Genomic DNA, 57,671 nt, shown 5'->3' on the forward strand with positions numbered 1-57,671 from the left:
GCCTTGACGAGTATCGAAATCACCAGTATTGCGATAGTTTGGTGGTGCTGCACATTAAGTGCAGCCCTCCTGATTATTGCCGTGTACTTCAGTTCTTTACTTGATACTTAGATGAGCTTCTGACATAAACGATGGCGTCAGCATCACTCGCGTTACGGACTTCGTGTGTTGCTGGCGTAGATGATTCAATATAGCTTCCCGCATCAAGGGCAAGTGCTTTAGCCTTACTATCTTGCTTATAGTTTAGGCTGCCCTTTATTACTACGGCCTTAAATTCATCACCGTTAGATGTTATTGAGCCTTCAAAGCCGCTTGGCAGTTTAACTAAAGTACCGTAAACACTATTGGTATCGCCCCATAGATAGGTGGCGGATACGCCTTCAGCCGCAATGTTGACCAGTTCACTCTCTTGCAGCCATACCATATTATCTGCATGAATATTGATTGGTCGTTCACCATTGTCGAAATGTTCTTTTGAGGGTTTAACTAAATACGGACCTTCATCAATTTCCAAGTAAATGAGGTTAGTCTTGTGATTTGCTGCGGTAGTGTGATCTTCGCCTGCAGGTTGTGTCCAAAACGAACCTGTTGGCATCCACATTTTAGCGGCATTTGGGTCGTCATTATGCATTTCACCTTCAATAACAATACCGCGATAGGTGATATTGTGAATGTGTGGCGGCGATTCAAAGCCTTTGTTAAATCGCACTAGCATACCGGTAGCTGTGTCTTTGGTTCTATCTCCCCATAGGTCGGCCGCCCCCGGGCTTTTGTCACCCCGTGCCGGATTCAAATAGCCCCACTCAACATTTTCTGCAGTTATCACCTTGGTTTCAGCATAGGCGCTGGGTATAAAAGCAGCACAAGCGCCTACAATTAGCGAGGCCATGGTTAGTTTTTGCCATGCAGTATGTTTCATATAAAGCTCCTGTTTATCCTTACTACTAACGTCATTAACGAATTAATGACAGTTTATTCGTTGGTTAACGGATAATAAACGACCAAAATCGATAAGGACTTTCCCGAAAATGTGGATAATAAAAGTGATCCACTTCCCTTTTCTTTTTAAGTTTAAAAAGGCATATGTGGGCTAAACCTGTGAGGAAAGAATGAAAACCGAAGACCTTTCTGTGTTTGTGAAAGTCGCTGAAGTCAATTCGATAACGGCAGCGGCTAAGAAGCTTGATATCAGTTCATCTGCTGCAAGCATGGCTATTAAACGTTTAGAAGAGCAGCTTGGCGTAGCGCTATTTGTAAGGAGTACACGCAAAATTAGATTATCCCACGAAGGGGAACAATACTTACCTATGGCTCAACAGGCGCTAGACACGCTCCAGCAGGGTTTATCACTCATTACAGAGGAAAGGCGAAGTGTTAATGGGGTGCTTCGCATGGCGATGTCTTCAGAGATGGGACGCAATTTAATGCGCGAACTGCTTAATAAAGTACAAGGTAAAAACCCCGAACTCTCGTTGCGACTACATGTAAGCGATAGCCGAGTAGATTTTTATCGCGACGGTGTTGACGTAGCGCTTCGTGCAATGACCAAAGAAGCAGTAAAAGAATCACAAATGTATGGTTTTAAAGTGTGCAACATTCCACATGTTATTTGCGCATCGCCCGAATACATTGAAAAGTACAGCCAACCACTAACAGCAAACGACCTTATTCAGCATAATACCTTGCTCTATAAACTTTACGATCAAACTCATAACACATGGGAATTGGTGAAAGAGAGCGAAAGAATTAAGGTGAAAGTGCGCAGTAACCGCGCCGTGAACGACGGAGACATTGTTAGGCGATGGTGCGTTGACGGTATGGGTATTGCCAAGAAGTCAGCCATTGATGTGGCTGAAGATTTGTTAAGCGGTAAGTTAAAGCGGGTGTTGCATCAGTATCAGGTGCCATTAACTGAAATGTGGATAATGCTACCCAGCCGACATTTGATCACCCCAGCAGTAAGATTAGTTAGAGATGAATTGAAATTGGCCATTGAGGACCGTCGAAGCAGGCTTATAGAAAAAGGCTTACTTAATGAAAATGAATGGCCAGCTTTAAATGATATTGCAAACCTGTAAAACCAGGGCGCAATGGATATTGCTGATGCTAAGTGGTTAAAATGTAGGCGTTTTGCGTAATTTCTAGATTGAATTTATAGTCTAGATATCTTCTAATAGTCTAAGCAAAGGAATGCGAGGCAGAAAGTTCGAACATGTACAGTGCAGGGTAGCACTGGCACTGCATCACTTCCTCTACATTCCTTTGTTTTCATAAAAAAGCTTCAGTACAAAATAATTGGCTAGAAGCACAAGTAGAGAATAAACATGAAAGCAAAACTATTAGTTCCATCATTAGTCGCCGCCGCGCTTATCAGTGCTTGTGGAAGCACACCTCCCACCCCTGAACAACAAGCTATGGCTAATCAAATGCAAAAAGCGTTTTTAGCTAAGCTGCAGGGTATGCCAATTCAAGCTCCTGCGCAGCAACAAGCAGCACCTGTTGCTCAGCCAGAAATCGTACTAAGCGCAGCAGAACTTTCTGAACAAAAGCAGAAAGTAGATGCTACGGGCGGCCCTGCCATTTTTTACCGCAAAAAAGATGGCATCATGATAGATGGTCAGATGTTTAACGACTTCGAAGGGCAGGTTGCGAACTTTGGTGGAAATAGGTTTACCGGCGAATTCACCTATGCTGTAGAGAATTTTGACGGGTCTTTTACGCTTAAGTATCACAAAGCCCACTCTGCGGAAGCGCCTATAAAAATAGGTACTGTGTGGAAGCGTGGCGGCCAGTTTGAAGTGCGAACGGTGACAGGGAAAAAAGCGACAGGCAATAGTGTTATACCTACGTCAGATGGTTTTATTGTAGGGCGCTCTGGTTCAGCTTTCCGTTATTTTATTGATGGGGATAGCGTTAAAAATATCACTCTACTAGATAACTACCACATTGCCGAGCATCAAAAAGGCGACGCTGCATCTACCGGTTTTATTCTTCTAGAAAAAGACCCTCGTAACGAAAACGATAAAGTAGGTGGTTTGTTTGACTCATTTAAAGAGTTGGGCAATACCTTCGGACTAAATAAGTTCGACGACTATGTACTCGTAAGTATCGATGGCAATACTACTGTACCTATGGACGTCGGGTTAGGCGGCAAAGAAATCGCAGAGCACTCTAACTGCAGACGCCAAAATGCAGCTATCAATAAGTGTGAAAATGTTGATTTTAAAGAGTCTCTTTACACTAAGTTAGGTTTGCCAAACTACAGCCACTATTATTGGTCAATCAACTGGGTTCAAACTCAGTCTGGTCCAATGGCAATTTACAGAACGTCGACCAAAGTTAAGATCGTAGATATCAACAACAAGCAAGTTCACACCGTGTTTTCACGTACGCTTGGGGTTAACGACTTTGTTGTAATTGAAAATGCTGACGGAACAACGGGTATCAGAGCTCGCCTAGGCTTTAGTAAAGAAGAAGTCAAAGATATTGAGTCGTTTATCAAAAACAACACAACCGATATCGAACCTATGCAAACGCTTCAACCTTCATAGGGTTAGCGTGAATAAGCTTTAAAAGCGATTAAGAGGCTTACTACCTGTAAGCCTTCATTTTATAGCCTGTAATTTTGAAATTAAAAGAATATTGCATTTCTGAAAGCTTTTTAGGCAATAGTCGAGGATAGCTTCGATAACTATTACTCAGGTACGGATAGTATCTATAGGTTTTATCGCATCAGGGGCGCTATGTCACTGCTTTTAAGCGGTTTATGGTGCAAATAACCTTGGACAGAGTCACAGCCCATTTCTGCAAGGGCCTGCTGCTGCTCTTTAGTTTCTACGCACTCGCCCAAAGTGGTCAACTCTAAGCTCTTCGCAAGCATTATAATGGTGTTAACAATACCGTCATTAGAGCTTGATTGCCCTAACTGAGAAACGAAACTACCATCAATTTTAAGCTTGTCGATAGGAAGTGTACCTATGTAGCTAAGGCAAGAATAGCCAGTACCAAAATCATCGATGGAAATGTTAAGGCCAATTTTTTTCAGCTTTTTAAGCGACGTTAGTGCAAAGTCTGTAGAGCTAATAAAGGTGTTTTCGGTTAGCTCAACTTCCAGTAAATGTGGTGGGACTTGATACTTACTTAATACCTCCTTAATTTGCTCTGCACAGTCTAGCTGTATCAAAAAGCTTGCAGGCAAATTAACCGCCACTGGCACCAAATTTAGCCCTTCATCTAGCCAGTTTCGAATCTGCCTACACACCTCAGAAAGTACCCAAGTAGTAATAGGATTAATTAAACCTGCTTCCTCAGCAACTGGTATAAACTGGGACGGCGGGATTTCAGTGCCCTCGTCATTCCAGCGTATCAGCGACTCTAGACCGATAATTTTATCGCTGCGTATACAAACCTGGGGCTGATAGACTAGCGAGAATGCCCCTTCAAGTTTAATGGCCTGTCGAATTCGACTTTCTAAAGATAGACGTACCAAAGACTCTTCAAGCATTTCAATATTAAAAAAGCTATAGTTCCCAGGGCCTTTCTCTTTAGCGTGATACATGCTTGTATCTGCATGTTTTAATATTTCTATTCCCGTTTCCAAATTTCTTTGATGCAGTGCAATACCAATACTGGTTGAAATGTGAAGCTGGTTGCTACCTATCGCCATAGGCTGGCTAAGGCTTTCGATAATTTCAGAAGATAAAGCAACAAGCTCATTATGTTCGGCAACACCCTCTAGCATGATTACAAACTCATCACCGCCCCAGCGACAGACACAATCTTTTTCTGTAACTATTGCTGTTAGCTTTTTCGCAACAATAATCAGGACTTCATCGCCGATATCATGACCTAGTGTGTCGTTAATGAGTTTGAACCTATCTAGGTCGAGAAATAAAATAGAAAGGGCAGTATTTTGGACATTAGCTTTGTTTACGGCTTCATCTAATTTTTCTACAAACAAATGTCTGTTTGGAAGTTGCGTAAGGGCATCGTAGTTCGCTTTTTGATATAGCTGCCTAGTGCGCAGTTCTACTACTCGCTCTAATTCTGTGTTCTGGGCTTTTAGCTGAGCCTGGTGACTTTCTACCGTGGCTAGTATGTGGTTAACACCTCCAAACAGTTCACCGAGTTCATCATCTCTCTTGTCAGGAAGGCGTTTAGAGTATTCACGTTCGCTTCCTACAAACTTAACAAGAGAAATAAGCTGTTGAATGGGTTTTGATAGAAACCTTTGAAGTCGCCAGTGAAAGAGGTAAGTAAATAGCATGCTTATAGTGAGCACACCAAATACGACATACATAGCGTGCTGCTGTTGTTCTTCTAACGAGGTGGTGCTTGCAGTAAGCATGAGATGACCAATAACTTCATCGTTAAACTCAATGGGCTTCAGATAATGGATAAGGTGTTTACCGAAAGTTGCGCCTTCTTTAACTGTTGAAGGAGATATATCTTCCTCAAAGTCACCCATGGTGTAGCTTGCAATGACCGTATAGGCGTAGTCATAAACTTTTGCACTCTTTATCGCGGGTAGTTTAGACGCGGCATCAAGCAATTCTTGTGTGGTGTCGACATCACTAAATAGAACTGATGTACTTGCTGCTGACGCAAGAAGGGTAGATTGGTTGTCTAGTACATCTACCAAGTTACTTTTGTAATCGGCGACGAAGTTGTTGTAAAGCAGACCCGCTACCAAACACAAGGAGAAGAAATTAACGACTAAGACGGCTAGAAGTTGTTTGGTAAAGAACGAGGAACGTCGAAACATCACTTGATCCTCGCGACTCGAAGAAGTTTGGCACTTATTTTTACATTTAATCGCTCAGCCTCGGCTACATCAATTTCAAAACGCAATTTCTGATTTTCTTCATAAAACCTGAAGACAGCAGGGAGCACCAATACGTTATTAATATCAGATATGATTACACTATGGCTAAGGTGCTGCTCTAAAAGTTCATCGCTTTCAGTCAAATACAGTATATCGCATGACTGGGCATCAGCGCTGTCTAAAACAAGCAATGACTTACTATTGGGCTCTCTAGATTCCACTAATGCTTTCAGGAAAGTCATTAATTCCCGATCGTTATGAATACAAAAGGAGATGGGAACAGCGTTACCTTTGGGCCATGTGATAAATTTAGTAAAGTTATACATATAAGCAGCTTTCAACTTGTCTACTTTTTGAAGCTCAGCTAATGCTGCGGGAACAAGAAGGCACTGCAATAAAAGCAACCACGAGAACTTTTGTAAAAAACGAGTCAATTTTGCCGTCACGTTTTTTGCTTAGAACAACGTTGATAATTGAAAGCCAAATCGCCACAACTCTTTAGGCTGAGGGCCATTCAGGTTCTGATATACAGGTTTACTGCCATTTATCTGAATTTGTAACCAGTCAGTAGCCGTATAGTTCAGTCCAGCGTATAACCTTACTTTTGTCCCACCGTATAAATCAGGATTAGTTATGCCAGCCGGGTAGGGGAAAGCACCATCTACGGTAATTTCGTCGTCTTGCCCATGTATAGAATCTGCGTAACTTATCTCGGCGCCGGTGAAGAGGGTGCTTGTTTCGTCTAAAACAAAATTGTACTTACCATTTAGTTCATAATTATTGCCTAAGCGATAATCACGGTCGTTGGAACCGGTACGTATTCTCGCCGATAGTGAAACAGAGAAAGGATAATCCCCTTTATTACGATAACCAATTTCTAAAGGTAAGTCGAAAGTGCCGGACCCCAATTGCATCGTATAGGGAAGTTGCTGATCACCCGCTGCGCGCGGCGTGTCTCCCTGCTCATCAATAGAGCCAGTAGGAAAACTGATGCCACCGCTTACCCATACGCTGTACTGCTCGTTCGATAGGTATTCATAGTGACCTGTAACTACCACGTCTCCTAATCCTTCAGATGAAATTAGAAATTCATCGTAACCTGGCACTACGCTGATATGGTCAGTTTCTTGCCTTATCAACGGAATCTGTAGCCCTAGCTTGAAATCATGTTGAAGCTGATAACCTATTTGAATAACTTTTGCATACTGATTTATGACAGTTGGAAGTACAGGAAAATTTTCATCAGTTCGCGCTTCTTCACCGGGTACAAAAAGTACTTCGTCTCGAGATACATCACTGTCGTCAATCATGTATCCATCAAATTCGGCGACTTTATATTGCAAAGACACCGACCATTTGCGGGGGGAGGTATCGATATCTGTTTCAGTTATATCTACATTAAGTAAATCTTGAAAGCTCATTTCTGCAAATTCTGAAGGTGTACTCTGCGCCATGGCGAAGCCAGAAAAGGCCAGGAAAATAGATGATGAAAGGATGGTATATTTCATTTGAAAGCCGCGAGAATAACAATATGTGAATTATAGTGTATTTCGAGAAAACTTTTAATGACAATAAGTTAGTCTTTTGTAGTGTATGTATAGAAAAAATATACTTTTAATTCATTGGTTTTAAAAAAAAGCACTGCGTAAAAGCAGTGCCTTAAATAGCTTCAATGATAGCTAAGCGCCGTAGGCGCTTAGAAACGATAGGCAGCCGTTAGTCTAAAACGCTGCGGTGCACCGGGCTCAACCCACACATCAGCGAAAGAGTTCGTGTAAAACTCTTTATCAAACAGGTTATCTACTGCCACTTTAACCGATAGGTTTTCAACTGGCTCTATTTCAGCAAACGCACGTACCGTAGTATAGCTAGGTAGGTAGAAGTCCGTGGCGGTTTGCCCTAAGCGTTCATCAACATATAACAGCCCAGAACCTATGCGCACTGGCATATCAGCCAAAGAAAAACCTTTACTCAGCTGAATACTAAGCTGGTTTTCTGGAACGTTAATGAGCGGGTCGCCAGACTCAATGGCTGCAACAAAGTTAGCATCTGCCGCATCATTTGTACTTTCTGCATCAACAAAGGTGTAGGACAGCCATAGCGAAATATCATTTTCAAATTCAGCGTTAATATCTAGCTCGATACCACGGCTTCTCGCTTCGCCTGCTGGAGTTAAGAAAAAGCCGTCTGATGCTTCTTCGCTGTCATCAAATACTAGGATATTGCTTTGTTCAATATTAAATAGTGAAAGCGTGATGTCGCCGCGCACACTGTCGAACATAGACGTTAAATCGGTTTTAAGGCCAATTTCAGCAGATTCTGATTCGTTCGGCTCGAAAGGATTACCCGCAAAGTCTGAACCGGTTAACTGACGGAAGCCTTCGCCGTAGGTGGCATACACGCTGGTACTGTCGTTAAACACATAAACGGCACCCACTTGCGGCGAGAAACGGGTATCATCTTGCGAGGTTGTGCTTACTGGACTTGCTAAGCGATTATCAATTTCCTGCTCGAACTTATCAAAACGGCCACCTAAACGAATTTGAAGTTTGTCGGTTAGGTTTATCTGATCTTGAAAATAAACGCCCCAGGCTTTTTGAACTTCAAAGCGGTCTAGATTGTCAGACAGCTCAACGTCGGGAAGGGGTGTGTAATCAGGGTTAAATATATCGACCACAAGGTACTGATCTAAATCTAAATCGTTGATGTCAGTATCACTTGAGAAAAACGGCGGGCGATAGCGCAGAATTACCTGGTCGTTTTCAAATTTGTCGTAGTCAGCACCAATAATTACGCGATGGGTCAGTGAGCCAGTTTCAAATTCACCAGCAATTTCGCCACGTAAAACCAGATAATCTGTCTCGAAATTACGATAGCGTTTAAAGCGCGATAACAAGCCTTGATCTGGGTCGATAAATAGCGTTTGACGGCCGCCAAAGTTGTTCTCAAGGGCATTACCTTCAAACGTGGTATCACGCAGACCTGCGCCTAACAATAAGTTCCAGTCATCAGCAAGCTTATGAGAAATTTCAATTTGATGACCTACAACTTCGGTATCGATAGTGTCGCCATTCGGATCGCCAGTAAAGGTTTCAATGGGTTGATGGCCCAACTCGCCGTCAATAGCCACTACGCCGCGATCAAACGGAATCTTTTGTTCGGTGTACTCTAACTCATAGGTTACTGTAGTATCTGCCGACGCTTCCCAGGTTACCGACGGGTAAAACCCAAAACGTTCGGTTTCTACTGTATCGCGAAAACTTTCCGCGTCTTCATAAAAACCAACGAGTCGTACGCCAACATTTTCCGACGCGCCTGTAACGGTTTGTACGTCAGCTTCAACACGCATTTGCTCCCAGCTGCCGTAAGTGGCTTTAACTTCACCACCTTCACGAAACTGAGGACGTTTAGTTACCAAGTTAATTGCGCCACCCGGTTCACCACGGCCAAACAGGGCCGCTTTCGGGCCTTTCAGTACTTCTACGTGATCGATGCCTGATAGGTCACGAGGGCCGCCGAAACCGCGACCTGCATTAAAACCGTTTACCAGAAAACCACTAGGTAAGTTTTCGTCACCTGAAAAGCCACGAATGGCAAAGCTATTCCACAGGCCGCCAAAATTATTTTGGCGCGCTACAGATGCTGACAGGTCTAATGCGTCATTCAAGTTAATTGCACCGGCATCACTAAGTAAGCCTAAGTCTATATCTTGTGCTGCAGCAGGTACTTCTTTATATTCAAAAGCCCCTTGATACGCGCGATGCATACCGTGTACGGTAATTTTCTCAACATCAGCTTCAGCCTGATTATTTTCACTTTGTGCTAAAGCCGATGTGCTGAGCAGCGCCGATATAGTGGCTGCAAGTGATGTTTTCACCCAACAAGTTTTCATTCTTCTTTTCCTGTGCGGTTTTCGTGTGAGGTTTTAGTGTTTGGTATAAATTGTGGTAAAGCTTCAAAGCTTTCCTGAGAAAATTCAGGGTCTTTAAAAAGGTGGTAATAATAGAATTCTCGCAGCGCTTTATGAAAAGCACGTACGTTGTTTTCGTAGCCCACCATTGCTTCAACGTTAGTATCAGCAGCGCTTGATAATAAACGTTGGGTAAGCAAAGACGGCGAAAGCAAGGCTACGTAGCTTGCAATGGTGTCTTTTTGAAGCGTGGCTGCCTGATAGGCTTTCGACAAGTCACTGGCCGTTTGGTCGCCCACTTGTTGAAATGCGTAGTACCATTTCCAATTAAATGAGCTGTCTCTTTCAGGGTCAAATGTTGTGTAGTCGGTCCACTGCGGGTGAGTAGCAATGAATGGAGTCCAAGTGTCTTCAATAGGCTTATCCCATGCGCTATTTACCGCTTCGCGTTGGGTAAGCACAATATCGCCACCCTCAGGTGTTTCGACAGTTGCATTAATGACGGTATGCCCGGTCACAGGCACGACTACTGTTGTTACAAGCCAAACCCCAAGCATAATAGAGGCAAGATGCGTTGCACTGAAATTTGCAAAACGTTTTGCGGCGCCAATCGCAAGAACAATGGCACTCCATAACGCAATATTACCTATTACTATTGCGCAAACGGTTAATATAGAAGCCAAAGATGCACCATTAATTAACCCGAACACGACAAACGGAACAAGCGTAACAAGGGCTAAAGGAACCAATGTGACAATTACTCGTGCCGTCCATATAGCATGTGAATTACGCGCAGTTACGTTGAGTAAATCAAAACGACGAGCTTCACGTTCTTTCGCCTTTAAATCGTAAAGTAGCAATATGATAAATAGCGGCAGCAAAACACTGGTCACAAAGGCAAAATCGAAACGCCCTAAAAACGCAAGCTCTGGGTTATCTGTATCGCTCTCATAAATTTGCCCTTCTAATGCCAGCATGCGTATACGATGCTTCCAAGGAAATACATCTCTTTCACCTACGGCTGCAAAAGCCAGCGGGGAAGGGGGGGCATAAGTCAGGTGAAAAGCGTAATAAGCAACCATGCCGAAGTTAGACTGGTGAGTGATAACGGCTTCACGCTCTACTTGGTCTTTTTCTAACAAGCGTTCAATCGTGGCTTGTTGCTCCTGCATCTCTGCATAACCCGACCACAAAGACACCGTGCTTAAAAGAAAAACGACTAATAACGTAAGCTTTAATTGGCGGTGACCAAACACAAAATTAGCTTCACGTTTAAGATCGGTAAAACGCATCATGGGTTTAACCTCCTAACAGCCGCTTTTAAAAGCAAGGCGGTAATGCATACCCAAACAAACAGTTGTAAAAAGTAAATAAGCGCGTATGAAATGCGTGTACTTGCTGCTTCTGGCTTAAAATTAAACTCCGAAAGCAACGCCCAATTGTCTGCGCCGACAACCGCTTTATCAGCCGCTTCTTCGCTTGCGTTGCGGTTCATGTCGAGTTTGTAATCCAGCTTTTCAACATGCACTTTATTAAGCCCTTGAACGAAATCAAGACGCAGAGCCTCAGCTTCACGTAAAAAACGATGATGGGTTTCAAGGCTGGTGCCTGCTAACAGTGTTGAGATAGAGCGAACGGCGACGGTAGGGGATAGCCAGCCAAACTGACGTGCAATATGTGCTTGTTCTAACTCTTCTGCCATTCTGCTTTCGGCAAACTCATTAAGCACCTGCGCCTGTCGGCCTTCAGAAAATTGGGCAACAACACCGCGGAAGTTAACGGGAAGGTCGTCAACAGAATCGACATTGTATTTCGCTAATAAATCTTCTTTTAGCTTTTTAAATGCAGGGTCGTTAACGTCATGACCATCGCCTAAACTACGAAGCTTTTCTTCTACTTTGAAGTCCGCTTCAAGCTTGCCCATCGAGGGGGCGGCGTTTGTCGCTACGCTGCTTCCAAGACGGGGAAGTAACACACATGCGACCATCCAAATAACAATAAGCATGGTGAAGCTAACGCTACTTTTCTCAAATAACGCTGAACAAGCAGTTACAACGGTCGCCCATAGCAAAAAGTAAACGGCGTAACTTAAACAAAATAACAGTACAACAAGCGCGCTTTCGCTTGAAAAAGCCACGTACAAGCAGGCCAGAAGCAGAGGGAGTAAAAACAAACCGCTAGCTGCAATTAACGCTAATAGCTTACCTAACATTAGCTGCCAGCGAGTCGTTCCTTGTGACAACAACAAGGTAAGTGTTCCCGCTTCGCGCTCTCGCGATACGCTGCCGTAACCAATAAGGATAATAAACAGTGGAGCAAGCACTAGCGCCAGAAAGCTTGGAGTTAAGCTGCTAAAACGGGTAAGTCCGGCTGATTGTCGCTGCTCTGCAAACATGGCGCTATTTTGGCGATGCCCTTCTAAGAAAATAGCGTTACCCGTGTAGGTGTCTACCCCAGGTTCGATTACGCTTAATGGAGTAGGGGCACGAAAGACATAGTGACCATAATGCACCATGCGATGAGGGTGCTTATCAGGCTGTGCTTTAAAACGTTCTTCCGCTTCAGTTTGAAGGTGCTCTCTAGCGTGCGCGGCTTCTTCAATGTGAAATGCATTCACAACCAATGCCGCAAGGGTCAGTATGGCCCCTAGCAAGAGTACCGTAGCAGCGACTTTCGTGCGCAGCCAATAGCGCCACTGATCTGCACAAATGGTTTTAACTACACTAAATATCATGCTTTGCGCCCTGCAAATGCTGCGTGTACCGCTTCAGTATCAATAGGCGTATCGCCAACACGCTCGAAAGAGCCGGTTAGCTTACCGTTGCTTAAAAGCACGATACGGTGAGCGACTTGGCAAGCACCATACACGTCGTGAGTTACCATAAAAATGGTAGCGCCGTTGGCCGCTAGCTCAGAAACCAACGCATTAAATTCGTCAATAGCGGCAGGATCTAAGCCTGACGTGGGCTCATCTAAAAACAGCACTGGTGCATTGCGCAGTAAAGCAAGGGCAATTGCGGTTTTCTGGCGCATACCTTTTGAGTAGTTTGATAACGCCTTATTCCATGAATCTTCTTGAAGCGCCACTTTGCGAAGTGCCGCAAATATGTCGTCGTCTGATTTTTCTACACCAGCTACCGAAAGAAAGTACCGGATATTTTCAAGGCCAGAAAGGTGACCATAAAGCGTTACAGATTCAGGTAAGTAAGCAACAGACTTTTGAACATCGTTAGGGTGAGTAGTGGCGTTGTGCCCCAACACAGTAGCGCTACCGCTAGATGCTTTCATCAAACCTAAAAAGGTTTTAAGTGTAGTAGATTTACCGGCACCGTTTCCGCCTAAAAGCGCGAAAACTTCGCCCTTACCAACGTTGAAGTTTAGATTATCTAAAAGCGTGCGGTTTTCAACGCGCACGGTAAGCGCGTCTGCGCATATTACTGAATTTGTTTGCATTGTATAACGTGCTGTAACAGAAATTTGCGAGCAATGTTATATTATAACTAATTAGATGGGAATACGTTTTACTCTTAAGTGAGAGTGGAATGACCAATCTAAAGGAAAAAGCAGTGCTTAAGTAGAAAAGTGTTGAAGATTTAAATGAAAAAGACATGCCGATTGGTAGTGAGCTATCTCAATAGATTAAGTTTCCTCTCTTTATAGATGATTTGCCATTTTTACCGAATTTAGTGAAATTATTAATTTGCTTTACCTGTCTTATAGCAACATCAATAAATACTACTTACATATTTAAAATAAAAGAGAGCCATAATGGAATTTACTCATAAGCGCACTATTCAAGCAACCGCATCACTATTACTCCTACTAGCAATAACACAGGCTGTTTTCACAGCGCTTTACAGTAGCGGAATTAGCTTTTCAAGGCAGTATGCCTGGGGATTTGAAGCCGTAATTTTTACCGTACTCGCTGCTTTCGCTAGTACCGCTATGGTGCAGGCAAAAAACGCGCAGCTAGGCTGGTCAGCTATTACTTTTAGCGCCGTTCTGAATATAGTGCAGGTAAGCATTGGCCTAACGTTATTTTCAACCTTCGGCCAAGTTGCTGGTGCAGTAGAAGGTGCTAAGCCTTTAATTGGCGGCGTAGTGTCTTTGTCTTTCATGATTTACTACGCGGCTAAACTATTATTAGGACTAGCAGCCGTCGTTTTCGGCCTATTCTTCGTGGTAAAAGGTGGTAAAGCGATTGGTGGTCTTACCGCTATAGTTGGCATGGTCGCTATGTTTGCCAATACCATATTAATCATATTTGGTCGTGATGGCTTTCTACCATCAGGTGTAGCTGGCGCTTCAGGTATGGTTGCAACCTTGTTGTTGGCTATCTGTTTGATAAGCCTAAACCGCAAAGCAGACTAGAGCTTAGTAACTTTCGAATAAGATACTTTATCCAGTAAAACGTCGAAGCGTGTTAGTGGTCGGTGGGGGCGTGAGCAGCGATATATTGTTTAGTGCACCGAGCTTGCCGCTAACAACTTCGCACGTATAGATACATTATTCGGTGTAACGACATTTGGGGAAGCTAGAGCAACCTAAAAAGCGGTTGCCTGCGTTAGCCCCGCGTTTTGCCTGACGTTCTACAAGCTCGCTTCCGCACCTTGGGCAGACTGCTGGTTTAGCAGTCTCTAACGTAGTTTGAGATTGCACATTTTGAATGAGGGAAAGTAGCTCATCTGCGCCCAACAGAGTAATAGGCTTGCTTAACGCGAAATCGATTGCTTGTTGTGTGAATTTACCAGAACAAATAATGAAAACACGGCTAGCATTGCTTGCAGTGAGCACACCAAACATCTCACGTACCACACTCACACCAACTTTTTGCGCTTTCCATTGTTTGCATTGAACAAGTGTTATCTCATCACCTTTTCTTAATACCAAATCAATGCCACCGTCTGCACCGTAACCTCCCTCTGTAACTCTGTATCCTTGGCGACGATAGGCTTCAGCCACAAGCTCTTCAAAGTTACGCCAATGCAGATCGCGAATAGTATCTAGACTACGTTGCGTATCTAATTGTTTAACTTTGCGGTGTGAATTGAAGTATGCAAACGGTGCAACTAGTAAAATCATTGCGGCAATGAACGGGGCGGGGATTGCAAACGCGTTAAACATCATGGCTATCATTGGGTTATCGGTTTGTACATTTGGTAATCCATACACCATGATTACGTAAGCGCTTGCTGAAAGTATTACCGACACCCACCAAGGTAATTCAACAAGTAAATCGATAAAATTAGTTTTGTTTCTTGGCATATATTACTTCCTTGTTCTACAACACTCATCATACACGGCCAATTAAAAACCTTCGGTATTATTGTCTAACGTTAAGTATGTAAGAGACATAACCCACTTTGCGTTTTCAGTTTAGAAATCAAAGAAGATAGAGGAATTCTGGTCGATTCATAGGGCATATTGCAGAGAAACTGGTATCGAACCCATGGACCGCCTTGTTGTTAAGCAATCCAAGATAGAACTGGCTTTATTATGCGAGCTGATAGCAAGTTAAAAACAGTACTTACCAGTAACAGCGCGGTAACTCCTCAAGTAATTATCTGTAGAGACCGCCTAAGTCTAGACCTTAGCTAAGTAGCTTTCTCACCACGATCTCACATACCAAGTTGCACAAATATTGAGCGTTGTGTATATTTTGAACAACAATGCTTTGATAGGGAAGTTGAAGAACAAATGAAGAACCTCGTATTGCCAACAAGCTTAAGTGGAAAGCTTGAGTTTTATGTGTCCTTAGGATTGCTTAAAAAGGAAACTTTAGAGAATAAAGAGTTTTTAGCTCAGTTAGAAAAATGTGTTGATCAGGAAGTAGCAAAACTACTTATTAAATTAGGCAAAGAGCAACCCAAGGACAGAGACGAGAAATCAGAAGTCAAATCAACTAAAAAGCCTCCTCCCGATAGAGCAAAAGCAGAAAATATAGTGTTTGATTCTGCAAGCCTAGATAATCTTGAGTCTAAGTTAAAGAAACAAGTCCTACATGAAACCCTTCAAGAACTTAGAGATAAGTTTGAAGCCGCTGAAAATACAGATGTCGAGAACAAAGAAGCCGAAAAAAACGAAAAGACTATTAACCGCGCTCTTATTCAAGATCCGAGAAAATCCTTTGCGGGCCTAATTGTTAGTTTGCAAAAGCTTGTCGATGCAACGCAGGGATACTTTGAAGACTTTTACGAGCAAGCAGAAGATATAACACCCGCTAACATCGCGCCTAATTATAAAGACGTACGGCAGTTGGGCCGTTCATTAGATGAGTTAAGAGAAAATTTCAATAACTTGGAAGCAATAGAAGACTTTGAGCCAGAAGAGTTGACTTTTTCGATAGGAGGTAGCGGTGAGTCTCTAAGGCTTAGTATAAATCCTTATGTTGTTGAAACCGAACTCGGAAAGTACGAAAAACCAATAGGCTGGATGTCACCTTATCTTATTGTTCAGCTAAATTTTGGAGAAGATGAGCGCTTAAAGTCCTCCCATATTGACGAGCACTATGAAGCCTTTATGTCCCATTTTGAAGGCGTTCAATGTGTATGTTTGTCTTATTCCAAGAGGTCGATAAAAAGTAAATTTGTTGATAGTGATGTTATTCATACTATTTCAAATTGGCTTAATGACGCCGGAATAGATGTGTTATTGCATGAGGCGCAGAGCGGCCATGCTAACAAAGACATTTTTAATTCGTTAACTGCAACTGTTGAAGATAAAACCATGATGAAATACATGGGGATACTTCGCTCATTTGGAGTTATTACCTCGAAGCTCAATTTACTTTTCCAGCTTGAGACTGATTCGCTGTCACTTCAAAACAAACTTTTGGCCCATGACATGGAAAAAGTGCCAATGTCACTTGAGAAAGAAGTTGCAAGTGTTTTGGTATATTTTGAGCGAGTAATGCAGCGTGAAATGGATTTGATAGTTAACTCCTATCAATCAGAACTTTCGAATAGAACCATGGCAGTTCAGAGCGAAATAGAGAGAGAGCTCAAAAACGCATTTGTGTTTGAGAATCGCGAACTTGTTGATAAAGATGAGCAGCCTGTTGATAAATGGGATGCTACTTACACAATCAAGAAAGCGAAGATAGAAGAGGTATCCAAGTCTAGTATAAGTAAGCTGAATGGCGTGCTTAAAAGTATCAGTAATAAGTTACAGAATGCGTGGGATACTCCTGCATCTGAACATCATAAAACCAAAGAGTTTTCATCTGATATTAAGCACAAGTTTCTGCTTCCCGCATTACGAACGAAGAGCTTGAGTCATTGCATAGCCAACAAACAGAGTGAAGCTGAATTTACAAATGATTTTCTTGAACTGGCTATTTTGCACAAAGAGGTGATAGTACCTCCGGTTTCAGAGGAAGGGATTAAGTCTCTAATAGATGAAACTGGCTCTTGTTTTGCCAATGAATCCACATCTAAAGCATATACTCGCTTTACTGTGCCTAAAATCATAGGCAATTGGTTGCGAGGAGCCAGGCCATCCACATTACTACTAAAACTCATGCAATTAACTGCTGCTATGCCTATGCGAATTCTTGGCCCTGTATTTGCGTTTGGCGGAATGTTTATGCTGTTGGGCTTTTCATTGAAGGGAGATACGACTGATGCTGTTCAAAATCTTCCCATTAAACCAGGAACATTGCTTGTCATTCTCATTATTTTTAGTTTTTTGATGGCAGTGTATTCTTTGTACCAAGATTCTAATCAAAAAAGAAATATAGAGCTCAAAAAAGCGTCGGATGCTGCAATCGCTGAGCATCGACAAATTGTTGAACAAGTACAAAAAAAGTTTATGGATCAATTACTAAAAGGAATTAAGGTTTCAGTATCTGATTTCAGCCGAAGGCTCAAAGTACATCTCGATATCAGAACAAAAGAGATTGATGCATCCAATGCAAACGTTCGCAAGTCAATTGAAGAAAAACAAAATCACGTAAATCTGCGAAAGGCCAGAATTGAAGGGCTCTGTAAAGAAGTTGAACTCTTTAATAAATTACTTGCAAAGGGACAAAATCAATTTAGTAAATATATTAAAGAAGCGCTTGATAACTAGGAGGCAAGGAATGAGTATTCAATCATTAGAAGACAAGACCCTAGCTATTTCCCTGAATGACCAATTTTGTCTGGGCTATAAGGACGGCGAATCAAAAAATCGCTTTTACTCATTTAGCACGATGTTTTCCCACTATGGCGAGCTTTTCGCCGTACCGAGAGGGTCAGATAAAGCTAGACACATTTTTCTTTCGGACCATATAAATAGTGATATTGGTATTAAGTTGTTGACCAGAGTTGACGATTTAGAATCAATTACACAACGACAATATGATGTTGACGGTAATAGTTTGGGAACAAATGAGGGCATCAGGGTTGATTTTTTCAGTGGACTGTTTTCAGAACTGAAAAAACAAGCTGAAGCCTCTGAACATTGCTCATTTAACAAAGCAGTGATTACCCTGCCTTCTCAATTAGCCCTCTTGAACAGTGGTATCCGAGGAAGTGAAGAGCCTGAATCTTTTTCGTTGTGGGATGAAGAATTAGTTTCAAGTGTAGAAAAGGCTGCGGGTATAGCAGGCTTTTCCAAGGTTATCGCCACCGGTTATGCCATCCCGTTAGTTAAACATTGTTATAATGATGCAGATACTATTATTGACGGGCAATATATATTTGTCGTAGAAGTCACCAATTCTGGTTTTATCTTATCACCAGTAGGCCGCAAAGATATTAGCGCAGTAACTAAAAATAAGTTGTCCAAAGAGGGGATGTTTATTCCGCTTGATGTACGCAACTGGTTTAAAAGAGAGCTAGATGCAAAAAAAGGCATAATTGAACATTCTTACTTCGATTTAGAAGATTCACACAAGGAGCATTACCTAAATCAAATTTTAGACCTACAGTCTAAAAACTCTTTAGATAAAGAACTTATTCGCCAATTAGCGCCTGAATTGCTTGTTAGTTTAAAAGCAAATTTAAGGGAAAAATTAAAGATACGCGAGCCTGAGCCTAAAGAGATAAACAAGCATGGTGGTGAAAACGTAACTGATGATGAGCTTTTTTATAAGCTGGAGGGTTATAAAAAGTACTTTAGTCAATTTTGTGATAGTAATAAAACGCTAAGGGAAAAATTTGTACCTTATGTCATAGTCACTGGGGCTATGGCAGCAAACGGAATACTAGCCCCAGTTTTCAAAGACGCTTTCACATCGCTTTTTAGTAATCCAGATGTTAAAGGAGCAATGCCTTGTGATATCAAGCCGTATAATGAAGTGGTAATAGCCGCAAGTAAATTTGCACTCAATAATCCAAAATTTGAATACTCGCCGGGATATGCGCTATTCGAGAAAATAACCATAGCATTTCCTCAATCAACTAAAGAACAAAAACAGCCAATCTCTCTAGTGGATGCCGAACGACCAACGTTGATACGTCGCTTAGTTCCAGATGTGTCTAAGAGCGGTTCCACGTTGAAGCTGACGATCAATTGTTCAGGTAAAGAAAAACCAATCACTGGTGAATTCGATTTCCGACTCGAAAGCTGGCATCTGGGATCACGAGTGGAAGCTGAACTTGTCGTTGAACATGGAGACAGGTTGATACTCAGTACCTATTTAAACGGCGATCCTTTTGAAGTCCACTTGCCAGACAAGGATGACTTTGGATTCAGTGTTTCTCGACTCTCACCCGGGGTTTACGAGATTTTTTATTCTGATGATCACAAATCGCATTGGGAGAGAATGACGAGTGATAACACATTAAATTGAACTTAACTCTCTACGATTTAAAAAGTGAAGGAAGTCCAGTATGACGCCTGAAATACAACTCAAATCTTTTATTGACAGTGTTAATGACACGGTAGAGAAGTTACGTGCGAATAGAGAAACATTGAATAGTAAAAAAGTTGAAATGAATAATCGGCTCTTAAGTCTTTTGGAAAGAGCAACGAATGATGCCCAGAAAAAGATAGACTCTGCCTATGATGAGGGCAAAAGTCATATAGATGACTTGGCACCAAGAGGACAAGAGCTGAGGGACAAAACTTCAGCATTAAAAGATAATCTAAAAGGTTACGTTGACAAATATTCGAGTGTCAATGATACAAATGTTTTGACTGAAAAAGCCAAAGCTGACATTAATCAGATGTTAAGCAAGCCTGAAGAAGTGGTGGGTCTACTTGGAGAGTTTCGTGAGACTTTAGGTCAAGATTACATAGAATTTAAGGAAAAAATTCTGAGCCAATTGGATGATTTTGATCAGAATATTGATGATTTTGTCGACAGTTCTGAGCGTATTCAAGATGCTGTCAGTGTTATCGAAGATGAAGTTGTTGGTCATCTCGAGCAGCTGGAGGAGAGCATCAGTCAATCTAATAATTTATTTGAAGCTACAGTCTCGGCTGATCATGAACTATTGATTGAAAAAGCATTTGAACGCTTATTTGACGAAATTGAACAAGATCTGAAGCGCGGGATGAAAGATATAAATGATGCTGTGGCAAAACTTAATAACTCTGGTCTTGATGCGCTTAAGGATGTAACGGCAGCCATTGGTGAAGTTAACGACAAATTGGAAGATGCGATAAAAATAACTGAGCCAGTAAAACCTGTTCTGGAAATTGCGAGTAGCATGGCATGACGTTAAATATTCAAGCACAGTTAGAACAAATTACTGCCGGCCTACCAGAGTTCGAGCAGTCATTGGCTACTATCGATACGTCTTTTGATAACCAGTTTGCTAATTTAAAAAGTAAGGTGCTTAGCACTCAAAGTAAGGTACAAGAGTTCTTAGATGTGACCAAAATTGACTTTCATCAACAAACTTTTGATCTCCCGTTTTCATTTAGTAGCGAAATGGAAAAAAGTTGCTCAACTTTGCAGAGTGAACTCGATAAAATCAAACCTCGAGCTGAGTCTGTAGCTGACCAACTCGATGAATTAGTTGCTAAATCAGAAGCGTTTGTAGAGAAAGTGAGTGATCTTGAAAACACTTTTGTTGAGCTGAAGCATGAACTAAAAGGGCTATTTGATGAAAGAGCGGAAAATATTACTTCATTGGTCGTTGGTAAATTCGAAAACTTAGTTGAATTTGAAGATGAAGCTTGTGAGGACTTTTTAGCGTCATTCGAGGATGCTATTGAAAATGAGTTGAAGGCTGGGTTTGAGTCTATTCATGAAGAAGCAAAAGCGTGTTTGGACAATTGTCGTGAGCAATGCTCGGAGTTTATTGATGATATATCCGAGCAATTGGCTAGAACTGTTGAAAACTTACTAACGCAAACGATTGAAAATATCATAGATGAATTGGAAAACCGTCTTAAAGATACTGGAGAAGAAGTAAAAGACTCGCTCATTCAAGAGGTCAAAGAAGAAGCTGCACGCATAGTTATAGCGACACAAATGAGCGCACAGATTACAACTATGATACAGCCTTATCTCCCACAGCTTATGCTTGCTAACGCATTGGCACCATCTATTCAGTCAGCATTGAAAATTATGCGAATGGGATTCTAAGAATGACTGACAATGAAATTTTCGCAAAATGTCAGAGTGTTACGTTACTTATCAGCAATTTGAATACGCTTGCGAACAATGTTAGTGAAAAGGCGAAAGCTGAGTTTGATGAGTCTGCCAATAAGCTTGGAGGTCAACTCGCTCAGATTGACGACCTATTAACTCAATTTAACGACAGCTATATAGCTACCAAACAAGGTATTCAAGCGAAAGTGGACGAGGCTGAATCAATTCTAAACGAGAAATTCGACGAATTAAAAAGCGATATTGATTTATCGATAGCTGGAAATGCTGATTTGTTTGAGGAGACTAAAGCGCGACTAGGAAAAACGGAAGAAACCGCAAAAGCAGGTAGTGAAAAAATAGATGAAATTAACCAGTTATTAGACCAAGAAGTCATCGTACTCAAACAGAGTGTCATTGAAAATTTTGAGTCAGCTGAAGAGTTTATTGTAAGTCAGTGTGATGAAATAGACGATGCTGTTCAGACGCTTACAAGCTTCGTCGAAGACTGCCAGAGTAGAGTAACTGATGAACTTGATAACACAGTTCAAGCCTTTGAAGAACATATTCAAGCCCCAGTAACGCAATTGACCTCAAATATTGAAAACGCGTTTGAATCTCTACGTGAATTTATTAGTGGAGAGATTGTCAATGCTTGTTCAACCAAGCTTAGAGACGAAATTATTCAGCCACTTGAGCAAGAAATTGATAAGGTAGTTAAGTCTATACAAACCTATATGACGCAATTTGTATCAAATGTGATTTCAGGGGGGGAGGGCTCTAAGCAATCTAAGCAAGAAATGGAAGCTTCAACGCAAATTATTGAGGAAGCCATAGCTCCTGTTTTAGATGCCCTTGATAGAGTTAGAGGATTGGCTAGTACGGTCGGGATTAGTTTATGAGTTTAGATGAATTAGCTCCTTTGTTAATTGCAGCAGAAAACTCGCTAAGGGAAGAGATATCGAATTGGCAAACGCTAGAAAATGATACTTGGATAGATGGCGAAAGCTTAAATGCAATTGTTAACCAACTTGCACAGGATGTGAGTAGTAAAACAGAATCCTTATCAAGTGAGTTGGCTAACTTGTTTGGCAAAATTAGAGACGTTTTTCAGTTGAATCAGGAACAATTCGAAAGTGTTTCTGAGCTCCATGATGAATATAAAACACTAATTTCTGAATTTGATGGAGCACTTGAAGACCAACACATTCCTGAGTTTAACTTTTCTTTTGATACTGTCGAGCAAGCCATGGGTTCAGCAGTAGACGGCATAAAGGAGGACGTTGAGTCTTTGGTGGCTACTTTTGAAAGTGATATTTCCGAACGATTTGATGCTATGCGGAGCAATACAATATCAGCAGTTGAAGAGACACAGCAATGTCTTGAGATGAGTTTAAAAAATATTGGTGAAAAAGTTGAATCTGTTTTTTCTGTTGTTTCAGATTTATTTGATAGTAATAGAGAAGCAGTCGAAGAAAAGCAGACAGAAAGTAGTGAAAAAACCGATTTTCTAAAAACACAGCTAAATGAAAAGCTAGATGAAATGTTTGATTCACTGACATCTGAAATACGCGGACTAAGCGATAGCTTCGAAGAAGTTGAAAGAGACTTAGACTCTATTCAACAAAATATTCAGTACACCATGGATAAGGCGTCAGAGTGCATGAATATGTGCGGTGTTGGCATGAAGTCTGGAGCTAATTCATTAAATACCGTCAAATCGTGTTTAGACGGAGTAGTGTAAACAAATAAAGAGAATATCTTTGCAACTATAATAGATATCCTTTTAGGAAAAATAGTGATGAAAAAACTGAATTGCAGATTTGTTTAGATTCTATTTATGTAGTTTTTTATCTGTGTTTTAGATCGCATGTGACGTTAAGCCTTCGTTATAACTACTTAGTCAATTAATTACAATATCTAGGGAGAATGGAATGAAGAAGCATATTATAGGGGGGCTGGTGTGTTTATTGTCAGCTAAATCGTTAGCGATAAACGAGCTTATCCTTGACCCATCGCCTCAATCGACATCCAGCACCTGCCAGTCATATTCTATAGCCTATGCGATTGCGCATTCAGGACTTTGGTATGAAGAAGTAGAAACCCCAAAACAGTTGAGAGAGCTTGAACACATCGTTAGATCCGCAATTGATGCTTTTGTACAAGAACCAAAATCTATAGAAGATAAAATTACACCATATCACCATACTGCATGGGTAGAAGGTGTAAAAAGGGCGACGTCCAACAACCTAAAGTTGAATCTGCATTACCCTTCCTCGCCAAAAGATTATTATCAGAAAATTTCGGACATAACGGGAATTACGTCTTCCGATATCCTTGGAGCGCCTATCTCTGCTGCCCTAGTTAATAAACCAATAATGACTTCCGTAACTAAACTAAATGAGGACGATTATTTAAATGGCCACATAGTTACACTTTTGGGATTGACTCAAGCAGTACCAGACAAGAAGTCCTTAGCTAATATGGACAAAAGTCTTCTGGTTCTAAACTCAGCTGTAAAATCAAACCAGAAAACATTTAACATGTGTAGCGACAAAATTACTTCGGGTGATAAAAAATACTCAGCAAGTGTTAACGTAACGATGGAATACGAGTTGAAAAGTTGGGGCGGAAAATATTTGCTAATGTGGATAGAAAAAAATTAATAAATTCTAGCTTGAAACTGATTTGCGTAAATCTATAGTGTTGTCTTAGGTATCAAGAGCCCAGTTTCAAATTGGTGAATGATTTGAGCACTATCCTCACAATACTATTTTTTGTATCAATTAGGGGCAGCTATAGAAAACAATGGTTGCAACTCAGCTTCTCTAATCCAGTTGATGTAACCCAAGTCCTTTTACCCAATCTTTTAGGGGACACTGATGTAGTTGACATTGGCTAATCGTCGTTGGTAATCATGGATGATTTCTGTTCTTGTTTAGCCTCAGCTTTGCCGTTAGAAATGCCGTAAATTTCCTTTATGAGCGTTGTACCACTGGATTTGACACCAAAACTGAAAGCTCCAACCAAAAATACCAAAGCACCAACCCAGTGTTTCCAGTCAACGTGTTTCACTAACCAGTTTAAAGTAATCTTGTCTGGATAACAGACTTCGACATTTTCACCGTTTTTCGAAGTTTCATTTATTTTTTCTTTAACTTGTTGATAGTAAGCAATCTTGTTAGACAGTAGGCTCTTTAATTCATTATTTTTTTCATCAGTTAATACTAGTGGAATCCCAAACTTAGATAATTTGGCTATGTTCTTTTGATATGCGGAAGAGTGACTGGTTGCCCCAATCACACAAAAGGGCTTATTGACTTTATTATTTCTAAAAATATTTTCAATTAATTCCGTACCATTTCCTAGTGAAGGTGCATCTCCAATTATCTGTGGTAAGTTCATGTCAACGACAACGAGATCGTAAGCGGAATCCCTTATTTTTTTTAATGCCTCGTTTGTTGTGTTGGAATATTCGATTTCACAATCAAGATTATCTTTTATTACTTGTCCGACAAGTTCAACCTTAGAGTAGTTATCGTCGACAACCAAAATCCGAAACGTATTCATATTAGATTTGAATCCTTCAATATTTTTGTGAGCGGCGCTTCCCAGTCCTTATCAGCTGAACTGTAGTAAACCGATCCTAGATAGTATTCAGAGTATTCAGAAACCAGCTGCGAATCGATACTTTCTAGTGTTATTTTTCCTTGTTCGAAAGTTCTATATTGTGTGATTACAATTGTCGGATAAAACAAGCTTCTAAGCTTTAATTGCGACACGAATTCTAATCCTGCAAAACTCTCAGGACTTCCTCCTAAAGGATCATCTGCACTCGGGTCAAAATTTGGCATGCTCATATCGAGAAAAATCAAGTCAAAATTTTTCGTAGTAAAAACTTCTTTTAGCCCACTCCTCAGTGAGCGTTTTATTGTAATTACAGCCTTCTCACCAAAATTAACTCTACAAAATTTTTTGATTTTTTCACTTTTTTCGTCTTGGTCTTCAATAATTAGTATATTCATTTAAACCTACATTCTTAGAAAAATTGAAACCTTGAATAGCTCCGAACTATCGTAACCAAAGTCAATTTCATGGCGGACTGATAAATCTCTTTCAAATATTTTCCATATCTTAAAAAATCCTGTTCCGCCCTCGCTTTGTATGACTCCCTTAGTTAGTTCTTCGTTACCATAGGCATTCCTATAGAAAGAAATATTTTCGTTTGCTAGTGAATGATCTGTAATGCCAGATATGGCATTAGAGCAATCAATCGTTAATTGCCCATCTTCTTCTTTTTTAATGTACAATTTAATGTCCAATTGACCCTTAGTTAATCTTGATTTAGAGATTGCGTTTTCAAAAAGTATAAAGAAAACATCGACCCAGTTTGAAACGTCTCGCTGTGAAATCTTATAAACGACTTCCTCTTTTAGTGATATGTCAATATCTAATGAGCGCCGCGCGATTTCTATTGCCGTGTTTAATTCGAGTTCTCCATCAGCATCTGCATCAACATGCTCAAACCATGAGCTAATCATGCTGAGGTCATTGACTATATCTCCTTTTGCTCGACTGATAGCATTGGCAAGATTTCGTTTTCCCGTTTGAGATATATCTGAAGCTTTAACGTTTTCTACAAATTCCTCAAAGATCAACCCCAGATTATCAGTAAAATCTTCACCAATGTATTTTTTAACGTCGTCCAAAATATAGTCTGTTCGATTCCACAGCCAATCTGTTACCACTTTTACTAAGTCTTCGTAGGATGGTGACGGCGGAAGTTCTTGTTGCAGTGCATAGGTTTCTATAGGTGATATGGAATAGTTAAACATCCCTTGGGAATCTTTGCTTTTATCCAATGGGCTTTCTAGTGTATAGATTTGTAATTTTACATCATTGAATATTGATATCTCATCTTCGAGGTTTTTGCTGAACTCTTTAGCCAGTGTGACAAATTCTTCTATATCTGTAGGCAGAAGGTGATGCTTGGCAATAGTGTCAGCGAGTTCGTTTATATTTGACTCATTCTGAGCTACATATATACCTTCATTTACGGAAGACTTTCTTATGGCTGTAGGCAATACACCATGTCTTATCCGTGTGCTTAAGTAATTGTTAATACCTTTTTCACCATAAGTGAACTCTTGGCGCATCAACTTAGCAATGCTTAAAAAGGTAGCATTTTTTGGGGAAAGTTTTAGCTCGGGAATAAAAAGTATCGACAAGCTTTTCCAAAAGTCTTTGGAACTTTCATTTTTAGGTCGAAGTATTGATATTAAATTGTCAAAGTATTGGTCGTCTTCACTAATTTGGTCTTGTTTATAAGATAATTCTAAATACCTTTCAAATAGAGATACATATGGCGTTGAATTGCGCCCTTTATAAATAGTGGAGTCGACATAGATTCTGCTGTTTTCCACTTGTTGAACTGCTTTTCTAATGATTAGGTTTTTACTAATATTCTTGATTTCAAACTGAAGGTCATCTTTAAAACCTGCTTGGCTTAATAAATAGTTACAAATCTTAAGTCTGCACTCTTCAATTTCTCTAAATGTATCAAATTCAAGATATAGCTTCATTATTTCTGGTGTGCATATCCATTTTAAAAAATAGTGAAGCTTTTCGTTGCCAAATGTTTTTTCCATGCCGAATAAGTCGGTTGGGTATTTTAATTCATTGTTTTGCAAAAATGTTTCGAAAGTAAACTTTAGACTTGAGTCAAATTCAGAGCCGACATATTGTGAATGTAATATGTACAGGATTGGAAACTCAATTTTACTACTTGTATAATTGCTTTTTTCAAGATGAACTAAAACTGCTGATGTATCAAAAATGGAAAACAATAGTTCATTTTCAAGTGCTATATCTACTATCAAGTCAATTAGACGTTCGAATTTTCCAAGGCTCATTAACAAAGATGAGTATATTCGTAGGCTTTCAGATTTTATGATCGGATCATCTGATAGAATAAGTTTACTCAACAATAATTCAGCCTCATCAAGCATTGAGCTTTTGATGAGATTTGTGGCCTTATACTTTTCCAGACGTTCTATATCACAGAGTTTATTCTCAATGCTTGAGTTACTCCGAAATAGACTAAGTGATGTTGATTGCTCATAGTGCAACGCGAGTTTGTCTAAATATTGGGTAGGGGATGAGAAAAGTATATTCTTTCTAGGTGACTGAATAGCCGAGAGAAAACTTATCCCTAAATCAGCAGCGTTCATTTTGTTCACTGTGGTATTAGTCGATTCTCTTTCAACAAAATAACCAAGCTGCCTAAACCAATCTATACATCGAAAGCCATTGCTCAAGCATGATAAAAAGCTTAATGAACTATGATACTCAGAATCTCTTATTAAAAGACTAGTCATTGACTTGATAAGTCTTCCAGTGAAGTCTTCTCCAACCTCAAAATTTTTTCTAGCTAGCGACTTGGCGGCAAGTTCAGCAATTGAGAAGTCGTTGAAAAAATAAGGGTTATCTAGTGATCTTCTGATTGCTTCCTCGTATCTCCCCTCTGTGTAGAGGTCGATAACTTTATATTCTTCGTCGAAGCCTTCAACATCATAATCAAAACCATATGAAGTCTTAAAACACTCAATCTTTGGGTGTTTTACCTTCAATAACACATTAATGACATGATTAAGCTTTACACCGAAGAGATTCTCAAAATCTAAACCTCTTATTTTTACATATTCAAGTGTGTATAAAATCAGTTCATAGACGTCGATTATCGATGAGTTTTTTTCAACATCAAAAATTTTTTCGAAATCTAATTTGTCGTCTATTTTAGTTATAAAAAACTTAAACTTAAAAAAGTCTATCAGATCTTCATTTGCAGAACGTTCAATGTCGTTCTTGTGTGTAGAAGTCGCTGTAAAATAGATTTCAGGGTCATTGAAGTATGTTCCAGCATAGAACTTTACATATTGCAAAAAACCATTGTTTTGATTGTCACCGAAATAGTCTTTGCTTTGCTCTTCAGCGCTGCTCAAAAAGCTTTGAATGGAAGCTCTTATCGTGTATGACCACATTGATTTACCGCAAGCATTATCTATCTCATCTAGTGTCAACAATGCGGCAGTAGAATTATCTTCTAGTATGAAGCGTTGTAAGTTAGTTTTGAGGTTGTTGTATCTTTGTAACTTGGCAAAATGGAACTCTAGAAGTGCTAGGCACCAGCTAAAGTTTTTGCTCGTTTCGACCAATGCGGTATTTGATTTGTAAAAGTTACTAACGTTGTTTTTAGTCGTTAAGATAACGGCTTTTTGAAAAAAAGGGCTTCTACTGACATGAGGGAAACTTTGATAAATTTCTTTGGTGTCAAGGTTCGAAAAAAACCTGTATAAGACAACTGGCTCATTGTTTGAGCGGCCCAAAATACGTGTTAGTTTGCTTTTGAGCTGATTGTTTTTTTTATTCTTCCTTTGCAACACAATTCCTTTTTGTTTTATCTGTAAGCTTATTCACTATATATGAATCATAATAGAGTAAAGTTAGTTGGTACAGAATATACTTCGATTTAGCGTCTTTTGAGTCATTAGACTATGTAGTCTAAAAACTATGCCCTAGTTTTCGCTCATTATACATAATGGACTAAAACTAGAGTGTTTTAAATGTCTATTGTTTGTGTACTGATGCCCGTCAAAGCTCGCAGCAGGGGCATCTAGTACATTAAGCGGAAAAAGTCGGTAGGTAGCTCTACTTGAGCCTAATAGTTGGATTTTTCATCACGGACGCAACACTTTCGGTAGTATAGCAGTCATAGCAATTTCTGTTGAATAATCACAACGTAGCTCTAAATCTAAAATAATAGCCTGACGAAATTCTGAAACAGAGCTGAGTAGCAGTAGGGGATTCATTCACTTACTAAGCTTCGTAATTCGACTTCTAACATGGCCAGTGTGAGATGTTTGAAATCTGGTTTTAACACGACTTCACACTCACTTTTATTGCCCTCGAATAAAACTTGTGAATCGTCAACCGTAGCAACAAATAGTTGCTTGGATTCAAGTATGGAATGAGACAATGCTGATGAAGCACAATAAACCCTCAAGCCGTCAAGGCTTGTTGCCCAAGAACATCCTAAATTACCTTCGCACTCTCCATCCCTGCCTATTCGATATACAGTCAATACATTATTATTAGGCGAATAGGCTTTCGGAAACTTTGATAGGTCGAAGCGAAAACAATCATAACTACCTGATATCGTGCTTGAGGTATATAGCTCATAAAGCTTTTCCTTTTTGCCACAATTTTGCATGAGATCCACAATATCTTGCTTATGAGTAGTTAGGAAAAGTAATAGGCATTCCAAGTGCTCACCACAGTCACTGATATAAAAATCGGATACAAAATCATCTTCTGATGCCAATAGGCAGTCAATAAATTCTATCTCTGATTTTTTGAGAAATTCATTTCTTAAATGCTTTTGGTCTATAGCAATAGCATTAAGCAAAGTGGTTAAATATGGATTCAAATAAAACCTTTATTAAAAAATAAGAAAACTGGGAGCGAGCACAGTTAAGAGCTACAAATTGACATTAGTAAGTGTAATTTAGCATGGTTTAATAATAATTCGAACTTGATGTGGGGGGTAAAAAAGAAGCTAATATAAATGTGATGTATACTTGGCACGTAAATTACGAAGAAGCAGCACTTGCACAAAATAATCAGTAGCTTGAAGCAGACATGATCGATTGTCACAGCTATATTTAGCGCATAAAAAGAGCACGGATCCTAAAAGCAACTTTATCGTTCAAAAGATGTGGTTTCCTATATGTTGTCGCCTGTGGACTTAGATGGTTCAGTTTATGACGGTCTGATTGAGCTTCTAACGAATATATCCACTAACTTGCTCAGCCCAAATCTTTTCACACAAAAACTACACATAGAGTAAAAGTATCATCGTTAGCTCAAGCGAAAAATTGGAAAAATCTACGTGTAGTATTTGTGTATTTACATCTAAATTTGAATAAAACCCAAAACTTCAAAAAAAGCCCGAAACCCTGTAAACACAGTGCGTGCAGAACACGTGTACTTTGTTGTTGATTGCTAGTGGGGTATTAGTGGGGGATTCCGCTACAGCCCGCTTCGTAGTGGGGCTATAGCGGTTTTAAAGTGGTGGAGCTGGCGGGATTTGAACCCGCGTCCAGAAAATGTCTACCTTTGGTACTACATGCTTAGTTTGTCATTTATTTAACTGCTTGGAACTCCGACAAACAGGATTTCCTTGCAGCTGGCCTAATACTGTTTCGCGGTTCACCCTTAGACAAGGTTCCCTCGCTATCCTACTTGGATGACCTTCCGAATCCCCGCTAGCAGGAAAAGACTAGGGTGGAAGGGCCTATACCGGTTATTAAGCGGCTAGTGCGTAAGTTTCGTCGTTTGCGACTATTTAAATGCGGCTTTTTTAAGAGGCCAACCGCTCCTCTGCATGCACCTCCGGCTTCCTAGATCCTGTCGAATCCTAATCAGCCCCGAGTGTGATTTTCAATAATAGCACAAATGTTACGTCATTAAATGCTTTCTTTTAGAAAACGCTTTAAATTTTAAGGGTTTGGCTATAAAATAACCAAAAATAACACTTATGTTTTCAAAAGCTTACTATGCGAGCTAAGAAAACAAAGTTACCTTCATAACAGCAAGTCTATTATCGACTTAAGTTTGATATGTGGCTAGCAACATTAATTTTCAAGGGCCTGTACCAATAAAGGGTAAGAAAGCTTAAAGATAGTTTTCTGTTTTGATTAAGAGGGTCATACGTTTAATAATTTTTTAGAAAATTTTTAAGGAATAAGTACCTATGTAAGGATGCATTTAGCGGCAAGAACCATTAAAGTACGTCAGCATAATTAAAAGGCTTGTAGTGTAAATGTCTTCAGATTCCATATTGTATTCTCCTTATACCCTGCCGTGTGGCGTAACAGCGCGAAACCGTCTTGTTAAAGCTGCAATGGAAGAAAATATGTCGAGCATGGGAAACATTCCCGGTGAGTCTTTATATTCACTTTATCGATACTGGGCCCATGGTAATTTAGGCATGGTAATTACAGGTAATGTTATGGTTGATAAAGCAGCTATGACAGGGCCAGGTGGTGTTGCACTAGAAAAAGATACCGATATTGCACCGTTTCAAAAGTGGGCAAAGATCATTAAGTCGAATGGCGCATTAGCCATCATGCAGATTAATCACCCTGGTCGCCAAGTATTTAAAGCCATGCAGGGCAAAGCTATCGCGCCTTCTGCTGTACCGCTGGATATGGGCAAACACTCTAAGCTATTTGCTCAGCCCCGAGAAATGACCTGCCAAGACATCCATGATGTATGCAAGCGCTTTGTCGAAACAGCGAAGCAAGCTGAAAAAGCTGGTTTTGATGGCGTAGAAATACACGCCGCTCACGGCTACTTACTTACACAATTTTTATCTCCGCTTACTAATCAGCGCCAAGACGAGTGGGGCGGTTCTATTATTAACCGCGCACGTTTGTTGATAAATATAGTCAGCCAGGTTAGAGCGGTGTGCGCTAAAAACTTCATTGTTATGGTAAAGCTTAACTCTGCTGATTTTCAAAAGAACGGATTTTCTTTTGATGATGCTTGTGAAGTAGTAAACCGCTTAGAAGCCTTGGGTGTAGATGTGGTTGAACTGTCTGGCGGTAGTTATGAAGCGCCTGCTATGCAGGGCCAAACACGGGACGATACCACTCTTGCCAGAGAGGCATACTTTCTAGAATTTGCACAGGCCTTAGTGAGTAAAACCGATATTCCACTTATGACCACAGGCGGCATTAAACGGGCCGAAGTGGCAGAAGAGGTGATAGAGCAAGGCTGCGCGATGGTAGGCTTAGCCAGTGCTTTGGCTATTACGCCCGACCTGGCTAAAAAATGGCAGCAAGAATGGACTTATTCTGGCATTATTCCACACTGTGCTTGGAAAGATAAATCGTTGGCAAGCCTTGCGAATATGGCGATGGTGCGACGACAGCTTAGGCGATTGGGAAATAACCTAACCACGCTAAGAAACCCGTCACCGCTTTGGAGTCTTATTCTTGATATGCTGCATCGAAAGAAGATGACCAAACGAGATGTAGGCTAACGCAAATACTGTTTAGGTAAGATTTTTCAGAAGGCTACTTTATTTAAACGCTGCCTTAAACAGCTTCCTTTTACAGCACCACTTATAAAAACACAGCGTTAAACGCTGTGTTTCATCATTCTTTCTTTTTGGCGTTGCCAGTCTTTATCTTTCAAAGTGTCGCGCTTGTCGTGAGCGTGCTTACCTTTAGCTAAGTGAATTTCTAGTTTCACCCAACACTTTTTCCAATACATAGACGTTGCAACAATAGAGTAGCCCTGGCGGTCACGGGCGCCCATTAAGCGATCTATCTCACGCTTTTTCAGTAAGAGTTTGCGCGCGCGTTCAGGCGCAGCAATTACGTGGGTAGATGCCTGATTTAGCGGACTAATTCTACAGCCTACCAGATAGGCTTCGGCATTTTGGATAATGATGTACGCGTCGGTAATGTTTACTTTACCGGCACGAATACTTTTAATTTCCCACCCTTGAAGCTCAAGTCCGGCTTCGAACTTGTCTTCTAGGAAATAGTCATGACGCGCCTTTTTGTTCTGCGCGATATTTCCTGAGGTGTTTTTGTTGGCTTTATTCTTTTTCATGCTGGCTATTATACTGATTGTTCAAAGGAATGTCTTTAGTTGTCATTGTTATCTTATATTGGGGCATTTGGTTCAAAACCGAATACGAGCGATACAAAATTTCTGTGATACAATGCCTCTAAGAGTTTTAATTGTAGTGGGATCAATGCCAAGTATTCATAGAAGCGCGCTTGTAGCTCATAGCGCAGAAGCCATGTTTAACTTAGTCAACGATGTAGCTTCCTACCCTGAGTTTTTGCCAGGCTGTACCGATAGTAAAATCCTCGACACTTCAGCGCAAAGCATGAAAGCATCTTTGCTTGTTGCAAAAGCCGGTATCAAACAGTGGTTTACAACACATAATGTTCTAGAGCCAGGCAGAAGTATTCAAATGCAGCTAGTAGACGGGCCGTTTCGTTCGTTAACTGGCGGTTGGACATTTTCAGCGCTTTCTGAAGAAGCGTGTAAAATAGAGCTTAACCTTGAATTTGAATTCAGTAATAAGCTGGCAGAGATGGCATTCGGAAAAGTGTTCAACAGTTTAGCTACTAGTATGGTTACAGCTTTCACAGACCGAGCGCGGAGCGTGTACGCATGAGTAATAAGCTCATCAATATTGAGGTTGCCTACGCGTTGCCCACCAAGCAAACCATCATTGATGTTGCTATTCATGAAAATGCGACAGTAGAAGAGGCGATTAATGCGTCTAATGTGCTTGAGCAGTTTCCCGAAATTGATTTAAAAGCCACAAAAGTAGGCATTTGGAGCCGAGTTGTTAAACTGCGAGATACGCTTAACGATGGCGATCGAATTGAAATTTATCGCCCGCTTATTGCTGACCCTAAAGAGATTCGAAAACGTCGTGCTGAAAAGGCCAAAGAAGAAGGTAGGGCAGACAAAATTACCGGTGGAAAAGTAAACCCGCTGAAAGCGAAGTCCTAGTTTCGCACCATGCAATATACGTTTATTACAGATACAAAAATGGCCTTCATATTGAAGGCCATTTTTTTAGAAAAGATAGAAGCTATTAGCTTTTTTCTGAAATGCTGCCTAGCTCCAAGAAAGGTGAGGCATCAATATCTTCAGCATCCATCATACTAGCAATACGCTGAACGGTAGCTACCATTTGGCTTTGCTCCCATTCTTTTAGCTGAGAAAAACGCTCGACAAAGTGTTCTTGAAGCGGGCGCGGGGCGTCTACCACCGCTTCTTTTCCGCGCTCGGTTAAAAACACACCCACTTTACGTTTGTCCTGCGTACTTCTAATGCGCGTAGCTAAGTCTCTAGACTCTAGTCTGTCTAAAATATTTGTTATAGTTGCAGGGCTTAAATTAATATTCTCTGCAATTTCGCGCACCATAATGCCAGGGCGCTCTTCAATATTTTGCATTACTAACAGTTGCGGGCCTGTCAAACCCACGTGTTTACTTAGCTGCTTGCTGCGTAGGTCTACAGCGCGAATAACGCGCCGTAGTGCCACTAATAGTTCTTCTTCTTTTCGCATATTACTTCCAACAAATGCGTAACCAGTTGGTTACTTAAGCAAATGAATAAAATGTTGGTGCTTATGGTAGTGATCGATTACATCATTAATGACTGAGATTTTCGACCAACCCATAATGTCATAGTTTTGACCACCTTCACTCAGGTGAACCTCGGCGCGATAGTACGTTGCCTTTTTGTTTTCGTCCAGTGTTGCTGTATCGCTTGGACCAAATTCAGGCTGCTCTGTCGGCACTAGGTATACCGCATAGATAAATTCTGGGTCGTTACCCATATCAACGGTCAGAATAAGTGCTTCGGCAGTATCTTCAATTTTTATATCAAACTGCTGAGACTTAAACTCTTCACCAACTTCCGTTAGTGCAGGCATCACCACCTTGTTTGCATATCGGCGAACCGCATTTTCATCTGGGAAAGTAACGATGTTTTCTAATCGGTCTTTCCAGTTTTTATCTGAATCGTTATGTAAAGGCGTACCAGCCATTACCTGCAGGCTTTCTCGTTTGTAAGACTCAATTCTCAGTGCTTTTAACAAACCGGAAATAGCGATGAGCAACACAATAGCAAAAGGCAGAGCAGCTGCAATTGTCATTGTTTGGAGTGCGCCGAGTCCGCCAGCATAAAGAAGTATTGAACTTACAATACCTACACCAAACGCCCAGTACACGCGTTGCCACAACGGCGTATCGTTCTCACCGTGGGAACAAAGCATGTCGACTACCATTGCGCCAGAATCACAGGAAGTTACAAAGAATATAATTACCATAAGTACGGCAATAAAACTAAGAACTGACGCAAATGGAAACTGTTCTAAGAATACAAACAACGCAACGGATGTATCGTCGTTAACCATTTGTGCCAGTACGTCTTTTCCTTGCACCAAAACTTGGTCGATAGCACCGTTACCAAATACGGTCATCCAAAATAGCGTGAACGCAGAAGGGATAAGTAGAACGCCCATAACGAATTCGCGAATAGTTCGGCCGAACGAGATACGCGCTATAAATAGACCTACAAAAGGCGCCCATGCTAGCCACCATCCCCAATAGAAGATAGTCCAGCCACCAATCCAGTCGGTTTTCTCATAGGTGTACAAGTTAAAGGTGTTTCGTACTATGTCAGACAAGTATGCGCCTGTGTTTTGCATGAAGGCCTGTAGTAAAAATACCGTTGGACCTAACGACAATACAATTAGCAGTAAAATGATAGCCAGAACCATGTTGGTTTCTGAAAGGCGACGAATACCTTTATCTAGACCAGTAGTTACCGAAATAACCGCCAGACCAACTACGCCTGCCATAATGGCAATTTGAACACCAGTATTAGAGGGCAAACCAAACAGATAGTTAAAGCCCGCGTTAACTTGCGAAGCGCCAAAGCCAAGCGACGTAGAAATACCAAATACCGTTGAGGTTACTGCAAATATATCTACTACATGACCAGGCCAGCCATAGATACGATCGCCGATAAGTGGGTAAAGTGCAGAGCGAAGGGTTAAGGGTAAGTTTTGGCGGTAGGCAAAATAACCGAGTATGAGTGCGACCACCGCGTAAATAGCCCACGCGTGTATACCCCAATGGAAGAAGGTCGTTTTCATCGCTTCGCGTACGGCGTCTATACTTTCTGCCTGTGCCGTGGGCGGAGACATAAAGTGCATTAATGGTTCAGCTACACCGAAAAACATTAACCCAATGCCCATACCTGCAGCAAACAGCATACTTAGCCAAGTACCGAAACTAAACTCTGGTGTGGCGTGGTCAGGCCCTAACTTAATTTCGCCATAGCGAGACATGCCCAAATACACCACTGCTAGAACAATGATAGTAACGGTTAGAACGTAAAACCAACTGCCATTTGAAACAATTACACTTTGTAATTTTTGGAAGACCGAGTCTGCAAGTTCGGGCGTGCCCGCAGCGAAGATTAGTAAGCAGATGATTAACGCAGAAGACGTTATAAACACCGGCTTATTGAGTGGAGATTTCTTTTCGTTTTCAATCACGCAGTAATTTCCTTTCACCTTTTATTTCAACTTATGTTATTACGGCGAAATATACAGCATGGAGCACTTTTAATAAATATCAGATGAAATAATTCGATTTGTATGTATTTTAAAATTTTACTCATTGCCTCGCGCTCAGGGTCTTCTAAATTGCCTTTCAATATTAGACTTTCTGCTATTATTTACTACATTTTGGTTAAATATTAATCATTAGTGTAGTAATTAATTATAGTTGTTGTATTGTAATATATGATCTTTTTGATATGTGTATGAAGTAAACACAGTCCGAAGAATAAAAAACAATTGAAGGAAACACACACAAATGCGAAAAACTCAGCTTAGCTGTGCCATCATCGCTGCACTGGCATCCTCCTCTCTGGCTGCGCAAGAATCAAACGCGCCTGCTAAACTCGAAACAATAGAAGTAACCGCCACCAAACGAAGTGAATCTATACAAGACGTTCCTGTTGCGGTGACTGCACTTAACGGAAAAGCACTGGAAAATCTTGGAATAGACAATTTCCAAGATTATGTTGAATTCTTACCTAACGTGGTATTTCAGGGCACAGGTCCAGGGCAGAATGAAATATATATACGCGGTGCTGCAACAACTCAATCTAATATTATGCTGTCGTCGGTACAGGCGCTTCAGCCGTCCGTTGCCTTCTATCTTGATGAAATGCCAGTATCAATGGCTGGACGTAATTTAGATGTTTACGCTACAGACGTTCAACGTGTAGAGGTACTTCCTGGGCCACAGGGCACATTGTTTGGTGCTAGTTCTCAGGCGGGCACTATCCGTTTAATCACCAACAAACCTGAGCATACGAGTTTCGCTGCAGGTTTCGATACCAACATCGGTTTTACTAAAGACGGTGAAATGAGCAACTCGGTACAAGCGTATTTCAATATGCCGCTTACCGACGACCTAGCTGTTCGTGTTGCCGCGTACAACGACAAACAAGGCGGTTGGATAGACAATGTCATGAATGTGCCGGGCGAGGGTGGCTACATTGGCAGTGCTGTGGTTATTGACCGCATCTCAGGTGGTCCATTAGCAGATCCGGTGGGCATGGACGCAAACAGAATTACCAACCCCAATATCAATTCTAATACCGAAGCGGCCGTTGTTTCTCCACAAAACGATGCCCTTGTCGAAGAAGACTTCAATGATGCGATGTACACAGGTGCACGTTTTGGATTGTCTTATCATTTTAATGACGAATGGGACTTACTTGTACAGCACACCCAACAGACATTAGACACAGAAGGTGTATTTGCCTACGACCCTACGCTTGAAGGTGAAAGCTCTGCGCTGCGTTTCCAGCAAGAAGAGAACAAAGACGAATTCGGTTTAACTACATGGACGCTTGAAGGGCGTTTAGAAAAACTAAACGTGGTATATACCGGTGGTTATTTAGACCGCGAAATTGATACGCTAGCGGACTATACAGGCTATACAAACGGTGGCTTATTCTCTGCGTATTACGTGTGTAACCACTACGATACGCCTGATAACACTGCAGACGAGCGCTGCTTAGACCCCACCAAATATTATAAAGAAGACACATCTACTACCCGTAATACTCACGAGATTCGTTTCAATACCACCATGGATACGCCATGGCGCGTGACTGCTGGATTGTTCTATGACGAACAAGAAGTTGCAACTGTTGGGCAGTTCAAGATTGCCAACACAGAAATGACGACATTCGGGTTTGATAACCTTCAACGCACCCTAGTAGGAAATGAAGGCATTAATAGTGATGGTGGCCCTTTCCCTTCTGAAGTGAGCTTTATCAACGATATCACGCATACCATTGAACAAATCGCTGTATTTGGTCAGCTGGAGTATGATATTACCGACACGATTACAGCAAGTATTGGCGCACGTTGGTATGAAATCGATGATATCTACGTGGGATCAACGTCAACCGTTGACGTAACGCGACGTATTCGTGCATTCGGTACACAAGACCCAGACGAGCTTGCGGCCGTTGGACTAGACCCTGATGCAGTAGCAGCGGCTATTCAAAGCGGGCAGTTAGAGGTAGACCTGTTAGACGACAACGGCGTGCTAACCGTTGACGACACTATTTTTAAGTTCTCGCTAGACTGGAAGGTTAACGAAGACGTATTACTATTCGCTAACTACTCAGAAGGCTTCCGACCTCCGGTTACTAACCGTGTTGGTGGTGGCCTTGCAACGAATCAGTCTGGTAAATTTGAAAACTTCCGTATTCCAGTATACTCAACAACGGATACGCTAGATAACTACGAATTGGGCCTTAAAGGTGACTTCTTTGATGGTCAATTCCGGGTAAACGCTACGGCCTATTATTCTGAAATTGAAGAACTGCAAACGTCGCGCTTCGACCCCACTAACATCTCGTTCTTGGTATTCACCGACAATGTAGGCGATGCGGAGATCAAAGGTATTGATGCTGACATGACGTGGCTTGCTACTGATGACCTTATCATTAATGCTGCTTTCAGCGTATTAGATACCGAATTAACTCGCGTAAACTCAGAACTTGAAGGTATAGCGGCTGGTGTTGGCTCAGAGCTTCCATACTCAGCGAAATTCTCTGGAAACATTAATGCGCGTTATTTCTTCGAGCTTGAGGGTGATAAGCGTGGGTATGTGAACGGCTCTGTAAGCTACACTGGCGATCGCTTAGCAGGTATGGTGATGGATGCCTATGTAATGGAAGATGCAACGTCGCTTATTTACGGCACAGGTTCAGGTCTTAAGATTGAACAAGGAGCTGACGTGTTTGAAGGGGTCACTTATACCGATTCAAGTGGTGAAACATTCCGTGGTGGCCGCTACGTACAGGAGTCGTATATTCTGACGAACCTTGCTGTTGGTGTAACAAACGACGTATGGAAAGCCGAACTTTACATTGATAACGTGTTTGATGAGCGTGCAATTTTGAATATTGATACGCAGCAATTCACGCCTAAGGTAGTAACAAATAGACCGCGTACTATTGGCCTTCGTTTCTCATACGATTACTATTAAGGTTAAGTTAGTAAGGCTAAATTGGCGATTTACGATTAGCACACAACGGTGCCGGGGCAACACGCCTTCATAAGTTTTAACTAAATGAAGGTGTGTTCGCCCCCAATTTTGAAACGGCTAGCTCTATGAGTTCGCCGTTTTTTGTTTTTACGCTAATTTAAAAACAGGCGTTTTTAATGACACAAGAAGAACAAAAAGAAATACAGCAGTTAAAGCAAGGGCTTATGCAATCACAGCATCAGGCCGTCATTTCTGGATGCAACGATATACTTCGACGGGCTAAAGACCCGTTGGGGGTAAGCCAAAACACCCTCAAAGAGGTGCTATATTTAAAAGCGGTAGCATACCGTCTATTGGCTGATGTAAGCAGCGCCATCGAAACGTTAAATGAACTCATTGCATACTTCCCAAATTACGCCCGGGCTTACCAAGAACAGGGTTACTGTTACTTGGCTTCTGATCGCAAAAAGGCTGCGCATAGTTTTTATCAGGCAACACGATTCAACCCAGCGTTATTAACGGCATGGCTTCAGCTTGAAAAAGTGTACAAAGCAGATGCTCAAACACAAGCACTAGCGCTTTGTCAGCAGCAAATTGCATTTCTAACATCTTTGCCCAAGCCGTTATTAGGTGCGACAGATCTAATGCACGAAGGGCAATTGCACAAAGCTGAACAAGTATGCCGACAATTTCTAGCTAGTCATGAGCATCACCCTGAAGCAATGATGTTACTTGCCGAAATTGGGATTCAATTGAAAGTATATAGCGACGCTGAATTCCTATTAGAAAGCTGTGTAACTCTCTACCCTGAAAATGACAGAGCTGCCGCGGCCTACCAAAACCTGTTATCTAAACTGGGTAAATTTCCTGATGCCGCGGCTGTTGCGAACAAGCGACTCAGACAATCACCAGATAACTTCACTGTAAAAGTAGGCTTGGCGCACGCGCTGGTTGGTATTGGTGAGTTAGAGCAAGCCATTGACCTTTATAAAGAGTTATTAAAAGAAAGCGAGGATAGGCCTGCAGTTTGGGTAGCACTTGGGCATGCCCTAAAAGCAAAAGGTGATATTGACGATGCGATACAGGCGTATGAGAAAGCCATTGTATTTGAAAAGGACTTTGGCGATGCATACTGGAGCTTAGCGAACACAAAAACCTATCGATTTAGTGATGACCTGCTCAGGCAAATGGTCGCGCTGGTAGATGCTGATGCGACAAAATTGGATGATGAAATTCATATTTGCTTTGCTTTAGGAAAGGGATTTGAAGACAGAGCAAATGCCTCCCGCGCGTTTAAGTACTACGCACGGGGCAACAGTCTTAAAAGGCGTACGCTACAGTTTGATATTGCTAAAACTGAGAAGGCATTGCAGGCTCAGAAGCAGGCTTTTACAAAGGAAAGCTTTGACAAAGCGCAAGGCTGCCAGGAGTCCGCTCCTATTTTTATTGTTGGCCTTCCTCGGGCTGGTTCAACCCTACTAGAGCAAATCCTCGCGTCGCACTCTCAAGTGGACGGTACGATGGAACTGCATGACATATTAGGGATAGCGTCGTCACTTAGTCATCAGACTACGCCTTACCCATTAAATGTATCAGCATTAGATGAAGAAACACTGTTAAAACTAGGTGAGCAATATATTCAGCAGACGAAAGCGTACAGACAGGGCGCGGCATTTTTCATTGATAAAATGCCTAATAACTTCATTCACATAGGCTTAATTAAAAAGATACTGCCTAACGCCAAAATTATTGATGCACGCAGAAACCCAATGGACTGCTGTTTTAGTGGCTTCAAACAGTTATTCGGTGAAGGGCAAGAGTTCAGCTATTCACTTGACGATATTGGCCGTTACTATAATGCTTATGAACAGCTTATGGATCATTGGCATAGTGTAATGCCCAGGGAAATTCTAACTGTACAGCACGAAGATGTTCTGGATGATTTGGAAGGGCAGGTTAAACGCATTCTAGATTTTTGTGGGTTAGACTTTGAGGAATCATGCTTAGCGTTTCACCAAACCAAACGTGTGATTAAGACTCCAAGCTCTGAGCAGGTTCGCCAACCTATATACAAAACAGGTATGGGGCAGTGGAAACCTTTCGAAAACTATTTAGCTGAGCTTAAACAAGCGCTCGGTAGAGATACGTCGCAGACAAATACTTGATGGATAGCCGAAAATAAAAAGTCATGGCTGCCTTTAAGCCATGACTTTTTATGAATTAGTTAAAGCGTATCAACCACCTTTTAAGGCTGATAAGGTAGAGAAGATTGATGAAGGATAATGCGAATTTTTCCGTCTTCACATTGTTTGAAAACAAAGCTCTTGTTTACGAAGATATGGCTGTCGTCTTCGCCGATAAAGTGTACGTTACACTGAACAATGGCAAGTTCACCATTCAAAATAAAGTCTTCTTTGCTGTACCAAACCTTCACCCATGGCTTCAATTTAAAGCCATTATCGTTTGGATAGTCGCTATTACCGCCTACGAAATAAGATAACGCGCCTTCTTTAGTTGGGCGAAATGTTTGCGAGCCGAAAGTAAGCGTAGGTTTAAAGAGTACTTTTCCATTATCGTAGTCGTAGTTATCTGACAGCACTTGTGAAGCGAATGCTTTTACATCGCCACCTTCAGCGTGCACTTTACCTACCGCTACTACATTGTCGCACCAAGTTTGTAGTGCGCTATGAACCATTTCTTCTGTGAACATGTTATTTCTCCTAAGACGATGTGTAATGTTATATTGTATCAATTGATTTGTTTACAATATCGATAAATTGATGAATTGTAACTGTTTATCCGTGATAGTCATTTTCTATCAGTAAGCGCTTAGACCTGCCGACTGCATAACTTTAACTTTTCCAATAAGACAAGCTGTTATCTGTTAGACATTAAAAAATGGTAATCATTCCTAATCTAATCTTCTGTCTTCACCGTTACAACGTTATCTGATGTCGAGTTTTTAAGCTCGTACATCTTAAATGCTTAGACTTATTGTGGAAGGTTTGGTCATGAATGACGTTACACAGCTAATATTGATGTATTTCAGTATATTGCTGCTACCGCAGGGCCGAGGGAGTCTTTAATTCAACAGCCGTTGCTACCGTTTTAAAGTTTTTATCTATATGTAGAGGAGTTGATAAGAGGCATGAAAGCAAAAGAAAAAAGTTCACGAGAAAAAACGACGTTGTCTTCAGATGAAGAAAACCAATCTGATAGTAAAGCGGACGTTTCACATCAGGATGCAGAAGCTGCGAGCCCTTATGCATCATCTGTTGCAGGTGAAGAAGACCCAGGTGTAGCTCTTGAAGAATGGGTAGAAAGCAACAAAAAATGACGCTTCAATAGTAAATGATAAAAGGCCACGCAATACCTCAAAGACAGGGGGCGCTTTTGCCTGGTTAGCCTCCACTAGACCAGAATCTAGGTCATGTGGTGCCCTGTTGCTTTACAAAAGTTAAAGGCACCGCCGCGACATAAAAGAGCGCTCTATAAAACACAGCGGGTAAATACCGCAGCTTCGTACAAAGTTACTGATAATTTAAAAGCCCGCTTAGTATTTACGACGTTTGAGCCCCGTCTCTGCCAGTATTTTTGCTGAGATCTCTTCAATTGAATACTTAGTGCTATTCAAAAACGGGATCTTTTCCTTTCTATATAAGTTCTCTACTTCACGAAGCTCCATTCGACATTGTGGCAGCGATGCATATTTGCTGTTTGCACGGCGCTCTGAACGTATTTGATGGAGTCTATCCGCTGCAATCGTTAACCCGAAAAGCTTATGTTTAAATCTACGTAAAGCAGGAGGGAGCTTTAGCATGTCGCCCATATCTTCCTCTGTGAAAGGGTAGTTGGCTGCTTTTATTCCGTATTGAAGCGCTAAATAAAGGCTTGTGGGGGTTTTACCCGAACGGGATACCCCGGTAAGTATGATATCGGCTTCGTCGTAGTCTTTTAGGTTAGAACCATCGTCATTAGCCAACGCGTAGTTCACGGCTTCAATTCTAATGTCGTAGGTGGTTTCGTGGATACTATGTGTACGATGTTTTTCTGGTTTTGAAGGAACACCCAATACTTTTTCTAGTGGCGCGACAAATTGATCGAGAAAATTATAGTTAATGCCTACGGATTTAGAGATTATCTTGCGAATATCTACATTCACAATTGTATAAAAAACGAGCGGCCTTTCTCCGGTGTCTTGAAAACTTTCAGAAATTTGCTGCAAAACTTTGTGAGCTTGTTCCTCAGTTTCAACGAAAGGAATAGTGTTGTGATTGAAAGAAACGGGAAACAGAGAAAGCAGGGCGTGGCCAAAGACCTCTGCGGTGATGGCTGTACCATCTGAAATATAAAAAGCTGTGCGCACAACATATCCTTAACATTGGTGTAATTTTATTACAAAAGTAATAAAGGGTTTACTTTCTGAATTTCCCCATTCTAAGATGATTTCGTCGAAAAGCTACACGGTTCTTGTGAATGACGGCAAATTTCAAAGGTTTGCTGTCAAACGTAATGGACAGCGTTAACAGTGGTTTTCGCCACGTATCGACAACAATTTGATGAGTTTCAGGTGATAAAAAGCACAAACCTGAAATTAACCTCATACCCTACACATAAAAAAGCTGGAGGCTTGGGCTGTGCAAGAATACGTACTTTGGTATCAAGAACTGGGCATGCATGATGTGGGTCGCGTAGGCGGCAAAAATGCATCATTAGGCGAGATGATCTCAAACCTGGCGAACGCCGGTGTGCAGGTGCCGGGTGGTTTTGCTACCACCGCCGAAGCATTTAATGAGTTTCTAGAGCAAAGCGGCCTAGAAGCGCGTATCCACGAAGTCTTAGACTCGCTAGACGTAGACGATGTGAATGCACTTACCGAAGCGGGTAAAAACATTCGTCAGTGGATCATCGACACGCCATTTCAAGGCAAATTAGAAGAAGAAATCAAAACTGCCTTTGTCACGCTTCAAGGTGATGCAGGTGAAGAAGCATCATTTGCAGTGCGTTCTTCGGCTACCGCAGAAGATATGCCTGACGCGTCATTCGCAGGGCAGCAAGAAACTTTCCTAAACGTTAAAGGTTATGAAGCCGTGCTGGTGGCTATCAAGCACGTATTCGCATCACTGTTTAACGACCGCGCTATTTCTTATCGTGTTCACCAGGGCTACGACCATAAAGGTGTAGCGCTATCTGCTGGTATTCAGCGCATGGTGCGCAGTGACATCGCTTCATCGGGCGTTATGTTTACTATCGATACAGAGTCTGGTTTTGAGGACGTTGTATTCATCACCAGTTCATTCGGTTTAGGCGAAATGGTGGTACAGGGTGCGGTTAACCCTGATGAATTCTATGTTCACAAACCAACGCTAGACAAAGGCTTACCTGCAATCGTTCGTCGTAACCTAGGCAGCAAGCTTACTAAGATGGTGTATTCAGATGATGAAGCTCACGGTAAACAGGTATCTATTGTTGATATTGATGCTGCCGACAGCAAAACTTTCTCATTAACCGACGATGAAGTCATGGAGCTTGCTAAGCAGGCACAAATTATTGAACAGCACTACAAGCGCCCAATGGACATTGAATGGGCCAAAGACGGCGCAGACGGCAAACTTTACATTGTTCAGGCTCGCCCAGAAACAGTGCGCAGCCGTGAAGACTCACAAAGTATTGAGCGCTTCCAACTAAAAGGCCAAAGCAACATCGTTGTTGAAGGCCGCGCAATTGGTCACAAAATTGGTGCTGGTGTAGCGAAAGTACTTGATTCAATTGAAGAGATGGACAAAATCCAAGCGGGTGATGTTCTGGTAACTGACATGACAGACCCTGACTGGGAACCTATCATGAAGAAGGCGTCTGCCATTGTTACTAACCGTGGCGGTCGTACTTGTCACGCGGCAATCATTGCTCGTGAGTTAGGTATTCCTGCGGTAGTAGGCTGTGGTAACGCGACTGAAAGCATCAAAAATGGCGACAAGATTACTGTGTCTTGCGCTGAAGGTGACACCGGCTTCATTTATGGCGACGAACTAGAGTTCGACGTAGTGACATCACGTATTGATGCCATGCCTGACCTTCCGCTTAAAGTGATGATGAACGTGGGTAACCCAGACCGCGCATTCGACTTTGCTCGCTTGCCAAACGCAGGTGTTGGTCTTGCTCGCCTTGAATTCATTATAAACCGTATGATTGGTGTGCATCCTAAAGCACTACTTAATTTCGACAGCCAGCCTGAAGAGCTGAAAGAAGAAATTAGCGACATGATCGCAGGTTACGAATCACCAACCGAATACTATATCGAGAAATTGGTAGAAGGTATTTCAACCATTGGTGCAGCTTTCTCACCAGAGAAAGTTATCGTTCGTATGTCAGATTTCAAATCGAACGAATACTTCAACTTGGTAGGCGGTTATCAATACGAGCCAGACGAAGAAAACCCAATGTTGGGCTTCCGTGGTGCAAGCCGCTATATTTCTGAAGACTTCCGCGATTGTTTTGCTCTCGAATGTGAAGCGATTAAACGCGTTCGAAACAAGATGGGCTTAACCAACGTAGAAATCATGATCCCGTTTGTTCGTACCCTAGAAGAAGGCCGTCAGGTCATCGAGCTTCTTGAAGAGCAGGGTCTTAAGAAAGGTGAAAATGGCCTTCGCGTTATTATGATGTGTGAACTACCATCAAACGCATTGCTTGCTGATAAGTTCCTGGATATCTTCGACGGTTTCTCAATTGGCTCTAATGACTTAACGCAGCTAACGCTGGGACTAGATCGCGACAGCGGCCTTATTGCACACTTATTTGACGAGCGTGACGAAGCGGTGAAAGCACTGCTTTCAATGGCAATCCAAGCTGCGAAGAAACGCGGTAAATACGTGGGCATTTGTGGTCAAGGCCCATCTGACCACGAAGATTTCGCCGCCTGGTTAGTAGAAGAGGGTATCGATTCCGTATCGCTTAACCCTGATACTGTGGTCGAGACATGGCTATACCTTGCTGAAAAGCATGGCTAAAATACAAGCGCAGAGTTCTATATTTGCAAGGTGACTTGCCAGTGTAGCGCTCAGTAGATAAGAGTTAAAAAGAGACCTTTGGGTCTCTTTTTTTGTTTGGGCAACTGTAACAGTTCGTGTCGGTTTAAGTAAGATTTATGCCAGCTTCACATTCCTCAAAAAAACTATGGTTATTTCCTAAAAGTATGCGCTTTTGAACATTGTTTACATGACTTTATGTAATTTAAAATGTAATATTACAAAGTGACTTTCACTTTGAATCTTTCATTAATAAATAACTTGGTTGAATTCTCATGGCACATAATGACAGCGCGGTTTCAGTAAATAATTCCGAAGAAAATGTTATGCAGGCTGGCTCAGTAGTGGAGCAGTTGGCGCAAGCTCAAAAAGAAATTAACGAACTTAAGATGCAGCTGATGTGGATGGAACGCAACTACGAATAAGTATTGCCTTTCAAATTAGAAGTGGAACTAGCGTTGATTGATTACAAGAATAGCTCTATCTTTTGTAATCTTTCAGGGTAACTTTCAGTGAAACTTTCAGTTCTGCTTTCAAAAAAAGGGTAATCACATAATTTGGTGATTACCCTTTTTTCTATCAATCTTCACCTTTACCGCAAAAAGCCTTTTGCGGTAAAGGTAAGTTTCTAAGCTTTTAGCTGGTTACCGATAGGCAACTGACGAATACGCTTACCACACGCAGCGAAAATAGCATTACACAAAGCTGGCGCATATACCGGCGTTGCAGGTTCACCCACACCAGCTGGCGGTGCATCACTTTCGATTACTTCTACGTCTACTTCTAGCGGTGAATCGCTCATACGCGGTACACGGTAGTTGTGGAAGTTACTTTGTTGTACGCGACCTTTATCAAAGGTAATACCGTCACTGATAGCGGTCGTAATACCGTAAACCGAGCCACCTTGAGTTTGGTTCTTAACCGTATCGGTGTTAACTACAGTACCTGCGTCAATCGCTACCCATGACTTGATCACGTTGAGATCGCCAGCGTCAGACACTTCAACTTCAACCACTGTAGCTACATAAGTTAAGAAGCTGCGGTGCGCTGCTATGCCAAGGCCGCGGCCTTTAGGCATCTCTCGCCCCCAACCTGCCATATCAGATACTTTTTCGATGACATTGCGCAGGCGGCCGGTATCTAGTGGATAAACAGATTTATCGCCCCAATAGTTGTTGTATTCGGCTTTTTGCTCGGTAACATCAATAACTCTGTCAGGACCGATAACCTCTAAAAGGTAATCCTTAGCATCTTTCCCTGCCTTGTGCGCCGCTTCATTGATAAACGACTGAACGGCAAAGGCGTGAAAGATATTTGATACAGAACGCATCCATCCAATACGTGCTTTTGCTGGTGCTTCACCGCGCTCTAACTTCATATTTGGCGTTAGAATAGGGTTGTCAGTAAAGCCCAAATCTAGCTCAAAGCTAAACGGTGCGTTTGCACCTTCTTGGAAGGTTGAAGCAATAGGAGAAAACGCAGTTCTGTGAAGGTATGCGTCAATCTTACCGCTTTCATCTAACGCCGCTTCGACATGTTGGGCCGACACTGCATGATAGAAACCGTGTTGAATGTCGTCTTCACGGGTCCACTGAACGCGAATTGGTTTGCCCGTCTTCATTGAAAGGTATGCTGCTTCAGCAGAAAAATCAGGCTTAGACTTACGACCAAATGCGCCGCCTAGCATGGTTACGTGAACATTGATTTTTTCTTTGTCCATACCCACCATAGCGCCCACAGTTTCCATATCAGCCTGTGGATTTTGTGTTGCAGCCCATACGTCAACGCGGTCTTTGTAGTACATGGCAGTCGCACATGGCGGCTCCATGGGGGCTTGTGCTAAATGGGGCACGTAGTAGTCAGCAATAAGCTTGTCGCTGGCTTTTTCTAAAACGCTTACCGCGTCGCCTTTTTCTCTAACAAGGGCTTGTGGCGCATTTACCGTGTTAAGCAACTGCTTTTTAAAGCTTTGTGAATTATAGTCGCCGTTTGCACCATCGTCCCAAGTTACCTCTAGTGCCTTGCGGCCTTGCCACGCCGCCCATGTGTTGTTTGCAATAATTGCAATACCACCTTTAGGCTGGAACTGAGGTGCACCTTTAGGGGCAGGCATTTCTATAACGTCGACGACACCGTTTACTGCTTTAGCCTTGTCAGCGTTAAAGCTTTTTACTTTTCCACCCACTACAGGCGGGCGCTCAATAATGGCAACAAGCGCTTTAGGCTCACGAACATCGGCGGCAAAAGTGGCTTTGCCGGTAACGATATCTTGAAGGTCAATGTGCGCCATACCGGTATTAATGTAACGCCATTCTTTTCTATCTTTAAGGGTAAGCTTATCTGCTTCTGGCGGCGTAATAGTCAGTGCATCATCAATTAAGTCTTTATAGGCAAGGGTTTTACCTGAAGTGTGGGTTACCACATGTTGCTCAGCAACACAGGTATTTGGCTCAACACCCCAACGCTTGGCTGCAGCATGTTGCATCATATAGCGAACGCTGGCGCCCATTTCACGCAGGCGCTGCATATTAAAGCGGATACTGCGCGAGCCATCGGTGTTTTGGTCACCGTATTTAGGGTCGCCTTTGCCCTGAATAACAATAACCTTATCCCAAGCCGCTTCCATTTCGTCTGCCACAATTTGAGCAATTGCGGTACGAATTTGCTGACCCATTTCACTACGGTGGCAGGTAACTTCAACCATGCCGTCTGGGCGAAGTGCAATAAACAGGTTTGCGCGCTTTGCGTTTTCTGCTGGCTTAGCCAACACGCCTGCCATAGCGCGAGGAGCACCGCCCATAAAGTAAGTACCAAGAACTAGAGCGCCTGCTGCAGCTGTCGATTTTAAAAAGCTGCGACGATTCATATCGAAATAGGTGTTCTCACTCATGCTTCTTCTCCCGCTTTGCTTGGGTCAAAGTAGCCAACGCCAGCAGTACCACTTATTGACTTCGACGCTGACTTAATAGCTTTATGTATGCGAGGGTAGGTGCCGCAACGGCAGATGTTGCCAGACATATTCTGGACAATTTCTTCGTCGCTCGGTGTTGGGTTGGTGGATAACAGGCTTGCTGCCTGCATAATTTGTCCGCACTGGCAGAATCCGCATTGCGGAACTTTATGTTCTACCCATGCTTTTTGAACGGGGTGGTCGCCGTTTTCACTTAACCCTTCGATAGTCGTAATCTTTTTGCCTTGAACTGCGGACACAGGCAATACGCAAGAGCGTTGTGCCATGCCGTCTATATGGACAGTACAGGCGCCACATTGCGCCATACCACAGCCAAACTTAGGTCCTGTAAGGTTTAATTCGTCACGAAGGTACCACAACACTGGTGTTGATGGGTCACCAGAAAATTCGTGTTTGTTACCATTAACGGTAAACGTGATCATGGTCTTGTCTCCATAGGTAAGCGATAAAGATGAACTACCCAAGCAGTACTGTGTTATCTGAACACACTACAAAATTCATACTTATACGGTTACATTGCCTGATGATACGAACTATCTAAGATGCTGAACATGCAGAGATATATGCCACTACTATTATTATTAAAGGCTTCGCAATTGTTATTTTAAATTACGTTAACACGCATTTAATCGTTACGCATTTACATAAGATTAAATGTTAAGTGTCTGCGATAAAATAACGCAGTAATTGCGACAGACATTCTTTTGAAGTAAGAGGAATGTGAGTTGAATGAGCGAAGCGAGTATGCGATTAGGGTAGAAAAAACTTTGGTAAGCGCTATCGAAGCTTTCGCATAAGAAGAAAACGGTCTATTTTGCGTGCGCTCATTGTCATTGTTCGCTGACTATACTTAAGCCAGCCACGTGCTCTCGGCCAGTCGTAACTCAACAGTACTAAACCTGCTACGACAAATAGGATAGAGCCAGGAAGTAGTGTTAACACAATTCCGCCGACAAATAAAATTGCTCCCAGAGTAAGTCTTAGTATACGCATTTGCCTGAACTCGCCTTAAAATATTTGATGTCTTTAAGTGTCGCCCAACTTCAACGGTTTGCCAATAATAAAAATGTAAATGTTTGTGCCTGTCTAGTATGAGGGAAAGCCTATTTCAACATTAGAAAATAATATTGAAGGGCTGTTATTAAAAGGCAAACACAAAGTAAGCCACGTACTATTGTTGAATAAATAATCGTTTAAAGGCCCAAGTCTTGTGATCAAGCCGAATGCGGTGGAAAGCGCGCTGGAAATGCAGTACAAAGGGGCAAAGACAGAGTAATAGTTAGCGCTATACCACAGGGTTCTTTGAAAAAAGATCAGTGTAAAACCGTAAACTATAGCGCAACTATTGCTTAGGAATTCACGCAACGAAGTTTTGCGTAACAAAAACAAATATAAGAAAGAGACCAATTATGGCTGAACAACAAGAAAGACAACCTATCAGTGAAGAAGAACACGGGAATTGGGTAAGAGAGCAGTTTCAAAAAGCAAATAAGTTTCTAGCAGAAAACGGTGTATTGTTTGACACTGTTATCACTGAGGATAGCCGTTACTTAATGCCATATTTGGCGGTTTGGAAGATTAAAGCAATGGACGGTAAGTTTTACTGGGTAATTAGTGGCGACTTACCTTCTGATTACACTTCAGTGGACAACGCTAAAAATGCGAAAGAAGTACTGCGCCATTTTTCTATGCATTGGCAACTTAAAGCAGAAAATTTGATTAACGCTAAAAACGCTGATGAAAGCCAAAAGGAATTTGGTGCACTCTTAATCAATAGAGCAGAGAATTTGTTTGCCATGCAAAACACCCCAGAGCTTTGGGCGTAACAAGCAAGGCTTACAATCAGGTTATGTCGCGCTGGGTTATGCTAGGTAAAAAGCAAGCTAGTGAAGCTGGGTAACGTCTGGCAGAGGAAATCGCTCTGCCGGACATTGAAGCCTTTGTCTGGGAACGCCCGCGTCCATAAACACGTTTCCGTCCGGTTTAAACCCAATAGATTGGTGATACGACACGCTTTCCAAATTACAGATAACTTTGATTATGGGAAGGTTATTTTGTTTAGCTGCTGCAACTAAAGCGCCAAACAAAGCGCGGTAAACAGGAAGTGTTCTGTGACAGCGCTTAACGGCAATACGGCCAAGTTCACCTTTTTTCGTCAAGCGCCCTGTAGCAATGGGTTCATTTTGATCGTTGACTATCAACACATGGCACGCCGAGCTGTCGTGTTCGTCGAACTCGCTAGCTTCCGGTACTTGCCACTCTAAAACAAATACATGTTCCCTAAGTGCTTTAAGTCGATGTTTATCCTTTTCCCAATCGACGTTTTGTATCGTAAACGCCATATTTTCCTGTTAATCCTCGGCCCATTCCCAATAACCATTATTAATAAGTGTAGTTAAGGTTTCTAAAAATGTAAAAGAAGGCGCATCTTGGCAACATGTTGCGTTCAAAACCGTACCCGATGCTAGCACTTCGAACCATTCTTGGTCACTTTTCGCAAAAGTGAACTGACTTCCGTTTACATAAAGAGCGCGCGGTAAGCCACGTTTGCCATCACAAATTAATGCGCGAATACCGGGCGCAGGAGCAAAGCTAATCCCTGCCGCGAATTCATTTGCAATTTGCTCTAAGGTGACTTCATCGTCGAGAGGGAATTCCGGAACACCTTGCTCACTCATGGCTTCTAGAAGAGAAAGAGTGAAATCTTCACTATTAATAGCGTCTATCAGGTGCTGTTTTAGTGCTGCAACATCGTTAGCATTCACTAATGCGCTGCTAGATTGTATTGTTCTGCCAGCATCGGTAAAGCGGTAATTTCCATCACCTTTATCCAGCATCATTGCCAAGCTTTCTGCCAATTGCAGATTGTCTGGTGCGCGATAGCCCACTGAGTAGGTCAGGCTGTCTTCAATCGTAGCGCCATCATGAGGCCAGCCCGGCGGCACATATACTACATCGCCAGCTTCACAAATAACGTCAATAACAGGTTCAAAACCTTCAATTTGTCTTAGTTTCGGGTGTGGGCAGACTTCTTTGTAGTCTGCAGGTTTACCTACACGCCAGCGCCTTTTTCCTTTACCTTGTACAAGGAACACATCGTATTGGTCGATGTGAGCCCCAACACCTGCTCCATTTGTTGCGAAGCTTACCATCAGGTCGTCTAGTCGCCAGTTAGGAACAAAAGAAAAAGGGGCAAGGATTGGCGCAACGTCCGGTACATACTTATCAACGCCTTGAACAAGTAGCGTCCATTTACCCTTGCATGCTTTTTCGAAGTCGCTAATTGGCCCTTGTTCAACGTGCCAGTTTCCTTGGTCATTGCTTATGATTCGAGCGTCGACATCTGACTCTTGTGCGAGCCCTGCCAAGTCGTTTTCATCTATAGGATCTGCAAAGTTTGGAAAAAAATTCTTTATTACCACAGGCTTTTGCTGCCAGTAATGCTTTAAGAAAGTCTCAGCATTAAAACCTGCACCTGTTTGTGCATCAATAAAGTAAGTATTGTCGTTGGTGCTCATCGCATCTCTTTTTTGTAAGCCAAAATTAGTGGTGTTTCCTCGCAAAGCTTAGTGAAACTAATTACACAAAGCGCGGTTTACATATGAGTAAAGCACAAGTTAGCGCAAAGCATAGACGAAAGCGTAAAAATAGAACTAAGGCGAGGTGATAGTGTAAAAGCGGCATTATCAATTATTGAAAAAGGGATTGCCACCTTATTGTCTGAAAAGCTTAGCGAGAATATTGGTTGGTATTGATGATAAACATAGGCTAGCGTACAGAGCATTAAAAAGAAAAAAATTATAAAGCAAAGATAAATACTTGTTGCTCAAATTGTATTTTTACCCTTGTGCCTATCTAGCAGATGTAGGCACTCAATACTGCCGTTTTCACTTTAATCTTCGTGTTGTAAAGCGCTAGTGGGCCCACTTGATTTGTTAAAATCCGAATTGAGCTTTGATTACCGTTATTAGACCCACAGTTATTAGATTCATAATGTTTAACTGAACCTTCGGTTGCTGGGAGGTCACTTTTTATATTACCTGTGTTTAGCGCGTGGTAAGTTTTTTCACATATCGCAATAGTGTTAGGAGCGGTGTACTGTTCTAACATTGCTGCTTTGTTCACGGTTGCTCCCCAGATATCAAAGCCTGACGATACGCGAGAAGAGTAACCTGTCAGTAGAGCACCGGCGGCAATACCTGAACGTAGCTGACAAGACGAAGACATCAATAAAGTGTGGCTACTAACAAGATTGCGTGCCTTTATGGCAAAATCCATCGCACAGTGTGCTACGTCTTGAAGTACCCGAAAAGGTTCATGTTGATAAGCGTTGTGGAGGTAAGGTTTAGCAAAACTAGGTTCACTGCAAAACCCCACGGCAATATATTGATCGCCGTTGGTTTTTAGGGGCACGAGCGCTAAATCGTATGCTGTTTCATCAAACTGGCTAAATAGCGTTTCCACAATACCCGTGCACATAGTGTCACCGTATTGCTTTGCTAAACCTTGATAATTCGACAGGTCACAAAAAATGACAACGGCGCATTGCACTTCGTGTTTTATGCTTACAGCCTTATTATCACCGCTTTGTACATGGTCAGCATTTCGTAAGGGGTTCGGGAAAGGGGGCTTTGAAGTCAGACTGCCTTGCTCACTAGGCGTGACATGACCTTTATCGTTATTTTTGCGTAAGTCCATCTACATGCTCCCAATTAATATCCGTTTAACGGTTAAATAAAAAGTAGGTATAAAAAAACGCGGTACTTTTGACCGCGTTTTTAGTGTAGTGGAAAGGGTTAGCCCTTATAACTGATCTACCAGCCTGATCGCGTCACCAATGTAAGTTGCCGGCGATAAGGCTTTCAGCTCAGCCTTAGCCGCATCTGGCATATCTAAATTATCGATAAACTCGGCGATAACCTCAGCATTTACTTTCTTACCACGCGTTAACTCTTTAAGTTTCTCATAAGGCTTTTCAATACCGTAACGACGCATTACCGTTTGGATAGGCTCTGCTAATAGTTCCCAGTTATTATCTAGCTCGTTAAGCAAGCTCTGCTCGTTAACTTCTAGCTTACTAATACCTTTTAGCGTGGCTTGATAAGCGATAACTGCATATCCCACACCTACACCAAGGTTGCGAAGAACCGTTGAGTCAGTTAGATCGCGTTGCCAGCGAGAGATTGGCAGTTTAGCAGCAAGATGGTCAAATATAGCGTTAGCCAGACCTAAGTTACCTTCTGAGTTTTCAAAATCGATAGGGTTAACTTTATGCGGCATGGTTGAAGAACCGATTTCGCCAGCAACAGTCTTTTGTTTAAAGTGACCGAGTGCAATGTAACCCCAAACGTCACGATCGAAATCGATAAGTATGGTGTTAAAGCGGGCAATAGCATCAAACATTTCAGCGATATAGTCGTGAGGCTCGATTTGCGTAGTGAACGGGTTCCAGGTAAGGCCAAGTGAGGTAACGAACTTTTCTGAAACGCCGTGCCAGTCTACATCTTTATAGGCAGACAAGTGTGCATTGTAGTTGCCCACAGCACCGTTAATTTTTCCAAGCAGTTCAACGCCCGCAATTTGACTGCGCTGACGCTTCAAGCGAATAGCCACGTTTGCCATCTCTTTACCCATAGTAGTAGGAGAGGCTGGCTGACCGTGGGTACGGGCCATCATAGGTACATTCTGATAACGCTTAGCAAGTTCTACTAGCGCTTCGATTAATTTGTCACAGTAAGGAAGAATAACCGTTTCACGGGCTTCACGAAGCATTAGGCCGTGTGAAAGGTTGTTAATGTCTTCAGACGTACACGCAAAGTGAATGAACTCGTTAACCGCAGAAAGCTCACTGTTGTCTGCAACTTTCTCTTTAAGGAAGTATTCAACAGCTTTTACGTCATGATTTGTAGTGCGCTCAATTTCTTTGATGCGCATCGCATCTTCAACGCTAAATTCCGCTACTATTTTGTCTAGTAGTGCATTTGACGTGTCTGAAAAGGCAGGAACTTCTTCAATTTGTGGGTTAGTAGAAAGCATTTGTAACCAACGTACTTCTACTTCTACACGGTATTTTAACAAGCCGTACTCACTGAAAATACTGCGTAATTCTACGCTTTTGCCAGCATATCGACCATCGACAGGGGAAATTGCAGTTAACTGACTCAGTTCCACCTTAAGCTCCTCACTAGTTTATTAATCGTAGTGCTTTAACAGCACTGTTAAGAATGTGTTTGCGTTTAAATAATATATTTCTTCGTTTGCCGCCCATCTGACGCCACATCACCGCAGACCTTACGCCCGCAAGTAAAAGGGCACGTACTTTGTGCTGATTAGCAGGTTGGCTCAAATAGTCTGGGTTGCCCGCCACCTGAATACGCGGAGCTAACGGGCTGATAATATCGCTGTAAATACTTGCTAATGAGGAAACAATTTGCGGATTTTGAAAGTCTACGTGGGCAAGCTGGCGCTGAACATGTGAAATGCGTTCACCGAGTTCCTGCATAGCTTTAGGCTTTCTGGCTAGCTTTCTTTCAAGGCCTAAGATGCTTGCGATATAGCGGGTTAGCTCTGTGTCTTTTGTTGCTTGTTTGTCAGATAATTGCGCAGCAAGAGTAGTGTAACCGGTTTTTAGATTAGACAGTTGCCCAAACACCTGTTGAGGAGTTTCAGGGTCGGTAACCAGTATGCTTGATAAACTTGCTTCAATGGCTTCGTTTTCAGCAGAGCCTCGCCTGGCTAGCTGCTGCACTAGCGCAGCAGCCTGACATACCCCAGCTAGGGCCAAATTATTTTCTATATCGGTATCTAGCATCAGCGAATGTAACTCTCAATAATACCGCCACCAAGGCAGACCTCTTCACTGTAAAATACCGCCGACTGGCCAGGTGTTACCGCCTTTTGTGGTTCGTCAAACACTACTTCAATGGTGTCGTGTTCAGTTGGTGTAATAGTACAAGGGATATCCGCCTGGCGATAACGCGTCTTAACCACCGCGCGCATAGGCTCAGTGAGTGTTTTTCTGTCTACCCAATGTAGCTGCTTGGCAACCAAACCTTTTGAATAAAGGCGAGGGTGATCGGCACCTTGACCAACAATAAGTACATTGCGGGCAACGTCTTTATCTACTACATACCAAGGGTCGTCACCGTATTTAGCTAAACCGCCAATGTGAAGGCCTTTACGCTGACCTAAAGTGTGATACATCAAGCCTTCGTGTTGCCCAATTTCTTCACCTTCTGCCGTTTCGATAACGCCAGGCTGCGCTGGAAGGTAGCGGGCTAGGAAGTCTTTAAACTTGCGTTCGCCGATAAAGCAGATCCCTGTTGAATCTTTCTTATCATGGGTAATAAGCCCTTGCTCTTCAGCAATTTTACGCACCAGTGGTTTTTCAATATCACCCACAGGGAAAAGGGTTTTAGCAACGTGCTCTTCACCTAGCGTATACAAGAAGTAACTTTGGTCCTTGTTGTTGTCGAGACCGCGCAACATCTGCCATTTACCGTCTACCTCACGGCGGCGAACATAGTGTCCTGTGGCTATATAGTCTGCACCAAGGTCTTCTGCAGCGAACTCAAGAAACGCTTTGAACTTAATTTCTTTGTTGCACATAATATCTGGGTTAGGCGTTCGGCCTGCTTTGTATTCTTCTAAAAAATACTCAAATACGTTATCCCAGTATTCTGCAGCAAAGTTGATGGTGTGCAGCTCAATGCCTAGCTTGTCAGCAACCGCTTGCGCATCTTTTAAATCCTCCGCAGCGGCGCAGTACTCATCGTTATCATCTTCTTCCCAGTTTTTCATAAAAAGACCTTCAACCTGGTATCCCTGCTGTTGAAGCAGGTAGGCTGAAACAGACGAATCGACACCGCCGGACATGCCGACGATCACTTTTTTGCTGGCGTTAGATTCAATATCACTCACTACAGATTGCACACTCATTTGATTAATAAAAAAGAAACCTTATTTGTTAATGGGGTTATGCATTAACATATTTATGAATTTGCCAATACACTAACTCATTGGGTGGGCTATTCCACCAAGCCGCTATCCACCAAGCTACTATGCAAGCTGCAACATGAGCTTCACCGTAAGCTTTACAGTAAGAAAGCCCGAACAAACAGGCCCGTTTTCGAGGTCGCGGATTTTATCAGATTCCGATCGGTAATTCACATCTAATCCTTATCTGATTAAGTAATTAAATATGTACGTGGACAAGCTTGGTTT

The 57,671-nt window shown here is 42.0% G+C and carries 47 protein-coding genes and 1 other RNA gene (1 of these 48 running past the window's edge); 20 read left to right on the forward strand and 28 right to left on the reverse strand.

All coding sequences use genetic code 11. From position 1 onward, the window contains the following. Window positions 1-111, forward strand: the final stretch of a protein-coding gene (locus tag ACXAGK_RS10360) for a DUF3325 family protein (RefSeq protein ID WP_474856181.1). Its footprint begins 180 nt before the window's first position; 111 of the gene's 291 nt are visible here — the last part of the coding sequence; its start codon lies off the left edge, out of view; the stop codon is at window positions 109-111. Here ACXAGK_RS10360 and ACXAGK_RS10365 read toward each other — a convergent pair. After that, window positions 89-919, reverse strand: a complete 831-nt coding sequence (locus ACXAGK_RS10365; protein WP_474856182.1) for a DUF4437 domain-containing protein — start codon at window positions 917-919, stop codon at window positions 89-91. The two genes, ACXAGK_RS10360 and ACXAGK_RS10365, sit on opposite strands and share 23 nt — an antisense overlap. A gap of 190 nt (window positions 920-1,109) precedes the next feature. On the opposite strand from ACXAGK_RS10365, the gene ACXAGK_RS10370 reads away from it, so the two are divergent. After that, the gene (locus tag ACXAGK_RS10370) at window positions 1,110-2,078 is read left to right on the forward strand and encodes a LysR family transcriptional regulator (RefSeq protein WP_474856184.1); all 969 of its coding nucleotides are present in this window, start codon (window positions 1,110-1,112) and stop codon (window positions 2,076-2,078) included. 246 nt (window positions 2,079-2,324) lie between these two features. Further along, a complete protein-coding gene (locus ACXAGK_RS10375; RefSeq protein ID WP_474856186.1) occupies window positions 2,325-3,551 on the forward strand; it encodes a hypothetical protein in 1,227 nt (408 codons plus the stop codon). Window positions 3,552-3,724: 173 nt separating this feature from the next. Here the strand turns inward: ACXAGK_RS10375 and ACXAGK_RS10380 are convergent, their stop codons facing one another. The 7 genes from ACXAGK_RS10380 to ACXAGK_RS10410 all read right to left on the reverse strand — a co-directional run bounded on the left by ACXAGK_RS10380 (window position 3,725) and on the right by ACXAGK_RS10410 (window position 13,187). After that, the gene (locus ACXAGK_RS10380) at window positions 3,725-5,764 is read right to left on the reverse strand and encodes a bifunctional diguanylate cyclase/phosphodiesterase (RefSeq protein WP_474856188.1); all 2,040 of its coding nucleotides are present in this window, start codon (window positions 5,762-5,764) and stop codon (window positions 3,725-3,727) included. Then, a complete protein-coding gene (locus tag ACXAGK_RS10385) occupies window positions 5,764-6,270 on the reverse strand; it encodes a YfiR family protein (protein WP_474856190.1) in 507 nt (168 codons plus the stop codon). The genes ACXAGK_RS10380 and ACXAGK_RS10385 overlap by 1 nt, the downstream gene beginning before the upstream one ends. A 9-nt stretch (window positions 6,271-6,279) precedes the next feature. Beyond that, window positions 6,280-7,332, reverse strand: coding sequence for a hypothetical protein (locus ACXAGK_RS10390; RefSeq protein ID WP_474856192.1), 1,053 nt, complete (start codon window positions 7,330-7,332; stop codon window positions 6,280-6,282). 188 nt (window positions 7,333-7,520) lie between these two features. Then, on the reverse strand, window positions 7,521-9,716 hold the full coding sequence (locus tag ACXAGK_RS10395) for a TonB-dependent siderophore receptor (RefSeq protein WP_474856193.1): 2,196 nt from the start codon (window positions 9,714-9,716) through the stop codon (window positions 7,521-7,523). After that, entirely contained in the window at window positions 9,713-11,029 is a 1,317-nt protein-coding gene (locus ACXAGK_RS10400) for a DUF3526 domain-containing protein (protein WP_474856194.1), read from the reverse strand. Before ACXAGK_RS10400 ends, ACXAGK_RS10395 begins: the two co-directional genes overlap by 4 nt. Continuing rightward, window positions 11,026-12,468: an ABC transporter permease gene (locus tag ACXAGK_RS10405; protein WP_474856195.1), complete on the reverse strand. Its 1,443-nt coding sequence runs from the start codon at window positions 12,466-12,468 to the stop codon at window positions 11,026-11,028. The genes ACXAGK_RS10400 and ACXAGK_RS10405 overlap by 4 nt, the downstream gene beginning before the upstream one ends. After that, window positions 12,465-13,187, reverse strand: a complete 723-nt coding sequence (locus tag ACXAGK_RS10410) for an ABC transporter ATP-binding protein (protein ID WP_474807110.1) — start codon at window positions 13,185-13,187, stop codon at window positions 12,465-12,467. Before ACXAGK_RS10410 ends, ACXAGK_RS10405 begins: the two co-directional genes overlap by 4 nt. Window positions 13,188-13,502: 315 nt before the next feature. Between ACXAGK_RS10410 and ACXAGK_RS10415 the strand changes: the two genes are divergently transcribed. Then, window positions 13,503-14,105, forward strand: coding sequence for a thiamine biosynthesis protein ThiC (locus ACXAGK_RS10415; protein WP_474856196.1), 603 nt, complete (start codon window positions 13,503-13,505; stop codon window positions 14,103-14,105). Between the two features lie 135 nt (window positions 14,106-14,240). On the opposite strand, the gene ACXAGK_RS10420 is transcribed toward ACXAGK_RS10415, so the two are convergent. After that, window positions 14,241-14,999 carry a DUF2034 domain-containing protein gene (locus tag ACXAGK_RS10420; RefSeq protein ID WP_474807107.1) on the reverse strand — a complete coding sequence of 253 codons (759 nt, stop codon included), beginning with the start codon at window positions 14,997-14,999 and terminating at the stop codon, window positions 14,241-14,243. 432 nt (window positions 15,000-15,431) lie between these two features. Between ACXAGK_RS10420 and ACXAGK_RS10425 the strand changes: the two genes are divergently transcribed. The 7 genes from ACXAGK_RS10425 to ACXAGK_RS10455 all read left to right on the forward strand — a co-directional run bounded on the left by ACXAGK_RS10425 (window position 15,432) and on the right by ACXAGK_RS10455 (window position 23,924). Beyond that, on the forward strand, window positions 15,432-17,804 hold the full coding sequence (locus ACXAGK_RS10425; RefSeq protein WP_474856197.1) for a hypothetical protein: 2,373 nt from the start codon (window positions 15,432-15,434) through the stop codon (window positions 17,802-17,804). 10 nt (window positions 17,805-17,814) lie between these two features. After that, entirely contained in the window at window positions 17,815-19,509 is a 1,695-nt protein-coding gene (locus ACXAGK_RS10430) for a hypothetical protein (protein WP_474856198.1), read from the forward strand. 40 nt (window positions 19,510-19,549) lie between these two features. Continuing rightward, window positions 19,550-20,380 (forward strand): hypothetical protein, encoded by an 831-nt coding sequence (locus ACXAGK_RS10435; RefSeq protein WP_474856199.1) that lies wholly within the window; start codon window positions 19,550-19,552, stop codon window positions 20,378-20,380. Continuing rightward, window positions 20,377-21,255 carry a hypothetical protein gene (locus ACXAGK_RS10440; RefSeq protein WP_474856200.1) on the forward strand — a complete coding sequence of 293 codons (879 nt, stop codon included), beginning with the start codon at window positions 20,377-20,379 and terminating at the stop codon, window positions 21,253-21,255. The genes ACXAGK_RS10435 and ACXAGK_RS10440 overlap by 4 nt, the downstream gene beginning before the upstream one ends. A 2-nt stretch (window positions 21,256-21,257) precedes the next feature. After that, a complete protein-coding gene (locus ACXAGK_RS10445) occupies window positions 21,258-22,160 on the forward strand; it encodes a hypothetical protein (protein ID WP_474856201.1) in 903 nt (300 codons plus the stop codon). After that, a complete protein-coding gene (locus ACXAGK_RS10450; RefSeq protein ID WP_474856202.1) occupies window positions 22,157-23,002 on the forward strand; it encodes a hypothetical protein in 846 nt (281 codons plus the stop codon). Before ACXAGK_RS10445 ends, ACXAGK_RS10450 begins: the two co-directional genes overlap by 4 nt. Window positions 23,003-23,192: 190 nt before the next feature. Then, window positions 23,193-23,924 carry a hypothetical protein gene (locus ACXAGK_RS10455; protein ID WP_474856203.1) on the forward strand — a complete coding sequence of 244 codons (732 nt, stop codon included), beginning with the start codon at window positions 23,193-23,195 and terminating at the stop codon, window positions 23,922-23,924. 232 nt (window positions 23,925-24,156) lie between these two features. Here the strand turns inward: ACXAGK_RS10455 and ACXAGK_RS10460 are convergent, their stop codons facing one another. From ACXAGK_RS10460 to ssrA, 5 genes are all read right to left on the reverse strand, one after another. After that, the gene (locus tag ACXAGK_RS10460; protein WP_474856204.1) at window positions 24,157-24,828 is read right to left on the reverse strand and encodes a response regulator; all 672 of its coding nucleotides are present in this window, start codon (window positions 24,826-24,828) and stop codon (window positions 24,157-24,159) included. Continuing rightward, window positions 24,825-25,283, reverse strand: a complete 459-nt coding sequence (locus ACXAGK_RS10465) for a response regulator (RefSeq protein WP_474856205.1) — start codon at window positions 25,281-25,283, stop codon at window positions 24,825-24,827. The genes ACXAGK_RS10460 and ACXAGK_RS10465 overlap by 4 nt, the downstream gene beginning before the upstream one ends. Before the next feature lie 6 nt (window positions 25,284-25,289). Continuing rightward, window positions 25,290-28,697 carry a hypothetical protein gene (locus ACXAGK_RS10470; protein ID WP_474856206.1) on the reverse strand — a complete coding sequence of 1,136 codons (3,408 nt, stop codon included), beginning with the start codon at window positions 28,695-28,697 and terminating at the stop codon, window positions 25,290-25,292. Window positions 28,698-29,122: 425 nt separating this feature from the next. Further along, complete coding sequence (locus tag ACXAGK_RS10475; protein WP_474856207.1) at window positions 29,123-29,743, reverse strand: hypothetical protein; 621 nt, start codon at window positions 29,741-29,743, stop codon at window positions 29,123-29,125. A 642-nt stretch (window positions 29,744-30,385) separates the two neighbouring features. Continuing rightward, window positions 30,386-30,745, reverse strand: a transfer-messenger RNA (tmRNA) gene (gene ssrA, locus ACXAGK_RS10480). 393 nt (window positions 30,746-31,138) lie between these two features. Here ssrA and ACXAGK_RS10485 point away from each other — a divergent pair. After that, complete coding sequence (locus ACXAGK_RS10485; RefSeq protein ID WP_474856208.1) at window positions 31,139-32,362, forward strand: NADH:flavin oxidoreductase/NADH oxidase family protein; 1,224 nt, start codon at window positions 31,139-31,141, stop codon at window positions 32,360-32,362. 98 nt (window positions 32,363-32,460) lie between these two features. On the opposite strand, the gene smpB is transcribed toward ACXAGK_RS10485, so the two are convergent. Continuing rightward, on the reverse strand, window positions 32,461-32,940 hold the full coding sequence (gene smpB, locus ACXAGK_RS10490) for an SsrA-binding protein SmpB (RefSeq protein ID WP_179983283.1): 480 nt from the start codon (window positions 32,938-32,940) through the stop codon (window positions 32,461-32,463). A 145-nt stretch (window positions 32,941-33,085) separates the two neighbouring features. Here smpB and ACXAGK_RS10495 point away from each other — a divergent pair, with 145 nt between their 5' ends. After that, window positions 33,086-33,517, forward strand: coding sequence for a type II toxin-antitoxin system RatA family toxin (locus ACXAGK_RS10495; protein WP_474807091.1), 432 nt, complete (start codon window positions 33,086-33,088; stop codon window positions 33,515-33,517). Further along, the gene (locus ACXAGK_RS10500; protein WP_179983285.1) at window positions 33,514-33,861 is read left to right on the forward strand and encodes an RnfH family protein; all 348 of its coding nucleotides are present in this window, start codon (window positions 33,514-33,516) and stop codon (window positions 33,859-33,861) included. Before ACXAGK_RS10495 ends, ACXAGK_RS10500 begins: the two co-directional genes overlap by 4 nt. An 85-nt stretch (window positions 33,862-33,946) precedes the next feature. Here the strand turns inward: ACXAGK_RS10500 and ACXAGK_RS10505 are convergent, their stop codons facing one another. Together ACXAGK_RS10505 and ACXAGK_RS10510 are read right to left on the reverse strand one after the other, a co-directional pair. After that, window positions 33,947-34,423 carry a MarR family winged helix-turn-helix transcriptional regulator gene (locus ACXAGK_RS10505; RefSeq protein WP_012518305.1) on the reverse strand — a complete coding sequence of 159 codons (477 nt, stop codon included), beginning with the start codon at window positions 34,421-34,423 and terminating at the stop codon, window positions 33,947-33,949. 30 nt (window positions 34,424-34,453) lie between these two features. After that, window positions 34,454-36,424, reverse strand: a complete 1,971-nt coding sequence (locus tag ACXAGK_RS10510; protein WP_474856209.1) for a BCCT family transporter — start codon at window positions 36,422-36,424, stop codon at window positions 34,454-34,456. A gap of 322 nt (window positions 36,425-36,746) precedes the next feature. Here ACXAGK_RS10510 and ACXAGK_RS10515 point away from each other — a divergent pair, with 322 nt between their 5' ends. Both ACXAGK_RS10515 and ACXAGK_RS10520 read left to right on the forward strand, forming a co-directional pair. After that, entirely contained in the window at window positions 36,747-39,449 is a 2,703-nt protein-coding gene (locus ACXAGK_RS10515; protein WP_474856210.1) for a TonB-dependent receptor, read from the forward strand. Window positions 39,450-39,625: 176 nt separating this feature from the next. Then, window positions 39,626-41,614 (forward strand): sulfotransferase, encoded by a 1,989-nt coding sequence (locus ACXAGK_RS10520; protein ID WP_474807085.1) that lies wholly within the window; start codon window positions 39,626-39,628, stop codon window positions 41,612-41,614. Between the two features lie 80 nt (window positions 41,615-41,694). Here the strand turns inward: ACXAGK_RS10520 and ACXAGK_RS10525 are convergent, their stop codons facing one another. Then, window positions 41,695-42,159, reverse strand: coding sequence for a hypothetical protein (locus ACXAGK_RS10525; RefSeq protein WP_474807083.1), 465 nt, complete (start codon window positions 42,157-42,159; stop codon window positions 41,695-41,697). Window positions 42,160-42,597: 438 nt separating this feature from the next. On the opposite strand from ACXAGK_RS10525, the gene ACXAGK_RS10530 reads away from it, so the two are divergent. After that, a complete protein-coding gene (locus ACXAGK_RS10530) occupies window positions 42,598-42,786 on the forward strand; it encodes a hypothetical protein (RefSeq protein WP_474807081.1) in 189 nt (62 codons plus the stop codon). Window positions 42,787-43,002: 216 nt separating this feature from the next. Here the strand turns inward: ACXAGK_RS10530 and ppsR are convergent, their stop codons facing one another. Continuing rightward, window positions 43,003-43,815 carry a posphoenolpyruvate synthetase regulatory kinase/phosphorylase PpsR gene (gene ppsR, locus ACXAGK_RS10535; protein WP_049586695.1) on the reverse strand — a complete coding sequence of 271 codons (813 nt, stop codon included), beginning with the start codon at window positions 43,813-43,815 and terminating at the stop codon, window positions 43,003-43,005. Window positions 43,816-44,086: 271 nt separating this feature from the next. Here ppsR and ppsA point away from each other — a divergent pair, with 271 nt between their 5' ends. Both ppsA and ACXAGK_RS10545 read left to right on the forward strand, forming a co-directional pair. Next, the gene (gene ppsA, locus ACXAGK_RS10540; protein ID WP_474807079.1) at window positions 44,087-46,459 is read left to right on the forward strand and encodes a phosphoenolpyruvate synthase; all 2,373 of its coding nucleotides are present in this window, start codon (window positions 44,087-44,089) and stop codon (window positions 46,457-46,459) included. 293 nt (window positions 46,460-46,752) lie between these two features. Continuing rightward, window positions 46,753-46,902, forward strand: a complete 150-nt coding sequence (locus ACXAGK_RS10545; RefSeq protein ID WP_474856211.1) for a hypothetical protein — start codon at window positions 46,753-46,755, stop codon at window positions 46,900-46,902. Window positions 46,903-47,105: 203 nt separating this feature from the next. Here the strand turns inward: ACXAGK_RS10545 and ACXAGK_RS10550 are convergent, their stop codons facing one another. From ACXAGK_RS10550 to ACXAGK_RS10560, 3 genes are all read right to left on the reverse strand, one after another. Continuing rightward, on the reverse strand, window positions 47,106-49,367 hold the full coding sequence (locus ACXAGK_RS10550; protein WP_474856212.1) for a molybdopterin cofactor-binding domain-containing protein: 2,262 nt from the start codon (window positions 49,365-49,367) through the stop codon (window positions 47,106-47,108). After that, window positions 49,364-49,870, reverse strand: a complete 507-nt coding sequence (locus ACXAGK_RS10555) for a (2Fe-2S)-binding protein (RefSeq protein ID WP_474856213.1) — start codon at window positions 49,868-49,870, stop codon at window positions 49,364-49,366. Before ACXAGK_RS10555 ends, ACXAGK_RS10550 begins: the two co-directional genes overlap by 4 nt. A 355-nt stretch (window positions 49,871-50,225) precedes the next feature. Beyond that, a complete protein-coding gene (locus ACXAGK_RS10560) occupies window positions 50,226-50,441 on the reverse strand; it encodes a PGPGW domain-containing protein (protein ID WP_179983293.1) in 216 nt (71 codons plus the stop codon). Between the two features lie 416 nt (window positions 50,442-50,857). On the opposite strand from ACXAGK_RS10560, the gene ACXAGK_RS10565 reads away from it, so the two are divergent. Next, window positions 50,858-51,274, forward strand: coding sequence for a DUF4826 family protein (locus tag ACXAGK_RS10565; protein ID WP_474856214.1), 417 nt, complete (start codon window positions 50,858-50,860; stop codon window positions 51,272-51,274). A gap of 57 nt (window positions 51,275-51,331) precedes the next feature. Here ACXAGK_RS10565 and ACXAGK_RS10570 read toward each other — a convergent pair whose 3' ends face one another. From ACXAGK_RS10570 to mnmA, 6 genes are all read right to left on the reverse strand, one after another. Continuing rightward, a complete protein-coding gene (locus ACXAGK_RS10570; protein WP_474807069.1) occupies window positions 51,332-51,790 on the reverse strand; it encodes a GNAT family N-acetyltransferase in 459 nt (152 codons plus the stop codon). A gap of 9 nt (window positions 51,791-51,799) precedes the next feature. Then, complete coding sequence (locus tag ACXAGK_RS10575) at window positions 51,800-52,966, reverse strand: cupin domain-containing protein (protein ID WP_474856215.1); 1,167 nt, start codon at window positions 52,964-52,966, stop codon at window positions 51,800-51,802. Between the two features lie 337 nt (window positions 52,967-53,303). Continuing rightward, window positions 53,304-54,146: an adenylate/guanylate cyclase domain-containing protein gene (locus ACXAGK_RS10580; RefSeq protein ID WP_474856216.1), complete on the reverse strand. Its 843-nt coding sequence runs from the start codon at window positions 54,144-54,146 to the stop codon at window positions 53,304-53,306. 105 nt (window positions 54,147-54,251) lie between these two features. Next, entirely contained in the window at window positions 54,252-55,619 is a 1,368-nt protein-coding gene (gene purB, locus ACXAGK_RS10585) for an adenylosuccinate lyase (RefSeq protein WP_474856217.1), read from the reverse strand. Window positions 55,620-55,632: 13 nt separating this feature from the next. Continuing rightward, window positions 55,633-56,259 carry a high frequency lysogenization protein HflD gene (gene hflD / locus ACXAGK_RS10590; protein WP_474856218.1) on the reverse strand — a complete coding sequence of 209 codons (627 nt, stop codon included), beginning with the start codon at window positions 56,257-56,259 and terminating at the stop codon, window positions 55,633-55,635. Then, window positions 56,259-57,386, reverse strand: a complete 1,128-nt coding sequence (mnmA, locus tag ACXAGK_RS10595; RefSeq protein WP_474856219.1) for a tRNA 2-thiouridine(34) synthase MnmA — start codon at window positions 57,384-57,386, stop codon at window positions 56,259-56,261. Before mnmA ends, hflD begins: the two co-directional genes overlap by 1 nt. Window positions 57,387-57,671: the final 285 nt, after the last annotated feature.

This window comes from Alteromonas sp. ABM1_013 (assembly GCF_056160505.1).

What these genes read in the sequence shown, in the direction of transcription:
- ACXAGK_RS10365 (WP_474856182.1), bottom strand. Translation starts at nt 919, where the DNA reads ATGAAACATACTGCATGGCAAAAACTAACCATGGCCTCGCTAATTGTA.
- ACXAGK_RS10370 (WP_474856184.1), top strand. Translation starts at nt 1,110, where the DNA reads ATGAAAACCGAAGACCTTTCTGTGTTTGTGAAAGTCGCTGAAGTCAAT.
- ACXAGK_RS10375 (WP_474856186.1), top strand. Translation starts at nt 2,325, where the DNA reads ATGAAAGCAAAACTATTAGTTCCATCATTAGTCGCCGCCGCGCTTATC.
- ACXAGK_RS10380 (WP_474856188.1), bottom strand. Translation starts at nt 5,764, where the DNA reads ATGTTTCGACGTTCCTCGTTCTTTACCAAACAACTTCTAGCCGTCTTA.
- ACXAGK_RS10390 (WP_474856192.1), bottom strand. Translation starts at nt 7,332, where the DNA reads ATGAAATATACCATCCTTTCATCATCTATTTTCCTGGCCTTTTCTGGC.
- ACXAGK_RS10395 (WP_474856193.1), bottom strand. Translation starts at nt 9,716, where the DNA reads ATGAAAACTTGTTGGGTGAAAACATCACTTGCAGCCACTATATCGGCG.
- ACXAGK_RS10400 (WP_474856194.1), bottom strand. Translation starts at nt 11,029, where the DNA reads ATGATGCGTTTTACCGATCTTAAACGTGAAGCTAATTTTGTGTTTGGT.
- ACXAGK_RS10405 (WP_474856195.1), bottom strand. Translation starts at nt 12,468, where the DNA reads ATGATATTTAGTGTAGTTAAAACCATTTGTGCAGATCAGTGGCGCTAT.
- ACXAGK_RS10410 (WP_474807110.1), bottom strand. Translation starts at nt 13,187, where the DNA reads ATGCAAACAAATTCAGTAATATGCGCAGACGCGCTTACCGTGCGCGTT.
- ACXAGK_RS10415 (WP_474856196.1), top strand. Translation starts at nt 13,503, where the DNA reads ATGGAATTTACTCATAAGCGCACTATTCAAGCAACCGCATCACTATTA.
- ACXAGK_RS10420 (WP_474807107.1), bottom strand. Translation starts at nt 14,999, where the DNA reads ATGCCAAGAAACAAAACTAATTTTATCGATTTACTTGTTGAATTACCT.
- ACXAGK_RS10425 (WP_474856197.1), top strand. Translation starts at nt 15,432, where the DNA reads ATGAAGAACCTCGTATTGCCAACAAGCTTAAGTGGAAAGCTTGAGTTT.
- ACXAGK_RS10430 (WP_474856198.1), top strand. Translation starts at nt 17,815, where the DNA reads ATGAGTATTCAATCATTAGAAGACAAGACCCTAGCTATTTCCCTGAAT.
- ACXAGK_RS10435 (WP_474856199.1), top strand. Translation starts at nt 19,550, where the DNA reads ATGACGCCTGAAATACAACTCAAATCTTTTATTGACAGTGTTAATGAC.
- ACXAGK_RS10440 (WP_474856200.1), top strand. Translation starts at nt 20,377, where the DNA reads ATGACGTTAAATATTCAAGCACAGTTAGAACAAATTACTGCCGGCCTA.
- ACXAGK_RS10445 (WP_474856201.1), top strand. Translation starts at nt 21,258, where the DNA reads ATGACTGACAATGAAATTTTCGCAAAATGTCAGAGTGTTACGTTACTT.
- ACXAGK_RS10450 (WP_474856202.1), top strand. Translation starts at nt 22,157, where the DNA reads ATGAGTTTAGATGAATTAGCTCCTTTGTTAATTGCAGCAGAAAACTCG.
- ACXAGK_RS10455 (WP_474856203.1), top strand. Translation starts at nt 23,193, where the DNA reads ATGAAGAAGCATATTATAGGGGGGCTGGTGTGTTTATTGTCAGCTAAA.
- ACXAGK_RS10460 (WP_474856204.1), bottom strand. Translation starts at nt 24,828, where the DNA reads ATGAATACGTTTCGGATTTTGGTTGTCGACGATAACTACTCTAAGGTT.
- ACXAGK_RS10465 (WP_474856205.1), bottom strand. Translation starts at nt 25,283, where the DNA reads ATGAATATACTAATTATTGAAGACCAAGACGAAAAAAGTGAAAAAATC.
- ACXAGK_RS10485 (WP_474856208.1), top strand. Translation starts at nt 31,139, where the DNA reads ATGTCTTCAGATTCCATATTGTATTCTCCTTATACCCTGCCGTGTGGC.
- smpB (WP_179983283.1), bottom strand. Translation starts at nt 32,940, where the DNA reads ATGAAAAAGAATAAAGCCAACAAAAACACCTCAGGAAATATCGCGCAG.
- ACXAGK_RS10495 (WP_474807091.1), top strand. Translation starts at nt 33,086, where the DNA reads ATGCCAAGTATTCATAGAAGCGCGCTTGTAGCTCATAGCGCAGAAGCC.
- ACXAGK_RS10500 (WP_179983285.1), top strand. Translation starts at nt 33,514, where the DNA reads ATGAGTAATAAGCTCATCAATATTGAGGTTGCCTACGCGTTGCCCACC.
- ACXAGK_RS10505 (WP_012518305.1), bottom strand. Translation starts at nt 34,423, where the DNA reads ATGCGAAAAGAAGAAGAACTATTAGTGGCACTACGGCGCGTTATTCGC.
- ACXAGK_RS10515 (WP_474856210.1), top strand. Translation starts at nt 36,747, where the DNA reads ATGCGAAAAACTCAGCTTAGCTGTGCCATCATCGCTGCACTGGCATCC.
- ACXAGK_RS10520 (WP_474807085.1), top strand. Translation starts at nt 39,626, where the DNA reads ATGACACAAGAAGAACAAAAAGAAATACAGCAGTTAAAGCAAGGGCTT.
- ACXAGK_RS10525 (WP_474807083.1), bottom strand. Translation starts at nt 42,159, where the DNA reads ATGTTCACAGAAGAAATGGTTCATAGCGCACTACAAACTTGGTGCGAC.
- ACXAGK_RS10530 (WP_474807081.1), top strand. Translation starts at nt 42,598, where the DNA reads ATGAAAGCAAAAGAAAAAAGTTCACGAGAAAAAACGACGTTGTCTTCA.
- ACXAGK_RS10545 (WP_474856211.1), top strand. Translation starts at nt 46,753, where the DNA reads ATGGCACATAATGACAGCGCGGTTTCAGTAAATAATTCCGAAGAAAAT.
- ACXAGK_RS10550 (WP_474856212.1), bottom strand. Translation starts at nt 49,367, where the DNA reads ATGAGTGAGAACACCTATTTCGATATGAATCGTCGCAGCTTTTTAAAA.
- ACXAGK_RS10555 (WP_474856213.1), bottom strand. Translation starts at nt 49,870, where the DNA reads ATGATCACGTTTACCGTTAATGGTAACAAACACGAATTTTCTGGTGAC.
- ACXAGK_RS10560 (WP_179983293.1), bottom strand. Translation starts at nt 50,441, where the DNA reads ATGCGTATACTAAGACTTACTCTGGGAGCAATTTTATTTGTCGGCGGA.
- ACXAGK_RS10565 (WP_474856214.1), top strand. Translation starts at nt 50,858, where the DNA reads ATGGCTGAACAACAAGAAAGACAACCTATCAGTGAAGAAGAACACGGG.
- ACXAGK_RS10570 (WP_474807069.1), bottom strand. Translation starts at nt 51,790, where the DNA reads ATGGCGTTTACGATACAAAACGTCGATTGGGAAAAGGATAAACATCGA.
- ACXAGK_RS10575 (WP_474856215.1), bottom strand. Translation starts at nt 52,966, where the DNA reads ATGAGCACCAACGACAATACTTACTTTATTGATGCACAAACAGGTGCA.
- ACXAGK_RS10580 (WP_474856216.1), bottom strand. Translation starts at nt 54,146, where the DNA reads ATGGACTTACGCAAAAATAACGATAAAGGTCATGTCACGCCTAGTGAG.
- hflD (WP_474856218.1), bottom strand. Translation starts at nt 56,259, where the DNA reads ATGCTAGATACCGATATAGAAAATAATTTGGCCCTAGCTGGGGTATGT.
- mnmA (WP_474856219.1), bottom strand. Translation starts at nt 57,386, where the DNA reads ATGAGTGTGCAATCTGTAGTGAGTGATATTGAATCTAACGCCAGCAAA.